The organism is Brumicola pallidula DSM 14239 = ACAM 615 (genome assembly GCF_000428905.1).
GTDB lineage: Bacteria > Pseudomonadota > Gammaproteobacteria > Enterobacterales > Alteromonadaceae > Glaciecola > Glaciecola pallidula.
In genome coordinates this window covers 1-57,671 of the sequence record NZ_KE386815.1, presented here as the reverse complement: position 1 = coordinate 57,671, position 57,671 = coordinate 1, and the positions used below count along the sequence as shown (strand labels likewise).

52 protein-coding genes are annotated in these 57,671 nt (G+C 40.7%); 29 read left to right on the top strand and 23 right to left on the bottom strand.

Features of this window, described 5'->3' with window-relative positions:
- Positions 1 to 153 precede the first annotated feature (153 nt).
- The 9 genes from G399_RS0114155 (at position 154) to G399_RS0114115 (ending at position 10,946) form a co-directional block, all read left to right on the top strand.
- A complete protein-coding gene (locus G399_RS0114155) occupies positions 154 to 1,644 on the top strand; it encodes a CoA-acylating methylmalonate-semialdehyde dehydrogenase (protein ID WP_006010189.1) in 1,491 nt (496 codons plus the stop codon).
- Positions 1,645 to 1,773: 129 nt separating this feature from the next.
- A complete protein-coding gene (locus G399_RS0114150; RefSeq protein WP_006010187.1) occupies positions 1,774 to 2,928 on the top strand; it encodes an acyl-CoA dehydrogenase family protein in 1,155 nt (384 codons plus the stop codon).
- Position 2,929: 1 nt separating this feature from the next.
- The gene (locus G399_RS0114145) at positions 2,930 to 4,096 is read left to right on the top strand and encodes an enoyl-CoA hydratase/isomerase family protein (protein ID WP_006010185.1); all 1,167 of its coding nucleotides are present in this window, start codon (positions 2,930 to 2,932) and stop codon (positions 4,094 to 4,096) included.
- 1 nt (position 4,097) lies between these two features.
- Positions 4,098 to 4,985, top strand: coding sequence for a 3-hydroxyisobutyrate dehydrogenase (mmsB, locus tag G399_RS0114140; protein WP_006010183.1), 888 nt, complete (start codon positions 4,098 to 4,100; stop codon positions 4,983 to 4,985).
- Between the two features lie 18 nt (positions 4,986 to 5,003).
- Positions 5,004 to 6,098: a putative RNA methyltransferase gene (locus tag G399_RS0114135; protein ID WP_148277375.1), complete on the top strand. Its 1,095-nt coding sequence runs from the start codon at positions 5,004 to 5,006 to the stop codon at positions 6,096 to 6,098.
- The gene (locus tag G399_RS0114130; RefSeq protein ID WP_006010179.1) at positions 6,095 to 6,670 is read left to right on the top strand and encodes a D-glycero-alpha-D-manno-heptose-1,7-bisphosphate 7-phosphatase; all 576 of its coding nucleotides are present in this window, start codon (positions 6,095 to 6,097) and stop codon (positions 6,668 to 6,670) included. The genes G399_RS0114135 and G399_RS0114130 overlap by 4 nt, the downstream gene beginning before the upstream one ends.
- Before the next feature lie 141 nt (positions 6,671 to 6,811).
- Positions 6,812 to 7,411, top strand: coding sequence for a response regulator (locus G399_RS0114125; RefSeq protein WP_006010177.1), 600 nt, complete (start codon positions 6,812 to 6,814; stop codon positions 7,409 to 7,411).
- A gap of 307 nt (positions 7,412 to 7,718) precedes the next feature.
- Positions 7,719 to 10,547, top strand: coding sequence for a PAS domain-containing protein (locus tag G399_RS21335; RefSeq protein WP_026843752.1), 2,829 nt, complete (start codon positions 7,719 to 7,721; stop codon positions 10,545 to 10,547).
- A 27-nt stretch (positions 10,548 to 10,574) separates the two neighbouring features.
- Positions 10,575 to 10,946, top strand: a complete 372-nt coding sequence (locus G399_RS0114115) for a response regulator (protein WP_026843751.1) — start codon at positions 10,575 to 10,577, stop codon at positions 10,944 to 10,946.
- Between the two features lie 105 nt (positions 10,947 to 11,051).
- On the opposite strand, the gene G399_RS0114110 is transcribed toward G399_RS0114115, so the two are convergent.
- Both G399_RS0114110 and G399_RS0114100 read right to left on the bottom strand, forming a co-directional pair.
- Positions 11,052 to 11,489: a universal stress protein gene (locus tag G399_RS0114110; protein WP_006010171.1), complete on the bottom strand. Its 438-nt coding sequence runs from the start codon at positions 11,487 to 11,489 to the stop codon at positions 11,052 to 11,054.
- A 105-nt stretch (positions 11,490 to 11,594) separates the two neighbouring features.
- On the bottom strand, positions 11,595 to 12,389 hold the full coding sequence (locus tag G399_RS0114100) for a zinc ribbon-containing protein (RefSeq protein WP_006010170.1): 795 nt from the start codon (positions 12,387 to 12,389) through the stop codon (positions 11,595 to 11,597).
- A 785-nt stretch (positions 12,390 to 13,174) separates the two neighbouring features.
- On the opposite strand from G399_RS0114100, the gene G399_RS0114095 reads away from it, so the two are divergent.
- Positions 13,175 to 15,295 carry a TonB-dependent receptor gene (locus G399_RS0114095; RefSeq protein ID WP_006010168.1) on the top strand — a complete coding sequence of 707 codons (2,121 nt, stop codon included), beginning with the start codon at positions 13,175 to 13,177 and terminating at the stop codon, positions 15,293 to 15,295.
- Positions 15,296 to 15,368: 73 nt separating this feature from the next.
- Here the strand turns inward: G399_RS0114095 and G399_RS0114090 are convergent, their stop codons facing one another.
- Both G399_RS0114090 and G399_RS0114085 read right to left on the bottom strand, forming a co-directional pair.
- Entirely contained in the window at positions 15,369 to 16,904 is a 1,536-nt protein-coding gene (locus G399_RS0114090) for a DUF3413 domain-containing protein (RefSeq protein WP_006010167.1), read from the bottom strand.
- 8 nt (positions 16,905 to 16,912) lie between these two features.
- On the bottom strand, positions 16,913 to 17,131 hold the full coding sequence (locus tag G399_RS0114085; RefSeq protein WP_006010166.1) for a YejL family protein: 219 nt from the start codon (positions 17,129 to 17,131) through the stop codon (positions 16,913 to 16,915).
- A 200-nt stretch (positions 17,132 to 17,331) separates the two neighbouring features.
- Here G399_RS0114085 and yejK point away from each other — a divergent pair, with 200 nt between their 5' ends.
- The 3 genes from yejK (at position 17,332) to G399_RS0114070 (ending at position 20,253) form a co-directional block, all read left to right on the top strand.
- The gene (yejK, locus tag G399_RS0114080; protein WP_006010164.1) at positions 17,332 to 18,363 is read left to right on the top strand and encodes a nucleoid-associated protein YejK; all 1,032 of its coding nucleotides are present in this window, start codon (positions 17,332 to 17,334) and stop codon (positions 18,361 to 18,363) included.
- 8 nt (positions 18,364 to 18,371) lie between these two features.
- Positions 18,372 to 19,262: a 6-carboxytetrahydropterin synthase gene (locus G399_RS0114075; protein ID WP_026843750.1), complete on the top strand. Its 891-nt coding sequence runs from the start codon at positions 18,372 to 18,374 to the stop codon at positions 19,260 to 19,262.
- A 175-nt stretch (positions 19,263 to 19,437) separates the two neighbouring features.
- Positions 19,438 to 20,253: a M23 family metallopeptidase gene (locus tag G399_RS0114070; protein WP_051288599.1), complete on the top strand. Its 816-nt coding sequence runs from the start codon at positions 19,438 to 19,440 to the stop codon at positions 20,251 to 20,253.
- A gap of 81 nt (positions 20,254 to 20,334) precedes the next feature.
- On the opposite strand, the gene G399_RS0114065 is transcribed toward G399_RS0114070, so the two are convergent.
- Entirely contained in the window at positions 20,335 to 22,143 is a 1,809-nt protein-coding gene (locus tag G399_RS0114065) for a M61 family metallopeptidase (protein ID WP_006010159.1), read from the bottom strand.
- Between the two features lie 109 nt (positions 22,144 to 22,252).
- Here G399_RS0114065 and G399_RS0114060 point away from each other — a divergent pair, with 109 nt between their 5' ends.
- The 3 genes from G399_RS0114060 to G399_RS0114050 all read left to right on the top strand — a co-directional run bounded on the left by G399_RS0114060 (position 22,253) and on the right by G399_RS0114050 (position 24,588).
- Positions 22,253 to 22,918 carry a flagellar brake protein gene (locus G399_RS0114060; RefSeq protein ID WP_006010157.1) on the top strand — a complete coding sequence of 222 codons (666 nt, stop codon included), beginning with the start codon at positions 22,253 to 22,255 and terminating at the stop codon, positions 22,916 to 22,918.
- Between the two features lie 77 nt (positions 22,919 to 22,995).
- Positions 22,996 to 23,457, top strand: a complete 462-nt coding sequence (locus G399_RS0114055; protein WP_006010155.1) for an Mpo1 family 2-hydroxy fatty acid dioxygenase — start codon at positions 22,996 to 22,998, stop codon at positions 23,455 to 23,457.
- Between the two features lie 285 nt (positions 23,458 to 23,742).
- Positions 23,743 to 24,588: a DUF6279 family lipoprotein gene (locus tag G399_RS0114050; RefSeq protein ID WP_006010153.1), complete on the top strand. Its 846-nt coding sequence runs from the start codon at positions 23,743 to 23,745 to the stop codon at positions 24,586 to 24,588.
- A gap of 255 nt (positions 24,589 to 24,843) precedes the next feature.
- On the opposite strand, the gene G399_RS0114045 is transcribed toward G399_RS0114050, so the two are convergent.
- Complete coding sequence (locus tag G399_RS0114045) at positions 24,844 to 26,502, bottom strand: tetratricopeptide repeat-containing response regulator (RefSeq protein WP_006010147.1); 1,659 nt, start codon at positions 26,500 to 26,502, stop codon at positions 24,844 to 24,846.
- Between the two features lie 145 nt (positions 26,503 to 26,647).
- Between G399_RS0114045 and G399_RS0114040 the strand changes: the two genes are divergently transcribed.
- From G399_RS0114040 to G399_RS0114030, 3 genes are all read left to right on the top strand, one after another.
- Positions 26,648 to 27,151 carry a hypothetical protein gene (locus tag G399_RS0114040; RefSeq protein WP_006010145.1) on the top strand — a complete coding sequence of 168 codons (504 nt, stop codon included), beginning with the start codon at positions 26,648 to 26,650 and terminating at the stop codon, positions 27,149 to 27,151.
- Between the two features lie 116 nt (positions 27,152 to 27,267).
- Positions 27,268 to 28,266, top strand: a complete 999-nt coding sequence (gene trhO, locus G399_RS0114035) for an oxygen-dependent tRNA uridine(34) hydroxylase TrhO (protein WP_006010143.1) — start codon at positions 27,268 to 27,270, stop codon at positions 28,264 to 28,266.
- Positions 28,267 to 28,349: 83 nt separating this feature from the next.
- Positions 28,350 to 28,598 (top strand): EF-hand domain-containing protein, encoded by a 249-nt coding sequence (locus G399_RS0114030; protein ID WP_006010142.1) that lies wholly within the window; start codon positions 28,350 to 28,352, stop codon positions 28,596 to 28,598.
- Positions 28,599 to 28,821: 223 nt separating this feature from the next.
- Here the strand turns inward: G399_RS0114030 and G399_RS0114020 are convergent, their stop codons facing one another.
- From G399_RS0114020 to G399_RS0114010, 3 genes are all read right to left on the bottom strand, one after another.
- A complete protein-coding gene (locus tag G399_RS0114020) occupies positions 28,822 to 30,198 on the bottom strand; it encodes a DEAD/DEAH box helicase (RefSeq protein WP_006010139.1) in 1,377 nt (458 codons plus the stop codon).
- Between the two features lie 144 nt (positions 30,199 to 30,342).
- Entirely contained in the window at positions 30,343 to 31,002 is a 660-nt protein-coding gene (locus tag G399_RS0114015) for a 3-oxoacid CoA-transferase subunit B (RefSeq protein WP_006010138.1), read from the bottom strand.
- 2 nt (positions 31,003 to 31,004) lie between these two features.
- Positions 31,005 to 31,709 carry a CoA transferase subunit A gene (locus tag G399_RS0114010; RefSeq protein ID WP_006010136.1) on the bottom strand — a complete coding sequence of 235 codons (705 nt, stop codon included), beginning with the start codon at positions 31,707 to 31,709 and terminating at the stop codon, positions 31,005 to 31,007.
- A gap of 260 nt (positions 31,710 to 31,969) precedes the next feature.
- Here G399_RS0114010 and G399_RS0114005 point away from each other — a divergent pair, with 260 nt between their 5' ends.
- Positions 31,970 to 32,851, top strand: a complete 882-nt coding sequence (locus G399_RS0114005) for a LysR family transcriptional regulator (RefSeq protein ID WP_006010133.1) — start codon at positions 31,970 to 31,972, stop codon at positions 32,849 to 32,851.
- Here the strand turns inward: G399_RS0114005 and G399_RS0114000 are convergent, their stop codons facing one another.
- Both G399_RS0114000 and G399_RS0113995 read right to left on the bottom strand, forming a co-directional pair.
- A complete protein-coding gene (locus G399_RS0114000; RefSeq protein ID WP_006010131.1) occupies positions 32,852 to 33,613 on the bottom strand; it encodes a hypothetical protein in 762 nt (253 codons plus the stop codon).
- Positions 33,614 to 33,649: 36 nt separating this feature from the next.
- A complete protein-coding gene (locus G399_RS0113995) occupies positions 33,650 to 34,372 on the bottom strand; it encodes a sensor histidine kinase (RefSeq protein WP_006010130.1) in 723 nt (240 codons plus the stop codon).
- Between the two features lie 249 nt (positions 34,373 to 34,621).
- Between G399_RS0113995 and cysB the strand changes: the two genes are divergently transcribed.
- Positions 34,622 to 35,596: an HTH-type transcriptional regulator CysB gene (gene cysB, locus G399_RS0113990; protein WP_006010129.1), complete on the top strand. Its 975-nt coding sequence runs from the start codon at positions 34,622 to 34,624 to the stop codon at positions 35,594 to 35,596.
- Positions 35,597 to 35,647: 51 nt separating this feature from the next.
- Here the strand turns inward: cysB and G399_RS0113985 are convergent, their stop codons facing one another.
- From G399_RS0113985 to pabB, 3 genes are all read right to left on the bottom strand, one after another.
- Positions 35,648 to 37,021, bottom strand: coding sequence for an L-serine ammonia-lyase (locus G399_RS0113985; protein WP_006010127.1), 1,374 nt, complete (start codon positions 37,019 to 37,021; stop codon positions 35,648 to 35,650).
- A 302-nt stretch (positions 37,022 to 37,323) separates the two neighbouring features.
- On the bottom strand, positions 37,324 to 37,914 hold the full coding sequence (locus G399_RS0113980; protein ID WP_006010125.1) for a CoA pyrophosphatase: 591 nt from the start codon (positions 37,912 to 37,914) through the stop codon (positions 37,324 to 37,326).
- On the bottom strand, positions 37,911 to 39,410 hold the full coding sequence (pabB, locus tag G399_RS0113975; RefSeq protein ID WP_006010123.1) for an aminodeoxychorismate synthase component I: 1,500 nt from the start codon (positions 39,408 to 39,410) through the stop codon (positions 37,911 to 37,913). The genes G399_RS0113980 and pabB overlap by 4 nt, the downstream gene beginning before the upstream one ends.
- Positions 39,411 to 39,521: 111 nt before the next feature.
- Here pabB and G399_RS0113970 point away from each other — a divergent pair, with 111 nt between their 5' ends.
- Complete coding sequence (locus G399_RS0113970) at positions 39,522 to 41,054, top strand: fumarate hydratase (protein ID WP_006010122.1); 1,533 nt, start codon at positions 39,522 to 39,524, stop codon at positions 41,052 to 41,054.
- Between the two features lie 260 nt (positions 41,055 to 41,314).
- Positions 41,315 to 42,946, top strand: coding sequence for a DNA recombination protein RmuC (locus G399_RS0113965; protein ID WP_006010121.1), 1,632 nt, complete (start codon positions 41,315 to 41,317; stop codon positions 42,944 to 42,946).
- A gap of 32 nt (positions 42,947 to 42,978) precedes the next feature.
- Here G399_RS0113965 and G399_RS0113960 read toward each other — a convergent pair whose 3' ends face one another.
- The 3 genes from G399_RS0113960 to G399_RS0113950 all read right to left on the bottom strand — a co-directional run bounded on the left by G399_RS0113960 (position 42,979) and on the right by G399_RS0113950 (position 45,392).
- The gene (locus tag G399_RS0113960; protein WP_006010120.1) at positions 42,979 to 44,052 is read right to left on the bottom strand and encodes a hypothetical protein; all 1,074 of its coding nucleotides are present in this window, start codon (positions 44,050 to 44,052) and stop codon (positions 42,979 to 42,981) included.
- 69 nt (positions 44,053 to 44,121) lie between these two features.
- A complete protein-coding gene (locus G399_RS0113955; RefSeq protein WP_006010119.1) occupies positions 44,122 to 44,529 on the bottom strand; it encodes an OsmC family protein in 408 nt (135 codons plus the stop codon).
- Positions 44,530 to 44,537: 8 nt separating this feature from the next.
- Positions 44,538 to 45,392, bottom strand: a complete 855-nt coding sequence (locus G399_RS0113950; protein WP_006010118.1) for a CvfB family protein — start codon at positions 45,390 to 45,392, stop codon at positions 44,538 to 44,540.
- An 88-nt stretch (positions 45,393 to 45,480) separates the two neighbouring features.
- On the opposite strand from G399_RS0113950, the gene G399_RS0113945 reads away from it, so the two are divergent.
- Genes G399_RS0113945 through G399_RS0113930 form a run of 4 tightly spaced genes read left to right on the top strand, consistent with a single transcriptional unit; the run spans position 45,481 to position 48,921 of the window.
- On the top strand, positions 45,481 to 46,212 hold the full coding sequence (locus tag G399_RS0113945) for a 5-oxoprolinase subunit PxpA (RefSeq protein ID WP_006010117.1): 732 nt from the start codon (positions 45,481 to 45,483) through the stop codon (positions 46,210 to 46,212).
- Between the two features lie 11 nt (positions 46,213 to 46,223).
- Positions 46,224 to 47,048 carry a 5-oxoprolinase subunit B family protein gene (locus tag G399_RS0113940; protein WP_006010116.1) on the top strand — a complete coding sequence of 275 codons (825 nt, stop codon included), beginning with the start codon at positions 46,224 to 46,226 and terminating at the stop codon, positions 47,046 to 47,048.
- 5 nt (positions 47,049 to 47,053) lie between these two features.
- Positions 47,054 to 48,061: a 5-oxoprolinase subunit C family protein gene (locus G399_RS0113935; protein ID WP_226988945.1), complete on the top strand. Its 1,008-nt coding sequence runs from the start codon at positions 47,054 to 47,056 to the stop codon at positions 48,059 to 48,061.
- Between the two features lie 2 nt (positions 48,062 to 48,063).
- Entirely contained in the window at positions 48,064 to 48,921 is an 858-nt protein-coding gene (locus G399_RS0113930; protein ID WP_006010114.1) for an aminotransferase class IV, read from the top strand.
- A gap of 79 nt (positions 48,922 to 49,000) precedes the next feature.
- Here G399_RS0113930 and fur read toward each other — a convergent pair whose 3' ends face one another.
- Positions 49,001 to 49,429, bottom strand: coding sequence for a ferric iron uptake transcriptional regulator (gene fur / locus G399_RS0113925; protein ID WP_006010113.1), 429 nt, complete (start codon positions 49,427 to 49,429; stop codon positions 49,001 to 49,003).
- Positions 49,430 to 49,656: 227 nt separating this feature from the next.
- Between fur and G399_RS21330 the strand changes: the two genes are divergently transcribed.
- The gene (locus G399_RS21330; RefSeq protein ID WP_051288581.1) at positions 49,657 to 50,097 is read left to right on the top strand and encodes a hypothetical protein; all 441 of its coding nucleotides are present in this window, start codon (positions 49,657 to 49,659) and stop codon (positions 50,095 to 50,097) included.
- A gap of 53 nt (positions 50,098 to 50,150) precedes the next feature.
- Positions 50,151 to 51,449, top strand: a complete 1,299-nt coding sequence (locus G399_RS20785; protein ID WP_051288579.1) for a methyl-accepting chemotaxis protein — start codon at positions 50,151 to 50,153, stop codon at positions 51,447 to 51,449.
- Between the two features lie 88 nt (positions 51,450 to 51,537).
- Here G399_RS20785 and G399_RS0113915 read toward each other — a convergent pair whose 3' ends face one another.
- The 5 genes from G399_RS0113915 to tnpA all read right to left on the bottom strand — a co-directional run.
- Positions 51,538 to 54,426, bottom strand: coding sequence for a M14 family metallopeptidase (locus tag G399_RS0113915; protein WP_006010111.1), 2,889 nt, complete (start codon positions 54,424 to 54,426; stop codon positions 51,538 to 51,540).
- Between the two features lie 519 nt (positions 54,427 to 54,945).
- The gene (locus G399_RS22075) at positions 54,946 to 55,149 is read right to left on the bottom strand and encodes a hypothetical protein (protein WP_006010109.1); all 204 of its coding nucleotides are present in this window, start codon (positions 55,147 to 55,149) and stop codon (positions 54,946 to 54,948) included.
- A 209-nt stretch (positions 55,150 to 55,358) separates the two neighbouring features.
- Entirely contained in the window at positions 55,359 to 56,120 is a 762-nt protein-coding gene (locus G399_RS0113900; protein WP_006010107.1) for a dimethylarginine dimethylaminohydrolase family protein, read from the bottom strand.
- Between the two features lie 15 nt (positions 56,121 to 56,135).
- A complete protein-coding gene (locus tag G399_RS0113895) occupies positions 56,136 to 57,344 on the bottom strand; it encodes an APC family permease (RefSeq protein ID WP_226988944.1) in 1,209 nt (402 codons plus the stop codon).
- Between the two features lie 10 nt (positions 57,345 to 57,354).
- Positions 57,355 to 57,671 (bottom strand): IS200/IS605 family transposase (gene tnpA / locus G399_RS0113890; protein WP_026843746.1); only part of this gene is annotated, 317 nt, incomplete at its 5' end.

Here is a 57,671-nt window from a genome sequence, read left to right as displayed (position 1 = left end):
TCTATCGATACTAATAAATTAGTCGTTAGACAGCAGTTTTGTAACAATAATTTCACAAAAAGAAGTTGCTCGACTATACTTGACGTTTACGTAATGGTAAGGTCGAGTTTCTGTAACGGCATACTCACTGTTTAAATCATCTTAAGGTCTACTATGAACAAGATTGCTCAATTAATTGATGGACAATTTGTCCAGTCTACAACTACTGATTTTATTGAAGTGACAAACCCGGCGAATAATCAAGCTATCGCGCATGCACCTTGCGCAACGGTTGCTGAAATGGAACAAGCGGTAAGTGCAGCAACCACCGCTTTTAAAACGTGGAAAAAGATACCCGTGCCGGAACGTGCGCGTCTAATGATGCGCTATCAGCATTTACTCAAAGAAAACCATGATGAAATAGCGACTATTCTTGCACAAGAAACGGGCAAAACCTTTGCTGATGCGAAGGGCGACGTTTGGCGAGGAATTGAAGTAGTTGAGCAAGCGGCCAATATTTGTTCCATGATGATGGGAGAGACTGTTGAGAATGTTGCTACAAATATTGACACCTATAGCATGATCCAACCGTTGGGTGTTTGTTTGGGTATCACACCCTTCAATTTTCCAGCGATGATCCCACTGTGGATGTTTCCAATGGCAATTGCATGCGGTAATACATTCATTTTGAAGCCCTCGGAACAAGATCCTAATACCCCCATGAAATTAGCTGAACTTTTTATGGAAGCTGGTGCCCCTAAAGGCTTGCTAAACGTGCTGCATGGCGGCAAAGACCAAGTTAATTATTTGCTTAAGCATGATGCCATACAAGCTGTCTCATTTGTTGGTAGTGTGCCGGTGGGTCAGCATATTTATAAAACAGCAACGGACAACATGAAACGTGCGCAATGTTTTGCTGGTGCCAAAAATCATTCCGTAATTATGCCTGATTCTAATAAAGAGTTCGTGTTGAATAACTTAGTCGGTGCAAGTGTTGGTGCGGCTGGACAGCGTTGTATGGCAATTTCAGTTGCCGTATTTGTTGGTGACACTGTCGATTGGATCCCTGAATTAGCGAAAAAGATAGCTGCCGTTAAACCAGGACTTTGGAATGACAAAGACGCAGGCTACGGACCACTGATAAGCCCGCAGGCGAAAGCTAAAGTATTGGCAATGATAGAAGAGGGCAAACAACAAGGCGCAACGTGTCTGGTTGACGGTTCTGGTTTTACCTTGGAAGGATATGAAAACGGTAATTGGATTGGTCCCACTGTATTTTCTGATGTAACCGCTGAGATGAGTATTTATCAACAAGAAATCTTTGGTCCAGTGTTATGTTGCATGGTAGTCAACACACTGGAAGAGGCTATTGCGCTGGTTAATGCTAATCCATTCGGAAACGGTACATCTATATTTACTGCTAGCGGCGCAGCTGCACGCAAATATCAAAGCGAAATAGAGGTAGGCCAGGTGGGCATTAATGTGCCTATTCCAGTGCCACTGCCATTTTTCTCATTTACCGGCTGGAAAAATTCGTTTTATGGTGATTTACATGCGTATGGTAAACAGGGCGTGCGGTTTTACACAGAAACAAAAACAATTACCGCTCGCTGGTTGGATGACGACATTCCTTCAGGCCCAAATATGACTATTGAATTAAAGTAATAGCATATCATTTAACACGCCGTTGCTTGGCCCAGTAATAGCGGTTTAAGAGGCCTTCCAGCCTAGCTGTTGACGAAGAGCGATTAAAAATAGCGTTTAAAAAGAGCGATTAAAAAGAGCGAGTAACATATGAATTTTGAATTAAATGAAGACCAAACCGCCTTCGCTGCAACAGCTAGACAATTTGCTGACCAAGAGCTTGCCCCTTTCGCTGCAAAATGGGATCGAGAGCATTACTTTCCAATTGAAGCAATTCAAAAAGCCGGCGAGCTCGGTTTTTGTGGCTTATACACACCAGAAGATGAAGGCGGTTTAGGTCTATCTAGGCTTGATTCTTCGATTATATTCGAACAGCTCTCTATGGGCTGCACTACAACGACTGCGATGCTAACCATCCATAATATGGCAACTTGGATGATTGCGACGTGGGGTACAGCACAAGTTAAAGAAATGTGGATACCAACATTGGTGACAGGTGAAACCATTGCAAGTTATTGTTTAACTGAACCAGGTTCAGGTTCTGATGCTGCGTCAATGCGCACTAGCGCTAAGAAAACAGAGTCAGGTTATGTGTTAAATGGCGCTAAAGTGTTTATTTCTGGTGCCGGAGCAACTCAAGTTCTGGTCGTCATGGCTCGAACAGGTGAAGCTGGCGCCGGTGGTGTTTCAGCATTTGTGGTCGCCGCGGATGCTAAAGGTGTCGAATACGGTAAAGCAGAAGAAAAAATGGGCTGGAATGCGCAGCCAACGAGAATGATAACGTTTGTTAATGTTGAAGTCACTGCCAGTGCATTACTTGGCAATGAAGGCGAAGGTTTCAAGTTTGCAATGCAAGGGCTTGATGGTGGTCGCGTGAACATCGCTACCTGCTCTATCGGCACGGCGCAACAAGCGTTGAATACCGCACAAGCTTACATGCAAGAAAGAACACAGTTTGGTAAACCGCTAGCTAGTTTTCAAGCGCTGCAATTCAAACTTGCTGACATGGCAACAGAATTAGTTGCTGCTCGCCAGATGGTGCGCCTAGCAGCAAGTAAACTAGATAATAATCACCCTGATAAAAGCACTTACTGCGCAATGGCAAAACGTTTTGCTACCGACGTAGGTTTCGATGTTTGCAATCAAGCATTGCAAATTCATGGCGGCTACGGCTATATCAAAGAGTATCCATTGGAGCGTCATGTGCGTGATGTAAGAGTGCATCAAATACTTGAGGGTACGAATGAAATTATGCGCGTTATTATTGGACGTCGTTTAATATCATCCAATATTGAAGTGCTTTAGCATGGCAGTCATTGAAACTAAATTACTCGCGCGTAACAAATCTAGCGAATACATAGGCGTCATCACCCTTAATAAAGAAAAATCGTTAAATGCCTTGGATCTCGAAATGGTGCAATTGATGACAGCATCCTTAGCGCAATGGCGCAATGACGATTCTGTGGTTGCGGTGTTTATTGACGGCTCAGGTCATAAAGCTTTTTGTGCTGGTGGTGATGTAGTTTCGATGTATCAATCAATGAAACTGAGCCGCACTGAGCAACAACTTGAAGGAAAGTCGAAACTTGCGCATCCGCCTCAGTTTTTAAGTGACTTTTTTACTCAGGAATACAGTCTCGACTATTGCATTCATACCTATCCAAAACCGATCATTACTTGGGGCAGTGGAATTGTGATGGGTGGTGGTTTAGGTTTATTCGCGGCGTCTAAGTTTGCCATAGCCACAAATACGTCAAGGTTCGCGATGCCCGAAATTAGTATCGGATTATTCCCTGATGTTGGTGGCAGTTATTTTCTAAATAAAATGCCAGCGGGTGTCGGCTTATTTTTAGCCTTAACTGGCGCTAGTTTCAATGGCCTTGACGCCTTCGATGTTAATCTTGCTAGTCATAAGCTTGGGTCTGAAAGCAAGCAAGCATTGCTAACTCAGTTAATACACATGAATGAGGTGTCTGCGCAAGGCATTGACGTTGCTCTATCAGCATTACAATTAGTTGATGAGCCCGAATTTAGTTCGGTTGATGCTAAACTTCAACCCAATTTCAACAGTTTTCAACAATTAGCCGATGCGCCAACGTTGTCTGCAGTCGTTATGCAATTAGCGGGCATGGTTAGCCACAAAGATGATTCTAGATGGTGGTTGAAAGCGCTAAAAACACTGCAAAGTGGCAGCCCTATCACTGCAAATATAATATTCGAACAATTGAAGCGGAGCGGAGGTTACAGCTTAGCTGACTGCTTTAGACAAGAACTAAGTATAGCCCTGAGTTGCGGGATGTACGGAGAATTCGAAGAAGGTGTGAGAGCTTTGTTGATTGACAAAGATCTTACACCTAAATGGTTATATGAAAATAGAAATGATGTACCGACAAGTTTGATCCATACACATTTCACTTATTTCGCTGATGCAACGAACCCTTTGCATCAACTTGAACAAACTTACGGAGGTTAGCATGGCTAAGATTGCATTTTTCGGATTGGGTAACATGGGTGCATCCATGGCTAAAAACTTGGTCAAAGCAAAGTTTAACGTCACTGTTTTTGATCTGGTTGGGTCGCAAGTGCAGCTTTTAGCTGAGGCCGGCGCAACACCCGGTAGCAGTGTTAAACAGGCCGTAGAGAGTGCCGATATTATTATTTCTATGCTGCCAGCAGGCAAGCATGTTGAATCCCTTTATTTTGACGAAGACGGCATTGTAAATAATATTTCAGCTAAGTCCTTATTTATTGATTGCAGTACGATTGAATCAAGCACCGCCAAAAGTATTGGCGAAAAACTGCAGGCACAGGGCCATCGATTTATTGATGCGCCTGTATCAGGCGGGGTGGCTGGAGCCGCAGCGGGCAGCTTAACTTTCATAGTGGGTGGCGATAAAGCTGATTTTGATGAGGCACAAAGTTGCTTGCAAGCGATGGGCAAGAACATATTCCATGCCGGTGGTATCGGCGCTGGGCAAGTTGCTAAAATATGCAATAATATGTTGCTCGCAATCCTAATGGCAGGAACGTCAGAGGCATTGCAATTGGGTATCGACAATGGTTTAGATCCTAAAGTCATGTCCGATATTATGTTGCAAAGCTCAGGACGGAATTGGACATTAGAGCTGTATAACCCTTGCCCTGGTGTGATGCCTAATGTGCCATCATCAAATGATTATCAAGGTGGTTTTTTGGTCGATCTAATGAACAAAGACCTGGGTTTAGCAATGGGCACAGCGGCAAATAATCGATCCGTCGTACCCTTGGGCCAATTGGCTAAGTCATTATTCCAAATGCACGGTAATGCAGGCAATGGTAACTTGGACTTCTCTAGTATCTTCAATGCCTATAAACACGGCTAACGGCGCTTCTGAGATTGCATGAGGGTGTGGTATCATGCCCTCATATTAACAAACGAAGCTTTCATCATTATGTGGCAATGCCCACTTTGTAAATTACCTCTACAAACACATCAAACCGATGCGCCTGACAGACCATTAAAAACCTGGTTATGTAAAAATAATCACAGTTTTGATAAAGCAAAGCAGGGCTATGTTAATTTACTACCAGTGCAAAATAAGCGATCTAAAATGCCTGGCGATGATGTTGAAATGGTCGCTGCTAGAACCTCCTTTTTTGCCGAAAAACCGTACGCTCCTCTAGTTAAAAGACTGTCTGAAGTAATACGTTCTATAGTTATGCATAATAACGCCAGCTCTTGCGTACCGCGTAACGTGGTTGATACATCTGGCAACACTTTCAATATATACGATTCAGGCTGCGGTGAGGGGTATTATCTTGGCGAGCTTTCTGCGCTTCTTTTAGACTCTAATTTAGGTGCGGATTTAGGCGTTAAAAAGGACACGACGACTTTTTTTACATTTGCAGGACACGATATTTCAAAAGCAGCAGTGATTGCAGCAGCCAAGAGAAATAAGCATACACAGCTCGTTGTTGCGTCCACTATAAATATCCCTGTTTTGGACAGCTCACAAGATATTATTATACAAGTTTTCGCGCCGGCATGCGCAGGCGAATATGCCCGAATTTTGCATTCCAACGGTGTTGTTATTACGGTAGATCCAGCACCAAAACACTTGTTTGAATTGAAAGAAATAGTGTACGAAAACCCCGAACTTCATGAAAAGCACAGTGCGGTTCTGACTGGATTCGAAATTATACAACAGCATCATCTTGGCTTCAGTGTTTCGTTACGTAGTGTCAAAGCACGTTTGGCATTGCTGCAAATGACACCGTTTTATTGGAAAACAAATGACACACAACGTGCGCTAATTCGGACAAAATTAATGCAAGTGACAGCGGATTTTGTGATTACAGTATGGCAACAAAGCAAAGGCGCTGAAGGAGACAAAGCCGCGCTCAGTGACTCAATGGTTGTCGCTCTGCCTGTTATTGGTGTTTTGCATGATAACGCGTTACAGGATGATTTAAGCGGTATAGAGAATGAATTATGAATAAGGCGCTATTTTTAGACCGAGATGGCGTGATAAATGTAAATCACGGCTATGTTTATCAAACCAGCGACTTTGATTTCATAGATGGTATTTTTGGCCTTGTTCAACGCGCGAATGAGCAGAGTTATAAAGTCATTGTGGTTACCAATCAGTCTGGTATTGGTCGCGGTATGTATACTGAGGCTGACTTTGAAGCGTTAAGTGCATGGATGCTTTGTGAATTTGCAAAGCGTGGCACTATCATCGATGACGTTCTTTTTTGTCCACATCACCCCCAAGCAAAACTCCAAGAATATAAAAAAGTGTGCGAATGCAGAAAGCCTAAAGCCGGTATGCTTAAAGTCGCGGCCTCTAAACACAACATCTGCCTTGCTAATAGTATGATGGTAGGAGACAAGCTATCAGATGTTGAAACTGCAATAGCGGCAGGTCTTCGTGAGGTTGTCTGGTTTAATCCTGAGTTCATAGGACCAATGCAGACAAGTACTGCTGAATTTCAGGCTAAGTCGCTATCCTGTGAACTAACCTCGCTAAGCATAAGTCACAGCCTCGGTGCAATAATAACTCCCTAGCTTTCCCCCCCCGCTACCGGTTTACACCTACCGGTTTACACCTGCCAGTTTTCACCTGCCGGCTTACACCTTAGATTTGACTCTTCTTATACTTTAGTTTAAATTCAGAAAAGTCGGAATAAAAAGAAAAGTCGGAATAGAATGTTTGAAATCACGGATAAAATAGAAAAGTACTGTACATCAAAGCAAGCGGCTAGTTTGCTGGGCGTGACAACTCGGACTATACAACTGTGGGCGGCATCAGGAATACTTCTGGCTTGGAAGACTCCTGGGGGTCATCGACGTTTTAATTTAACGGATATTGAAATGTTTAAGAGGCAACTTAATCAAGAAAATAACGATGCTGTTGAACACAGATTAGTACGCATTTTGGTGATTGAAGATGAGCCTGACTTAATCATGTTATACAAAATGACAATTAAAGGGTGGAATTTACCGGTTATTTTAGAAACCGCGACAGATGGTTTTGAAGGTTTAATACAAATAGGCGCATGGAAACCAGACATTGTTATTGCGGATATTCAAATGCCAAATATGAGTGGTGTTAACATGTTGAAATCACTATCTAAAATGAGCGCATTTAACGACATGATGGTTATGGTTGTCTCTGCATTATCGAGATCAGTTATTGATGAAAAAGGCGGCCTACCCGAAGGGATACCTTTCTTCACTAAGCCCATTCCATTTAGTGAAATTGAAAGGATCGTAAGCCAACAATGTGAAAAGTTAGTAGACGCTTAATAACTAGGCATAAAGAGCAATTAGAAATAGAAAGTAGGCTTGGAAAAAATCACAGTTCTAAAACGTTGGCTGCCAGTTATAGTAAGCAATTGGATTAAAAATTAGTCCTGATTAAAAAATGCAGTAAGTAACAACTAATCAGCGCTATTACTATATGAATTTTGCTAATAAGTGATTTCCATTCAGTGCAAACAAGACCAAAGGACCGCAAAATAAGTCCGCACGAATGTCAGCTCGTTGGAATATAAATGCAGCGTAGAATTTAAGTCACGATTTATTAAAAATATAAAAATGGAGGCGACTATTTATGCAGACGAATGCTGATGAACAAGGTAATAAAAACGATGAAAAAGACAAACGAGCGGCTGAATTAGTTATTGCCAACAACAAACTTGCTTTTCAAAACGAAGAGAAGGACAAGCGAGCAGACGAGTTAATTCTTGCTAATGAAAAGAAAGAAAAACGGGCCAATGAATTAATCCTCGCCAACACCAAACTTGCCTTTCAAAATGAAGAGAAAGATAAACGCGCAGATGAGTTAATTCTTGCCAACGAAAAGAAAGAAAAACGGGCAAATGAATTAATCCTTGCCAACACCAAACTTGCCTTTCAAAATGAAGAGAAAGATAAACGCGCAGATGAGTTAATTCTTGCCAACGAAGAGAAAGAAAAAAGGGCAAATGAATTAGTTCTTGCTAATGCAGAACTGGCCTTTCAAAACGCAGAAAAAGATAAGCGAGCAGATGAGTTAATTCTTGCCAACCAAGAGAAAGATAAGCGCGCAGACGAGTTAATTCTGGCTAATCAAGAGAAAGATAAACGCGCAGATGAGTTAATTCTTGCCAATCAAGAGAAAGATAAGCGGGCAGATGAGTTAATTCTTGCCAATGAAGAGAAAGATAAACGCGCAGACGAGTTAATTCTTGCCAACGAAGAGAAAGAAAAAAGGGCAAATGAATTAGTTCTTGCCAATGAAGAATTAGCCTTTCAAAACGCAGAGAAAGAAAAACGCGCCGATGAATTGGTCCTCGCCAATACTGAACTAGCCTTTCAAAACGCGGAAAAAGAAAAAAGGGCTAATGAATTAGTTCTTGCTAACACTGAGCTGGCCTTTCAAAACGAAGAAAAAGATAAGCGAGCAGATGAGTTAATTCTTGCCAACCAAGAGAAAGATAAACGCGCAGACGAGTTGATTCTTGCCAACCAAGAGAAAGATAAACGCGCAGACGAGTTGATTCTTGCCAACCAAGAGAAAGATAAGCGGGCAGATGAGTTAATTCTTGCCAATGAAGAGAAAGAGAAGCGTGCCAATGAACTCGTGCTTGCTAACACCGAACTTGCGTTTCAAAACGAAGAGAAAGACAAGCGGGCTTTTGAATTGGTGTTGGCCAACAAAGAAAAAGAAAAACGCGCAGATGAACTCGTTCTTGCGAATAAAGAACTTGCCTTTCAAAGTGAAGTGGAAGAAAAACGAGCAGATGAGTTAATTCTTGCCAATGAAGAAAAAAGTAAGCGGGCAGATGAGTTAATTATAGCCAACGAAGAGAAAGACAAGAGAGCCGATGAATTGGTTCTTGCGAACAAAGAGAAAGACAAGTGGGCCGATGAATTAGTTATTGCTAACAAAGAACTGGCGTTACAAATCAAGCTTGATGCTTATCGTTCAGAAAGGGTTCGTGTCGCGAAGGAATTGACTATCTTTATTGATACTGCGAACGCACCAATATTTGGCGTTGATGCTGAAGGCAACGTAAACCAATGGAATCAAAAATCAGCCGAAATAACGGGATTTCAATCCGATGAAGTATTGGGTAAAAATTTAGTAGAAGAATTTATCACTGCAGATTATCGCGAGTCAGTAAATGAAGTGTTACAAAAAGCACTAAAAGGTAATGAAACCTCTAACTTCGAGTTCCCACTTTACACAAAAGACAATAATTTAGTCATGGTGTTACTCAATGCAACTACACGACGCAATGCAAATGGCGATGTTGTTGGTGTTGTTGGAGTTGGGCAAGACATCACTGAACTTGATAGTTATCGTTCTGAAATGGAAGCAAAAGTAAAAAAACGGACCCGTGAATTAGATATTATATTAACATTAAGTCCTGATGGATTTGTATTAGCTAATGCTGACAATATTATTGTTTATATTAATCCCGCATTATTAAATATGACCGGGCTTCAAGCGCCTATGTTTATCGGTAAATCTGCAAACGTTTTTAGTGATGCAATGGTCAACTTGTATAATTCAGAACGGATGGAAGACATCAGTATTATCGGAACGGAGGATAGCGAGCGCCTCATTTATCTTTCATATCCGGTGTTACGAATTCTCAATTGTAACATTAGAACAATGTATGGATTAACGGGCGTAAAAGAAGGACAAGTGTTCTATTTTAGAGATGTAACCCATGAAACAGAAGTTGATAAGATGAAAAGTGAGTTTTTATCAACAGCGGCACATGAGTTGAGAACCCCATTGGCCAGTATATATGGATTCTCTGAATTATTAATGAATCGTGATTATGATAAAAAAATGTCACATGAAATTTTTGAAACCATCCATCGTCAGTCATTAAATTTAAAACACTTATTGGATGAACTGCTCGATTTATCTCGTATTGAAGCAAGAGCAGGAAAAGATTTTTATATGGTCAAGCAGTCACTTCAAGACCTTCTGATACAGTCATGTGCCGAAGCTGAAGGCGCATTTAATGGGCGTAAAGTAGAAGTTCAGTCATTAGGTCATTGGCCAATTTTATCCTTCGATATCGATAAAATGCGTCAGGTATTTAATAACTTGTTAAACAATGGATTTAAATATTCTCCTGGAAATAAAAACGTTATATTAAAAACAAGTCAACGAGAAAAAAACGGAAATATGCAATTTGGTGTCAGCATCATTGACAAAGGGATCGGTATGGCACCTCAACAATTGTCGCGTATTGGAGAGCGTTTTTATCGAGCTGATGAATCTGGCTCAACACCCGGCACTGGTTTAGGTCTGTCACTAGTTAAAGAGATAGTGACAATTCACGCTGGCGATATCGAGTTTGTTAGTTCTAAGGGAAACGGAATGGCAGTTACTGTTTGGTTACCGATTGTTAAAATTAATCTACTGAGTAAAGAGTAAAGAGTAAAGAGTGATGAGTAAAAAGTGATGAGTAAAAAGATAATTTTAATTGTTGACGATCAAGGGGAATTGCGCAAATTAGTGCGCATGACGCTTGAGTATGGTGATTACGAATTACATGAAGCTGAAAATGGCCAACGAGCCCTAGAATTAGCGAAGGTGATTAAACCTGATTTGGTTTTGCTGGATGTGATGATGCCTGGTGAAGTTAATGGTTATCAAGTTTGTGAAAAGTTAAAACAAGCCAATAATGAAAAAAATCCATATGTGATGCTATTAACTGCTCGAGGACAAAAATCTGATCTTGAAGAAGGACGACGTGTGGGCGCAGATAGCTATCTTGTTAAACCCTTTAGTCCATTAGAATTGATAAAAAATGTTGAAAATGCACTCGCATGAGAATATTACAAGGTCTATTCAGTGGTCGCATTATACTTTGGCTGATCTTTCAGATGCGATAACAATGGATAGATGTTATCGCCTCGAATTCTCTGATGAATAGAATCAATTATCGTGCATACGCACCGCAAGTACGTCTTGTTTGACGCCGTGTAGAACTGCATTTGCAGTTGACCCAAGAAGCATTTTAATACCACTTCTACCGTGCGTTCCTATGACAATAAGATCTGCCTTACAGTCATTTGCTAAGCATTTTATTTCATCAGAAACATCTCCGAGCTTTACGTAAACGTTTTCTTTGTTAATACCAAATTTTTGTGCAATTTCCTCTAAGCTTTCTTTGGCATTGGAAAGGTTTTCAGAATCAGTTGTGACATCGTATTCGCCGCCATATAGAAGAGGCTGAAGATAAACTATTGGCATACATACATAAACCAGGTTCACGTCTTCAGTAGATTGACAAACAGCTATTGCTCGTTGTACCACGTTTTCATACTCAGCATTGAAATCAATTGCGACAACAATTTTTTTATAAATATTCATAATTAATACACCACACTAGTTTGATAGACTTGCCCTTTGCGTTTGCATAGGCTAACACAGCTGCATTATGCCATGTTTGACGTAAATCAAACATGACTGTGTCCGCTATCCCTGGGGCGATGATACCTTATGTATTTCCTTGTAAAGCATGTTGATCATCGCCATTAATTTAAAATGATGGGTCTTTAAGTCATGATGTAATTCAGATTGTTGCGCGTGTATCTGCCTCTTTTTTTGATGCACTGTCGTTTCCTTCTCATCGGCTTCTTTGAAAACATCGCTACTTGGGTCTTGTTCCTCATTGGTCATGCTTTTTTCGTGTTCATGGTCTATTTCAGCATGCTTGCGAATAGCTTGAGCATGCCTAAACAGCGACCTTGATTGTTGTTTCAGTGCTTTTTCTATTTCTTCTAACTTAGTCAGTGCTTGATCGTGGTCTTTTTTCCAGAAGTCGACTTCGTTTAACCATAAAGCATGTTCACTATTCCATTGATTGTGTTCTTGATGCGCGGCTAGATGTGCCTCCGTTGTAACTGTTTGCGCTTTTTCTCTGAGATCCCTTGTGAACGCCATTAATTCGGCTGTATTACTACTAGCAATGCTTTGTAATTTGCCCCAAATTGAATTGTTTACATAGGCCAGATCAAATCTTATTTGCTCTTTATAGGATTCAGTTGCGCCTTCGACGGCTTCACTTAATAAGCATAAATTATCCTTTAAATCGCTACTCGCTTGCTGGATTTTTTCCTTACTTATTTCCTTGGTATCATCGAGTTTTTCTTCCGCTGCGTAAAAAGCCTGTTGCAAGGTTTTACCTTCCTTCACCATAAACTCTTCTATGCTATCAACCATTGCTTGATAGCTTGAGTGTAATTCTGTTGTGTGTTTTTTTGTTTTCATGAGCAGTTTCCTTTAAAAATTCATATGAGCTGACAAGATAATTACCTATATGCTGGTAAGGATATATTCGGTGTTGTACTTAATCAATTGTGGAAATCACTTAATTTGATTTGTGATATCAGTCGATAATGCAGTGCTTATTTAGTCGCTCAAAACTTAGGTAAGTATCAATGAAGGGCTTATCAACACGCAATTAGATGTATCAAACCATATTATGAATAGGGCAGGCTTTGGCAAACCGCATTATGATTTGTATTGCTAGGTATTAAAAAATATAGCATGTCGCGGTTTAATACAGATGGGTAATTAGTATTGAATATATTCAGTTTTATTAACAATCTTAACAATCTTAACAGTAAACAGTCGACATAATTGAAATTAAACGTTATATTATAACACCTATGCATTTACTTACTTCACACTATTTAAGAAAGCAAAAATCACTGTTGAAATATTTACTGGTGATTGTAGTGTTGTTTTCTGTTTTTTCTCAATGGCACAGTTCCGCTCATGCACTGCAGAGTGAGCAACAATGCCAGTTATGCTTGGGCTCTTTTGATTTTGAGCACTCTTTACCAATTAACGTTACGTTTTTTGATACTGAACGAAAAATCCACACTCCCATCAAACTAAGTTCTTGGTCTTTTTACTCTCTATTTAAAACTCAATTTGGCAATAGAGATCCGCCTTTAAATCTCTGAAATTCATAGCATAACCATTTGTTAATACTGGGTATCTTCAGATAGCTCAGCGAGTTTTGATTTGTAATTTAGAGACAATATATAATGAAAGTAAAATACTCGGCAATCGTCCTAGCTGTTTTTGCAGCGTTAAGCCCAAATGCAGATGCAGCAGAAAAAAAAATCCAAAAAGATGAGAGTGACATAGAGACAATATTGATCACGGCATCACCTTTTCAGCGCACAATACTAGAATCCAGTGTGCCTGTGACAATCCTCAGTGGAGAAGAATTAGATCAACATCAGGCTGCAACGTTAGGCGAGACCCTCAAAAATGTGCCTGGCGTTCATAGTTCGTATTTTGGCCCAGTGGCCAGTAGCCCTATCATTCGTGGCTTGGATGGTCCTCGTATCAAAGTCTTACAAAATGGCTTAGGGGCCTCTGATGCATCGCGCGTAGGACCTGATCATCAAGTATCTACCGAAACCTCAACAGCAAGCCAAATTGAAATACTGAGAGGACCAGCCACGCTACTATATGGTAGTGGTGCAATTGGCGGTGTGGTAAATGTTGTGGATAATCGACTACCAGTGACTAGGCAGGAAGGCCTTATTGGTGAAATCTTTGCGCAATACGACAACGTTGCTGACGCTAAAACAATTTCAACAGACTTAAACGCGGGTGTGGGGGATTTTGTAGTGCACCTAGATGCGTATAATCGCAGTACCAACGATTATAAAATTCCGGTGCCAGCAAATATAAACGAGCAAGGCGCCAGCAGTAAGTTGCCTAACTCCGCTATGGACGCAGATGGTTATAATCTGGGTGCTGGTTGGGTCCAAGATGACACGGTTATTGCGCTTGCATATGGAAGAATGAACTCTGAGTATGGCTTACCCGGAGAAGACGGCGTATTTATAAAGTTAAAACAGGACAGATACCAAGGTGTAGTTGACTGGAATAATTTAGACGGCTTTATAAACGCTGTGCATTGGCAAAATGCTTATACAGATTATGAACATTCTGAAATTGACGTTGTCGAGGTTGGCACTACGTTTAGAAATGAAAGCATAGAGTCGAGACTATGGGGCGAACATGCGCCTGTGTTTGGTTGGAAGGGTGTATTAGGTCTGCATTACAACAATAGTGATTTTGAGGCTATTGGTGAAGAGGCTTTCACACCGCCAACGAAAACAGACAGTCTTGCCGTATTTTTAATGGAAGAACGCCAAACAGGCGCATTTATATGGCAAATCGGCTCTCGAATTGAGCAAGTAACTCATACTATTAATAATGATTTTTTTGCTGAACGTGATCCGCAGCAAAGTATTGCATTTGCTGATACCGATTATGTTGCAGTGTCTGGATCTGCGGGTGTTGTTTTCAAAATTGATAACGACAACACGTTAGCGTTTAACTATGCTTACTCAGAACGTGCACCTTCTGCATCTGAATTTTTTTCGTATGGGCCGCACATAGGATCGGGCACTTATGAAATTGGCGGTGGCTTTGAGATAGCTAACAATAATGATCAATACACCGTTGTCCAAACTGCAAGCGATATGGATAAAGAGGTATCCAATAACGTTGACTTAAGCTATCGTTTTAACACGGATGATTTGAATGCAAGCTTTAGTATTTTCCACAATCAAGTTGATAACTACATTTTCGAAGATTTTACTGACTTAGTGTTTAGTGATGGAGGATTAGTTTCAGCACAGGTGTTTGCTGACCAAGTTGCTAATTTGGGCGAAGCTGCCGATGAAGCTGACGGTTTACCTGTTGTTGTATTTGCCCAACAAAACGCCAAACTATATGGTTATGAAGCTCAAATCGATTGGCACTTAAATGACCAGTGGCGTTTAGAAGCATTTACTGATTATACCCGAGCAAAGTTAGCTTCAGGTCTCAATGTGCCTAGAATTCCTCCGATGAGAATTGGTTCGTCTGCTCATTATGAATCCGGCAATTGGCATACCGAAATGGAAATTATTCGAAACAGTAAACAAGATAAAATAGCCATCAACGAGACGGATACAAGCGGTTATACGATGGTTTCGGCGTCTGCTAATTATTATCTTGCTCTGGACAATGTAGATATGACGATTTACATCAAAGGCGATAACTTAACAAATCAGGAAGCTCGAGTTCATTCATCCTACTTAAAAGACGAAGCACCTTTATCAAGTCGCTCGTTTAGTGTTGGCGTGCGTGCACGCTTTTAAGGATTTTTGACAATAAAAAGCGGATGCTAAAAAGTATCCGCTTTTTACTCATTGCCAAGTTATTGCGTGATTTTTACTGCTTTGAAAACTCAGTAATATACTTAATTGAGCGACTCAATAGATTGGTGTCAATTTCAGTCAATACTTTTTCATTTGTGATGTAGTCGCGAATTTCAAAACTACCATTCTTGCTAACCTCAGTAATTAATCCTTTATGCAAAACAATTAAGTGTCTACCTTGCGTACTTACCGCCCAAGCTCGCGTTGGTGATTGCAATGCTTGGCCAATAGAATAGTTATCTGGCGCTGCGTTACAACCTAATTCGGTCAAAATAGTGGGGGCAATATCTTCTGTTGTCGACATGTCTGTTTTGAGCGCTAGATTACTGTAGAGCTTGTGATGAGCGCTATCTTCAGGCTTTGCTACAAATAGGATCTTGGTGGTTAAGCTAAGCGCTTGTAAATCAATTGAAGCTAACTCTTCATTTGTCACGGTTGCCATAAATAAACCACTGGATTGCTCATTAAGTTTGCTACTAAATGAACTCCAATTGCTTGAATAAAATGGCTTATTCTGAGCATCATCTTGATTGCTTGTTTCATGATTGTACATACTAACGTCGAGGTTAAATGCCTTTGATAGCGCCAGTGTGACAGGCTGCGTATTCGCGACGCTAGGCAAGAAGGCCTGTGGTAAGCCGTATACAGCAGACATCAAATAATCACTTTTCAAAGTGCTACTAACAAAATGGAAGCCGTTATCCATTAAGCCTTCAGGCGCAGAGGATAAAGTGTCATTGCGTAAACTTAAAAATAATAATTTTTGGGTCGCATCGACCGAGCAATAAATTGGCTTTGGTGGATAATCAAACGAATAATTATCATCGTTAAACTGTAAATTTTGACGTTGTTTATAGTCTTGCAGGTCAAACACACCGATGCGTGACATCAATGTCTTCGCTGTTGCAGGGTAGGACAAAGGAAGCATATTGTCTTGCTGTAATACCGGCGCATATAATTTGGCGTCGGCCCATACATGAATAGCGTGGCTAACAACAAAACAGAACACAAAGGCACTGCTGGCATAAATCCCGATGTGTACCTTCATGAATCGTTTTATGCGTTTATGTATTGCGTTCGCCAGTACCAGTTGAAACATTAACCAGATGACAACAAGTAATAACAAATAGAACCATTGGAGCCAATTAAATGCACCCATATGTCCTTCTGTTTCACTTCTCAGCAGTGCCGCTGAACTAAAGCTAATGTGAAACCCTGTTTTATTGTAAAGCAGCGCATCAAAAGCGAGCAGGGCAAGACCAATAGCTGCGATAGCCGACCCAAAGACCCGTAATACTCTAGGCTGTTTAATTTTGTAACACAGCGGTAATAGTAAAACAACGAAACCAAAGAAAGTAATAAAACTGATGTGTCCAATCCAAGTCACGAACATATAAACAATACTGATAGGGGTGCTTGATATGGGTGACGACAGCAAATAAACTGAGGATATGACAAGCGCCATTAGAATGTTGGCAAGGGCAAACCAATGCCCCCAAGCAACAAGTTCGTTAATTTGTTTACGTCGTGGTGATTCATTAAAAATCATAGTAGCTGTTAATTCCCTTTGACTGCTCTTTTCAATACATCACAAAATTGTGCCACCATCGCGTCTCTTTTTTCTGGAGCAACTTGTTGCGTAAATATAGACGATAATACATTGCCAAGCACCATTAACGACAAATTACTGTTTGCATTATTTTGTTCTAAGGCGACGAAAACGTCTTGCATAGCCGCTTCAAACTCTTTATCAGAGTATTTGGATTGTTGTGGCATTAATCTGTCCTGTGATTTTTGATGAAAAACTGGTTACAATTAACCAGCTTCAGAATGCTTATTATAATGGCACTCTATTCATTCACAAACAATTGTTTGGAAGATCTAGGTTTATTGTGGCGGCGGTTAACGGTAAACTAGGGTGAATACGACACTAATCCAATATTTTAGCACATTTAATAAGGCAGCCTTTTAAGTATATGAGTGCACTCATTCACCAATTTGTTGTTCATCGTTTAAATTTGTCTGACGATGGCAAGCTTCACTTTATTCCTCGAACGAGTTGTTTTGAGCCGAGTAAAGAAATAGAAACGTTAGCACAGCAGCTACATACAACCTTTAATAGTAAGCCTGGAAAGGGCGTTGGAGGATTTGTAGAAGAAACTGAAAAAGAAACTGAAAATACTTTTTCTGCAGATTTGTCGCAGGTACTACAAAGTGAAATGGACTTTCATGCATTTAGTGTAAAGAGCGGCGAATTCTTACTACAAACCCTAGCGAAAGATGAAATGGTAGAAACAGGGTTTCTAATATTCAGTCAATATGAATATTTGGCTACGCAATATCTGCTTATTGCGCTGATAGACACCAAACAGCATGTTGCTGTGAACCAACAGATGGATTTAGATTACAGCGACCATTTAGATTTTAGTAAAATGCAATTAGCGGTACGCATTGATATTACGCAATGGCAAGTAACGCCTGAGCAATTTAGATATATCAGTTTCTTAAAAGGTCGGATGGGTCGTAAAGTATCAGATTTCTTTATGCACTATATTGGTTGCGAAGAGAAGGTCGACGTCAAGCAACAAAACAAACAGCTAATGCAAAATGTCGATGATTATTTATCTCAAGAGCAATGCGATACACATGAAAAAAATCAACATCGTGGCTCAGTAGCAAGCTATTTCAAGGAAAGAGTAGTTGAAGGTGAAGATGTTACGGTCGAGGAAATTGCACAGTTTTTACCAAAAGATGAAGATTCAGGTCAATCTTTTACGTTATTTAATGACCAACAAGAAGTGCCATTAGAGCAGCGTTTTCAACCTGATCGCGCAGCTATTAAGTCACTGGCAAAATTTAGTGGCGCAGGAGGTGGCGTGACCATCAACTTCGATCGTCCCTTATTAGGTGAACGTATCTTGTACGACCCGCATACCGACACGTTGACAATTCGCGGCATTCCACCCAATTTAAAAGACCAGTTGCTACGCGCAACGAAAGGGAAATAATTGCTGATATGAAATTATTCGTAAACGACTTGACCGTCATGGATTTCTCTTACCTGTGCCCAAAACGAGGAATGGTAGGTGAAAGCTGGATTGTCGATATTTTGCTAAATGGCGGATTGAACGAAGAGAGCATGGTGCAAGATTTCGGTAAAGTGAAAAAAGAGCTAAAGCATGTGATTGATGACTATGTTGATCATAAGTTAGTAGTGCCTGCTGAGCATGCATGCACTACAATTACTCATGATGACTCTAATGAGCGAGTTCAAGTTGACTTTTCTTATCATCACGAAGGCAGCGAGAACGCGCAAAGCCTGCATTTGTATTGCCCTCCTGAAGCATATGCATTTGTGTATGCTGATGAAGTAAATATGAGTTCAGTAAAGGAGTATTTAAAAGAGGTCATAAAAACCCATTTGCCAGAGAATGTCCACTCTGTAGAGCTTTTTTTACGTGAAGAGGCGATCCCAACAGATTTTTATCACTATACACACGGACTCAAAAAGCACGATGGAAATTGCCAACGTATTGCCCACGGGCATCGTTCAAAAGTGTTGGTTTTTGAAAATGGAAAAGAAAGTCAAAAATGGCAAAATTATTGGGCAAAAAGATGGGCTGATATTTATATCGGCACAAAAGAAGATTTAGTCTCGCCTAGTCAATTAAGTTTTCAACATGACAACATAAACGCCGACAGTTTTTATTGTTTTAAGTACGAATCATCGCAAGGTGAATTCGAAATGGCGATTGAAAAACAAGCATGTGAAATTATTCAAACGGATTCAACCGTTGAATGTTTAGCTCAGTTTATGTTTGATGAATTAAAAACAATGTCAGACATGACATTAGAAGTCAGAGCATTTGAAGGTGTTGGCAAGGGTGCAATTGTTGCCGATGAATAAAAGTTCAAAAAACCAAATTTGTCTTTCTGTAAAGTTAGGTATTGGTAGCCTGATTTTAAGCGCCCTCTTTTTCAATGCAAACGTGCTAGCTGAAAATAATGAAAAAAAGCGTGCTCGCGCACTAACGTCGGAGGCACTCATTATCGATACTAAAAAGGGCGACATAGCCGAGGTAATGGAACTGACATCAAGCTATTTGCCATCTGGCGCTGTTACCGAACTAACAACGCAACTGGTTTTAAATGGCAGCCTAACGCAAGGGGCATTGTTACGCGGAAAACTCCCAAGTGGGAGTGTTGTGTGGCTTAACAACAAGCGCATTAATATCTTATTATCAGGTGATTTTGTATTTGGTTTCGGGCGTGATGCGGCGTTAACGCAAAAGTTAGAATGGCAATTACCTGGCCAAACTAGCCGCAATCAGAAAAATCTTAAACTAGCGAAACGTGAATACAATATCCAGCGTATCGAGGGTGTTGCGTCAAAGTATGTTTCTCCGCCAAAAGAAGTGTTAGCTCGGATTCGAAACGACAATGTACAAATTGCCACCGCAAGGGCAACAAGTTCTGAGCTTACTGCATTCACAAAAGCACTAATTTTACCTGCTAAAGGGCTGGTTTCAGGTGTTTATGGCAGTCAACGCGTGTTTAATGGCGAACCTAAACGTCCACACTACGGCTTAGATATTGCTGGGCCGGTGGGAACTGCCGTCAAAGCACCTTTAGATGGGGTGGTTACTTTGGCCCATGCTGATATGTACTATTCTGGTGGTACTCTTATTATCGATCATGGTCTGGGTGTTTCATCGACGTTTATTCACCTGTCCTTGTTAGACGTTAAACTAGGTGATGTGGTAACACAAGGTCAAAAGATTGCAGAAATGGGAGCCACTGGCCGAGTAACCGGTCCACACCTTGATTGGCGTATCAATTGGTTTAAAGAGCGCTTGGATCCAGCACTTCTGGTCGACCTAACAGACGCTGAGCAATAGCCGGCAATCTCAAGCGAGTAGGTTCTTAAATGATTAGAAAAGCACGCTATTTTCAAGCCCGTTTATTAAGCTGGCACTGCATTACAAAGTAACTGTGCCCGCGATCCAAGCGTCAAAGAGGATTGGGTTTTGAATAGTGAAGTAAACCGTATCATATATAGCGCTTTGAATGGGTAGGGTACCTTTGATGATGCGGCCCTGTCGCAGCAATGTTATTTCAACTGTTGAAGTCTGTTGGTTGTCCAACAATCGTTGCAAGTTACCACTATTTACCTGCCATTGGCCCATAGCAATCATCACATCACCAATTTGAGCACCCGCTTGAACAATCGGAGAACCATCAGACATTGTTTGCAGTACGACGCCACTGCCTTGATCTTTATAGCTTGCTCCAAAAGCATGTTTGAAGGTTTCTTTACTTGCTTTTCCTCCCTTATCATCAACTGATGTCCGGCTGCGTAGATTTAATGTTAAGCCAATACTCTGAACCATTGTGTCTATGGGTAGATCCATGGTCGTGTAAATCGCTATGTTAAGAAATCCAGATATATCGATATTGAAGTGTTCTTTGCAGAGCGTTTGAATAACATCGTTGGCAGTGCCTGTATTTGTTTGACCATATTGTGACCACAGTAACTGCATTAATTGGTCAAGAGAGTAACGATTGTTGCTGAGTTGTCGCAATGTGATATCGAGTGCCAGTGCAATAATCGTTCCTTTGGTGTAATAACTAACAATGTGATTGTGTGACCCTGCATCTTGCTTATAAAACTTGCTCCAAGCCTCAAAACTTGATTGCGTCACGGTTTGTTTGTGTCGGCCCTGAGTTCGGTTCATTCGGGTCATATTCTCACCCAGTATTTCAGCGTAACGTTGGGCGTTAATCAACTTAGTTCTAGCTAAGCTCAGATCATCATAAAGACTGGTGAAACCTTCAAATATCCAAAGTTGCTCCATGTATTGTTCAGAACTTAGGTCCGGTGAAATCATAATTTCAGGTTTTATACGTTTAACATTCCATGCATGAAAAAGCTCATGACTGCACAAACTCAAAAATTGCTGGTACTGCTCTGGTATGATGTCCGACTCACAACGCATAGGTAAATGGAATCGAGGAAACATAAGCGCGGTAGAAGCACGGTGCTCTAAACCACCAAAACCGGCTTCACATAAAAGCGTGATAAACCAATAGTCTTTTTCTGGCAAACCGTTAAACAAATCTAAGTGGTGTTTGCAAATAGGTTTTAGATCATTACAAATTCGTTCAACGTCAGCTTCAGTCTTTCCTGAAAAGACTAAATGAAAACGCGTACCGGCTATTTCAAATGTATGTTTTTCAACCACCCCTAAAAGGACAGGGTGATCAATTAATTCTTGGTAATCGTCACAACTAAAATAGTGAGTTGCATGTCCTTGCGACTCAACAACAGATTGTTGCTTTAGCGACGTACACATCTGCCAGTTTCTAGCGAGTTGGTTATTTACAATTTGCACCGATATTGGGACGGTGGAGTTTTCGGTGAATTCCTTTACTTCTAAAAAGGTGCTTGTTCCATTAAAGAATGCGTATTCGTCAAATAAGTAAGCGCCGCGAACAGATAAATCAAACGCGTAAACTTGATACCTGATTTCTAAGCCTGACGCAGCATTACGCACAAGCCATGTTTGTTTATCAATTTGGCTTATTAGCTGCTTTTCATTAGTTGGCGAAAGCGCTTCTAATTGATGAATGTTTTGGCAGAAGTCTCTTATCATATAACTACCCGGCATCCATGCAGGAAGCGACAAATGAATAACATCATGTTGGGAGGCCGGAATAGAAATTTTGACATTAAAAACGTGCTCAGCTAAATTTTCAGGTACGATATGGTAAGTGAGCGTGTCTGTCATGAATAAAAGCCTTTGGTTGTTGAGGTGTGCGATACTGCGCGATGTATCTATATTATCATGCTAGTAGTTACTTGTGGCTAAACAGTTGTAGAGTAAAAAAGGAATTCATGTGAAACCGTCAATATCCTCAGCTGATATCAACGCACTTCTATGTTTGTTGCCAAACACTGACGCCGATATGCAATTAATTGCGCAGGCACAGCCTGTCCGACTTCGAACAACCTACTTTGGTACCGACGGCGAGCAGTGCTTGTTTTTTCGTTATCCAGCATCAACAGAGCTCGTCAATACTACGCATTTAATCGAACCTGACACTCAAGTCGTTATCAGGTATGTGCTGGACGAGCCTTATGGTGAAGTAGTGGCATTTAAAGTGCGCGTTTTAAAAGTGATTTATTCACCATTGCCAATGGTAATTACAAGCTTTCCGTCTGTTTTGCAGAAACTCGGATTGAGATCGCAAAAGCGCGCTGTATCAGGTGTGCCGGTCGAAGTTGTTTTAGATGAACAGGAAAATAGGCAAGCAGAAGGATTAATCGTCGATATTTCAAAAAATGGCTGCAAGTTATTAATTCCATTTAAAACAGTACTTCAGGTTATCCAAAGTGAAGAAAAAATTACACTTTGCGTGGAACTGGCGGAAAGAACCCTACTAATTGCGGCAAGAGTCAAAAACGTGCGAATTGAAAAAGAATTCCATGCTTATGGCATGCAATTTGAAGACTACGACAATCAACTTGAACGTTTACTTGAGCGTTACATGATCACGTTGTAAACTAATTGTTAACATAAGCCAAAAATATAAAAACAATAAAAACAATAAAAACAATAAAAACAATAAAGAGGTACAAAATGCGCGAAGTAGAGCGACTAATTAATAAATATGGTGAAAGTCACACCAATAAAACCAATATCATGATTCATGCTATTGCCGTTCCTGCGATTTTCTTTGTGACTATTGGGTTGCTTTGGTCCATTCCCGTCCCTGAGTTTATGCAAGCAATGAAAATTACCTTTGCTCATGTTCTCGCTATTCCGACACTGTACTACTATTTTAAGTTATCTGGTCCAATTGGTGCCGCAATGACTTTGCTTACGTTAAGTGCCTTTGGTCTTATTAAATTGCTGATTATGTTTGATGTTTCTGTTTGGAAGTTTAGTTTAGGCTTGTTTGTGGTGATGTGGATTTTACAGTTTATCGGTCATCACGTTGAAGGTAAAAAGCCGTCATTTTTTGAAGACTTACGCTACCTATTAATCGGTCCGGCTTGGTGGTGGGTGCATTGGCTGAAGAGAATGAACATAAGCTATTAATACGCGCTATCGACCCGATTTATCTACATAAGCGCTCTACATAAGCGCTTATGTAGCGCACTGTATTTTCAGCTTCTTGTTGTTTTGAAGCCCAACCTAGCATCGAGTTTATCTAAAATCTTAATCACCGCTTTGCTTAGTTTTGCGCATAGTCAAGCGACAAGAAAATGTGCTAAACAATAACCACTTGCTAAAGCTTGCTTTATTTACCAACATTTGAAACCTTTATTATTAATATTGTCGTAAGAACATTAACGTAACAAAACTGTCGGAATGGAGCAGGTGATGTTGAAAAAAATTATGGTTATAGGTTTAGTCTTGTTTCTATCGGGCTGCTCGACAAAATTCGTATATAAAAACGTGGATTGGTTGATTTATTGGTATATCGATGATTTTGTTGAGTTAACTAACCAACAAGAAAAGGTGGTGGATGTTAAATTAGCAAGCTGGCTTGCGTGGCATAAAGACAGTGAGCTACCTATTTATCTTGAGCACTTGAACGAATTGTCCGGTGATATTCGAACCCAACAAATGAGTCTTGATAAAATAGATTACCATCGTCAAAAAGCGGCAGACCACTGGATACGCTTAAAAACTAAGATTATTCCTGACTTGGTCAGCATGGCGCCGTTGCTTTCGCAAGATCAGGTAGACTCTATGTTTAAAGAAATCGATAAAATCAATAAAGAGGATGCTGAAGAAAGAGATGAGCTACTAGCAAAGACACCTGAAAAACGCCAAACCGAATCTGTTAAGCGCAATACAAGAAACTTAAAGCGCTGGTTAGGCAAACTCAACGATGAACAAGAACAATTGGTTGAGAGCATGTACGGTGAATTCCATTCAAACGGTGAGTTATGGTCGCAGTATCGGGTTCGATATCAAGCGCAATTACGCGCATTATTCAATGATGCAGACAGGGGTGATGGCTTTAAAACTAAATTAAACAAGTTACTGATGGAGCCAGAGTTGTATCGTGGTGATGTTCTTAATCAACGCAATAGTGAAAATAGTAATAAGTATAAAGCGTTTTTGTTGGCGGCTGATGCCTCATCAACTGAAGGCCAGAGAAGCCATTTACTTGATGAAATTGCCGAGTTTGTTGGTGATTTAACTGATTTAGTAAAATAATCATTGTTGCAGAAGGGTCAAGCAACCAAGCAATACGATAAGTTTAATTCACTACCGTTTTACTAAATATCATTTGCAGCGGTGTTTCTGTTGGTTTTGCTGTTCCAATTAAATGAAGTCCAGGTTTGGTCGTTGTTGTTTTGCTGTGCGAATACACTCATCGTTTGTGGTGCATTTACTAAAGCAATTGAAATTTGGGATGGGTCAAAAGTAAGTGCAGTAATATCAATAGGCCGAAATCAGAGGGTTGCCGTGTTAAACGACTGGGCTTGACATGACTTTCTCTACATCAAGTCTCATATTTTCAAATTTTTGGCAATGTATTTTTCTCAACGGCATACTGTTAATGTATCGATAATACTCCTTGCATTCCTGTTGCAGTGCCTTTTCGGGGTTATCTGTCATTTCAAGTAATTTTACAATGCTTTGCAACAAATTGAGTGTGACACCAATATTCATTGGTGCTATTTTTTTTGCCTCAGAAAAAGAGGTATATGCACTCTGATATTGCCCTTCACTAAATTTTGCTATACCTTGTTTGTTATAAGTGATGTATTCTTTTTGTTGCGTACTGACTTTCATGAAGGCATTCTGCATTGAATTTTGAATGTTACTATCCAGCTCGATGTTTTGGTCCTGAATAGCGGTACGGACTTTCATCGCATCTTCAAAATCACCCAAGTCCAACATGCTTTTTAGGCTTTCGGCCGCCAAGCTGATTGGAAACTGGCTAAACTGTTGCTCAATTTTAATTTGTGCTTGTTCTAGTGCTTTCTTTGAATCGCTTGGTTGGTTATCAAGAAATGCCAAGCGGGCTTCAACCAGCTTTTCAAAAATATCAAAGTCAAAACCTTTTTGAACGATGGACTCCTTAGCTTCTACTCTGACTTTCTTAAGGGTGTGCATTGCGTCTTGTTTGAGTCTATTACTATCTTTTTTATTGTCCGCATATTCAGCTGCATCAAGGATACTGCGAATATAGCTACACATATGGTTAACGTTGCGATGAACTGAGCGTTGCGACAATTCAAAAATAGCCTGAGAAGAATGCATTGCAGTCTCATAGTCCTTATTCACCCGTGCTATTTTACATACAGTGTAATGCCGTTCAATGGAAAGAGGAGATAAGCTCAGCGCATCTTTTATGTACTTTAGTGCTTCATTAGGCATGTCGTTTTTAAGGTAAGCTTCTGCGAGCACGTCATATGACTCAACGTCGTTTCTGGATGATTCTATAGCTTGTTTTGCTAAATCTATGGCATCAATATAGTTTTCTTTAAGCAACTGTGTGCGCGCCATTGCGCTTAACGCCCATTGAATTTGACGTTCGTTTAATTGGCGTTGCAGAACTTCTTCTGCCTTATCATATTGTTTAGTAAGCCAATACAACTGAACGAGTATTTGAATACATTGCGCGGTGTACTTCGTTCCCACATCGAGAAAATGTTTACATGTCTCAATACTTAATTCGTATTTTTTGTGTTCTATCAAGCTATATAAAGAAGACAATGTTAAGCGTCTGTTTTTCGCTCTGGTAATTCGGGAATTTAACTGGGCTTGTGAAAAAGGTTTGATCAGATAGTCATCAGGTTGTTTTTCAAGTGAACCGAGTACCATCGAGCGGGCACTGTCACCACTAATCATAATAAAGACAGCCGAAGGGCTAATGTAATTGTGTTTTCTGATTTCTTCTAAAAATTCAAAGCCATTTTTTCTGTCATTGCCTAAGTGCAGGTCACAAACAATAATGTCATATGACACTTTTTTACATGCCTTAAGCGCCAGATCTGCGCTTAACTCGGTATCAATCTTTTTCGCACCAAGACTGACTAATAACCCTTTTAGAAGCGTTAAAAAAGGACGTCGGTCTTCAACAACCAAACATCGTTGATCGGCGTAATCGAGTTTATCCATGCAGAAACGAGTTACCTTGTTATACAGTCAGAATCCTGTTTACTGACTGTGTTTGTATAATTGCTTATCGTTTCCATGAGTGAAAACTTTAGGAAATGAAGCTAAGTGACGATAACAAAATATCAGTCAATTAACTATGTGTGCAATGGATAAAGTCTCAGTACCGCATATTGAGCAGCAATTGCGGCTTAATCGGACTATGCAAGCGATAAATACAGATAAAAGCTTGTTTTATCTGTATTTATCTATGCTCGAAAGAGACTTGTCGACGGTACCGAGATTTGCTGATGCGCAGACAACGAATGAGATTGTATATGCTGATATAGAATCACATTATTATAAACACCCAGCACTTCAATTTACAAAGCAAGATTTTATGCTACAAACCTCTTTTTCAGGTGCTGTCGATCAACAATCAAGCAGCACCCTTCAATTGCTCAATGCTTTCTTCCCGCAGGGCTTATCCCAACACAATAATCATTTAAGGCTCGATGATGACGTAGTAGATGGACTTGATTATTTTGCTAAGCAACGCTTTGATAAAATGATATCAGCTGACGTTGATAATTGTTTAGAGCAAAACGCAATTCAAGTAGACGAAACGTTGTTGTTCGATCTTATTCCCAAAGCAGCTGAATTTAGCCTTTAATTTATTGCGTTGGATCAACTCTGATTAAGTTTGCATAGAGAAATTATCATTTTTCTGCTATGTTGCGCGCGTTATTTTGCCCTGGTTTTACGTTCCAATCTGCAAAAAGGAAAACTATGAACAATTACATTGTTTGCGCGTTATATAAATTCGTCACCCTTACAGACTTTGAAGAAATGCGCGAGCCTCTTTGTCAATTTATGCAACAGCGCCAAATTAAAGGAACCATCTTACTTGCTTGTGAAGGCATTAATGGCACCGTCTCTGGAGCCCGAAATGCGATTGATGAACTGCTTGCTTACCTTAACGCAGATGAACGTTTAAAGCCTATTTCATGCAAAGAATCGTTACATGAAGAACAGCCATTTTATCGCACTAAAGTGAAGTTAAAAAAAGAGATTGTAACGATGGGTGTTGAGGGTATCGACCCAAAGCGCACGGTAGGAAGTTACGTGAAACCAAAAGATTGGAATGATTTAATTTCAGACCCTGATGTGACGTTAGTCGATACCCGCAATGATTATGAAATTGAAATTGGCACTTTTAAATATGCGATCAATCCAAAAACTGACACGTTTAGAGACTTTCCAGCTTACGTGGCAAATGAACTTGACCCAGCAAAACATAAAAAAGTAGCTATGTTTTGCACCGGCGGTATACGCTGTGAAAAGTCGACTGCGTATTTGAAAGAGCAAGGTTTTGAAGAGGTTTATCATTTGGAAGGGGGTATTCTGCAATATTTAGAGGACGTACCCAAAGAAAAGTCTCTATGGGAAGGCGATTGCTTTGTCTTTGATAATCGAGTTGCAGTTAATCATGAATTGCAAAAGAGTGAGTATGATCAATGTTATGGATGTCGCCTGCCTATTACCGCTGAAGACAAATTAAATGATAAGTTTGAGCCTGGTGTAAGCTGTCCTAAATGTTTCGGTAAACACACCGATGATCAGATTGAACGTTTCCGAGAGCGCGAAAAACAGGTGCGTCTCGCTAAGCAGCGCAACGAAGAACACGTAGGAACAGAAGCAAGATTGGTGATAGAACACAAACGTAAGCAAAAAGCAGATCAACAAAGAGTTCGCAGTCTATTGAAAAATAAACAAAAGGCACAGTAACATCGCATTTCTCCTAGACACTCAAGGGGCTATAGGAGTAGACTTCTCAGTTATAAAGCGAAATGATCACAAGAGGATCTACGATGAGCCAAGACACAAAGCTAACAGACGCGCAGGTTGCGGAAATAAGAAAAGACTTCGATTTTTTCGATAGAGATTTAAACGGACAAATTGATCTGCGTGAGTTCATCGAATTGTTGACCGTGTTATCGCCAAAAACTAAAGCTGGAAACGTGCAGGAAGGCTTTTCATTAATTGATGGAAATGGTGACGGCTTTATTGATTTTGAAGAGTTTCTTGATTGGTGGAAAGATGGTTGGTGGGAGTATTAGGCTACTGACTCTTTCACGTTTTTGAAAATCAAAGCCCTTAGGATGAATCATGTTAAGGGCTTTTTTGTGCTCACTAAATAAATATAGTGCTTACCTTGAGAAATACGGTTGCCGCGGCAACGGCGGTGAGAGTCTGCAGCAGAGTCTTTGTAACCGCTTTCTTGCTAATCATTAGCAAAATCATACATAGCTCCAAACAACTGCTTCCAACAGCGCTGAGAGGCTAACCTTTAGCGTCAGTGCTATCGTTCGTATCGTTGTCAAAGTTCAAATCGTCATTATTATCAATATCATCGACCACTGCTCTAGGTTTGCGTTTAACTGGAATAAACCCAGTATCAACCGCATCCATGGTTCTCACACGTTTTTTAACGGGGTTCTTGATTTGTCTTTGTTGTACTTCTACAGATGCCTTGTTTTCGGCTTTCTTTTCAATTATCGCTCGTCTACCTTTGAATTTAGAAGGTAGTCCTTCATATTCTGAAAACGAATAGTCTTGAGTTAGTTTTGATTTAATGGCGCTAAAGCTGTGCCAGTCTTTACCGCTTATAAAAGAGATAGCGACGCCTTTGTTACCTGCTCTCCCAGTTCGGCCAATGCGATGAATATATTCATCTGCAAATTTAGGTAAGTCGTAATTAATTACTAAGGCTACGTTTAACAGGTCAAGCCCCCGTGAGGCAAGGTCAGTTGTGACTAAAACAGTATGTAGTCCACGCGAAAATGCACTAATGATCCTAGAACGTTGACCTTGCGCCAATTCACCATGTAAACTTATCGCCTCAATACCTTTATCTTGAAGTTGCTGAGCGATTCGACCGGTATCTTCGCGAGTTGCGGTAAATACAATGGCTTGTGTCCGATTCGCTAAGACTAATGATTTAAGCAGTAATTGGTCTTTGTGAGAAACCCCGTCCGATAAATAAAACTTTTGTTCAATATCAGCGTGTGGTATCGCCACATTATCAATAACAATCTGCTCAGGTGCTTTCAACATTTTTTCCGTCATCGCATGAACTGCAGCACTATCGATCGTGGCTGAAAACATCATTGTCTGTCGTTTACGATGACTGGCAGCGCGATGAATAAGATCCAACTGGTCAGAGAATCCAAGCTCAAGCATACGATCTGCTTCATCTAGTATAAGTAATTCAATGCCATCGAGAAAGAAGCTTTTACCATCAATGTGATCTGCAATGCGACCTGCAGTGCCAACAATAATATCTGGTTTTTTGCGTAACATTTTGACTTGGTCATTGTAGTTTTCGCCGCCCACAATTAACACTACTGATATTGAGGATTGCGTTGCTGTTAGCTTCTTCGCCTGCATAAACACTTGTTTAGCCAGTTCGCGGGTAGGGGCGAGAATAATCGCTCTAGGGTCTGCTTTGGTTAGCGGTCTGCTGGTTAAGAGGCGATTGACCGCAGGCACTAAGAATGCGAGTGTCTTTCCCGAACCCGTCTTTGCACCGGCAACAACGTCTTTGCCCATGAGGGCATGGGGGATACTTTTGTGTTGTACTTCTGTCAGCGTGTCAATTTGCATAACCGACAACGATTTAAGCACGCGACTGTCGATGGGGAGTTCAGAAAATAACAAGATAGAGCCTCTTTTAATGATTCTTGCACACAGGTCCCAAACATTATCCTTGAAATGTGCTCGTTATAAAAGAAAAACCCCAACATATTACGGTCGGGGCCTATTTCGAATGAGAAGCGATTAACTAAAATGAATTAATTCATTTTAGTTAATCGTCATTTCAGGAATATCACCGTCAATCACGAGTTTCCCAGCTGTCTTCTCAATAATCTCTTTGATGTCTACGCCCGGTGCACGCTCACGCAAATGAAATGCCTTATCTTTGACTTCCAATACCGCTAAGTCAGTAATGATCCGCGTAATACAATTAACACCGGTCAATGGTAATGTGCAAGCGGGTAGAAGCTTTGAATTTCCGTGTTTGTCGGCATGTGTCATCGTCACAATGATATTCTTCGCGCCGGCAACTAAATCCATAGCGCCGCCCATGCCCTTAATTAACTTACCAGGGATCATCCATGAAGCAATACTGCCGCTAACGTCGACTTCAAATGCACCCAGAACAGTGAAGTCGACATGGCCGCCTCGGATCATGGCGAAACTTTCTGCAGAATCAAAAATGGAAGCGCCTGCTGCAGCCGTAACCGTTTCTTTTCCAGCATTGATCATGTCTGCATCTACTTGATCTTCGGTTGGATAAGGGCCCATACCTAGTAGTCCGTTTTCAGACTGCAGCATAACTTCTATATGTTTAGGCACGTAATTGGCCGCTAGAGTAGGGATACCTATACCTAAATTCACGTAATTGCCGTCTTCAAACTCTTGAGCGACGCGCATTGCAATTTGGTCTCTTGATAATGCCATGATTATGCTCCTTTTGACGTAACTAAACGCTCAATACGCTTTTCGAACGAACCTTGAATAACACGATCAACGTAAATACCTGGCGTATGTATTTGACTAGGTTCTAGTTCACCGACTTCAACAATTTCTTCAACTTCCACGACGGTAATTTTACCTGCCGTTGCTGCCATTGGATTGAAGTTCATTGCTGTGTGTCTATACATGCAGTTACCGTAGCGGTCGGCTTTCCATGCTTTTATGATAGCGAAGTCACCCGTAATCGCTTCTTCTAGAATATAGTCGCGACCATTGAATTGACGACTCTCTTTGCCTTCACCTACGGGCGTTCCAAAACCAGTGGCTGTGTAAAAAGCAGGAATGCCTGCGCCGCCGGCTCTCATTTTTTCAGCGAGTGTGCCTTGTGGCGTTAACTCGACTTCGAGTTCACCGTTGAGCAATTGTTTTTCAAACAAGGCATTTTCGCCGACGTATGACGACACCATCTTTTTAATTTGTTTGTCTTCTAATAAAACACCCAGACCAAAACCATCGACACCACAGTTGTTTGAAACAACGGTGAGTCCTTTGGTTCCCATGCGCTTTACCTCAGCAATTAAGCCTTCAGGAATACCACATAAGCCGAATCCACCGGCAATAATTGTCATATTGTCTTCAAGTCCATGCATTGCATCTGCGTAGCTTGTTACTACTTTATCAAAACCAGCCATGAGTGCTCTCTTATTTTGTTCGACAGTTGTACAGTATTCACCAAGATGTTAAATTTGTAAAATCGATTTATTATCAGTATTAATAATTTAAAGTTATTAATTAATTTATGCTAAATAAAAAGTAGTTATTCATTAATACCTAATAGCATTGAGCAACGCGAGCAATGCTTTTTTGGAACATTGGCTGTGTTGATGGTAATCAAGCAAACAGGCGCAACACCCAGTGGGTAATTTAACATAACCGATTAAAGAGTATATTTATGGTGACTATTAAAAATCTTCAAGCGTTTGTTGAACTTGCAAAGTGTCAATCATTTGCAGAAGCTGCGGAAAAAAGACATATCTCTCAACCGGCATTATCAAGTGCCATAAAAAAGATGGAGCAACAGTTGGGAGGAGCGCTTTTTAGTCGTTCAACAAGAAGCGTAAAACTAACACCTGAAGGCGCTTCATTTTTACCTGTTGCTCGGCGCTTATTAGATGACTGGGAGAATGCAGTTGGCGACGTTAAACAGCTTTTTAAACTTGAAAAAGGACTTTTAACGATCGCTTCAATGCCTTCCTTTGCGGAAGGAAAGTTACCGGATCTATTGGCTTATTTTGGTTACGCGCAACCAAATATTGGCATTAGAGTGCATGATGTAGTGATGGAGCTCGTAATTGATAGTGTGCTCAGCGATCGCGCGGAATTAGGCTTTGTATTTGAACCCGAAGATAAAGAGGCACTAAATTTTTATCCTATGTTTAATGATGAGTTTGTACTGATTATGCCTCCTAATCATCCGCTTACTTCAGGTTCAGAAATAAGTATAGAGGATGTTATTGAATATCCATTTGTAAGCATGAATAGAGGGTCAACTATGCGAAAATGGGTAGATGATGAATTAGTGAATAATAAGCAAAAGATTAGCATTGCAGTGGAAGCGTCTCAATTTAGCACTATAGGCAACTTGGTTTATTCAGGGATGGGTATTGCTATAGTGCCTGCAATGGTCCAAAAGCAAATGCAGGCAAAGGGCTGCGTTAGTGAAAAGGTAACAGGCTTGAATATTGTTAAACAGGTCGGCCTAATCACGCCGAAGAGTCGGTCTCTGTCAACAGCAGCGCAAGCATTTATAGCTAGTTTGGACTTGGGTTTATGATTACCACTTTTTCTTAGGACCAAATAGCTGATCAATATCACCACTTTCCTTGGCTTTTTCAGCGACGACCTGCGCAAGGTTGCTTGCTTTCATCGCATTTTCAAGACCATCAAGCTTGCTTTCGAATTCAGTAATTCGTGCGCTTGTATATTCATCCTGCGGTTTATGTGCTTTCAGAGCACCAACCGCTTTTTCTAAATATTGCCTTGCGCTGCCCTGCATATCACCGCTCATTGCATCGCTTGCTCGTTTATTGAGAGTTTCGACGTTAACTCTCAATTGCAGCCTTTCTAAGCTCTTATCTTCTATAGAGAATATCTTTGGGGTAATATTTCCTTTGCCATGCTCAGAGCGTAAAATAACTCTTAATTTTTTCACCGCCTGAATATATTTGATAATAACCTTGTCATTTTCGGGCAGTTTGAATGTACTGTGATCAGGCGCAGGCTCTGCAATATCAATATTTTTGATGCTGTTTGTCGTATCAGTGAGACGTTGTTTTAAATCGGAATTTGGGCTTTGTTTCAGGCTTTGTTTCATTGAATTATGAATTCTGCGTGAAAGAATAGCGATAAGCTGCTGTGAAACAGGCATTTGTCCAGCCGCAGTGAGGGCATTTTCGGTTTCGTTTATAATCGCTCTTTGACGACTAAGCTCTTCACGCTTTTGGGATTCCTTGCGTTCTTTATGCTGCTGCACTGCACTCGCAGAAATACCAGCGATGATGACAATGGCGATTAAAAGTATGACAATTGTGTACATTATAAGTTTCCGTTTAGGCGTCGGTTTTTTTGTCCTTTAGGGTAATAGTACCTTAAATATACTACCGCCCGTAATGCTATTATTACTTAGCTTAATGCTTCCTTGTCGATCCTTGTTTTTATGGGTCTGTGCAATCATTCTAGCGAAGAATAAACCCAAACCTGTTCTTCCTTCACTTACACTCAATGATTTCATCGCTGCATCTGACATATCGAGCATGCTCTGTGGATAACCAGGACCGTTGTCTTCTACCGCAATGCAGAGATACTCGTTTTCCACTACCGCTGAAATCTTAATTTCACTTGCGCCATAACGGATTGCATTGACCAACACGTCGTTCATCAACAAAAATAGTAAATCCTTGTCCGTAAACCAAGATAACTCACTGTCGACCTCAACCGAGCAGGTAATATTTTTTTGCTTTGTGTAGGTTTTGTTTGACTCTATAATTTCATACACTAAATCTTCCATAAAACATTCATCAATATTGAGTGATAACGCATCTAATTCGACCCTGTAAAGCGACAGGATCTGAACTAATGTGGTGTTCATTCGATTCGCTTCATAGTGCAAATCCACAATATATTGTCTGCTTATGTTTTCTGATGGAGGCAGAGATTTTGATAAATCTTCGATAGTCTGCAACAGTAGGCTAAGTGAGTTTTTCATGTCGTGTACAGCAACAGCCATCACGGAAGCGAAATCAATCGTTAAATTATCGCTTCGTTTATCGACATTGAGTTGTTGATTGTGTGACATGGCTCACCTTTTTAAAGACCTGCTTAGTTTGTCGACCGATTTACTTGATACTATACCATTAATGCCCTACAGCCTCATTTTAAAAGAATACTAAGGTATTAAAAGACTAAAAATTGGGAGAGAATCGTTGGTCACACCAATGTTTTGCTAAATTCTTATGCAAATTTGTTTTAAATTGTCTATTATTTGATTATAAAGAGAATAAAATAAAGATACTGAATTCAGTAATATCAACCCCTAGGTTATTTAATGAAATTACAACAATTAAGATATATCGTCGAAGTCCTAAACAATAACCTAAATGTGTCAGCAACGGCTGAGGCACTTTTTACTTCGCAACCAGGTATTAGTAAACAGGTAAGAATGCTTGAAGATGAACTGGGTATTCAAATATTTGGAAGAAGTGGAAAGCATCTTACCCACGTCACAGATGCGGGCAAGGATGTGATCAATATATCGCGCGAAATACTTGCTAAAGTTGAGAGCATAAAGGCGGTTGCTCGCGAGTACACATTACCAGACCAAGGTAAGCTAAACATAGCGACTACGCACACTCAGGCTCGTTACGCGTTACCAGATGTAATAAAAGGTTTTATGGCAAAGTATGCTAAGGTATCCTTGCATATGCATCAAGGCACCCCGTCACAAATAAGCGATTTAGCGGCCAAAGGTGAAGCTGATTTTGCGATTGCAACTGAGTCGTTGCATCTATATAACGACTTAGTGATGTTACCTTGTTACCATTGGAACCGGTCTGTTATCGTAAACAAAGATCATCCACTAGCAAAGAAAACATCGATCACTATTCAAGACATCGCTAAATATCCTTTAGTCACTTATGTATTTGGGTTTACTGGCCGGTCAGAGCTTGACCACGCATTTAATGTCGCTGGTTTAGAACCCAAAATAGTGTTCACAGCGACTGATGCCGACGTTATTAAAACCTATGTCAGGTTGGGAGTGGGCATTGGTGTGATTGCCTCTATGGCTGTTAGCGATGATTTAGATTCTGACCTAGTGAAAATTGATGCAAGTCATTTGTTCGAGTACAGCACAACAAAAATTGGCTTTAGAAAAGGTTCGTTTCTGCGAAACTACATGTATGAATTTATAGAACGGTTTGCGCCGCACCTAACTAAGGATGTGGTAGAGAGAGCGATGATGCAAAAGAACAATGAAGAGGTTGAGAAGATGTTTAAAGGGCTGACATTGCCTGTAAAATAGACTAATGGGGGTTGCTGCAGCCCAACCATTTAGGTCAATATTATCGAGTTATTAGCACTCGATAATATTGACAGCCAAACCACCTCTGGAAGTTTCTTTGTACTTTGTTTTCATGTCGTTGCCAGTTTCCCACATTGTCTTAATGACTTTGTCCAACGACACTTTATGGTTACCTGTGCCTCTAACAGCAAGGCGAGAGGCATTGATTGCTTTGATAGCACCCATTGCGTTTCTTTCAATGCATGGCACTTGAACTAATCCCCCTACAGGGTCACATGTTAATCCCAAATTGTGCTCCATACCAATTTCAGCTGCGTTCTCAACAGCGGCGACAGTCCCCCCCAGTATTTCTGTTAATGCGCCAGCCGCCATTGAGCAAGCAACGCCTACTTCCCCCTGACAGCCCACTTCTGCACCCGAAATTGATGCATTTTTCTTGTATAAAATAGCGATAGCTGCGGCAGTTAATAAATAGCGACAAGCAGTGTCATCGTCAACGGGTTTAATAAATTTATCAAAGTAGCATAACACGGCTGGAATGATGCCTGCGGCACCGTTAGTAGGTGCAGTAACAACTCTGCCTCCAGCTGCATTTTCTTCATTGACTGCAAGTGCGAATAAATTTACCCAATCCATCGCTTGCATGGGGTCGTTATTGTTTTCATTTTTTAATTTTCGGTATAGACCGTACGCACGTCGGTGCACTTTTAATCCACCGGGTAAAATACCTTCAGTGTTAATACCGTTTTGTACGCATTCCTTCATAACCCCCCAGATGTAGACTAAACGTTCTCTGAGAATCTCCTCTGGCATGATCGATATTTCATTTCTTATCATCAATGTGCTAATAGAAAAGCCATTGTCATGACATATTTGCATTAGTTCAGTGGCTGTTGAAAATGGAAAAGGAGCGTCGACTTGTTGTTCAGCAAATTTTTCGGCTTTTTGCGCTTTAAACTCAGATTCTTCGACGATAAAACCGCCGCCTATTGAATAATATGTTTGTTGCATTACGCACTCAGTCCCCGCAAATGCGAAGAATGTCATACCATTAGAATGCAAAGAAAGGGTTTTTCTACGGTGGAACACAATGGCTCCATCTTTTGGGAAGATAATTTGATGTTCTTGGTTAAGCTTCAACATTTGATCAGTTTCGACTTGGGATAACATACTCTCGACTTTTTTGACCGGTACGTTCTCCGGTAAATAGCCAAGTAAGCCCAAGATAACCGCTTTACCAGTGCCGTGGCCTTTGCCTGTTTGGCCTAACGAACCATAAAGTTCCGTCTTTACGGCTGTTATGCGGTCAAAAAGCTCTGCTTGCTTTAATACATTACAAAAGGCTGCTGCGGCTCGCATAGGGCCAACTGTATGAGAACTTGATGGGCCGATACCGACCTTGAACATATCAAAAACACTGATCATACTTTATCGCTTATCTGTAAATTTCATCCATCACTAGTTTTACATAGTTTTGTTAATAAACAAATGAGATTTGCTAATCAGTTGCATTAGAAATGTTAATGCGATGTTATTGATCGAGATTTACCGGAAATAATCTTGAATGAAGGTTGAATGAAGGCTGAATGAAGGTTGAATCAAGGTTGAATCAAGGTTGAATCAAGGTTGAATCAAGGTTGAATCAAGGTTGAGAGAGCTTGAAAGAGCTTGAATTAAGATGCTCAAGTAACTAGGTAAGTTATACTATTAAAAGCCGTCCGATTTAATTAAGAGTAAAACTCGATATGTTTGCATAGTAGCGCGGTCATACCCGCTGTAGCCCCCCATATAAGATCATTCTGATACTGGATAAAATAGACTGGAAAAGTTTGTTTGCGACGCTCGACATGATGCACAAAATAATTTCTCTGGTTCATTAAGTGTGATAACGGCACCTGAAATACGCGACTGACCTCATTTCTATCAATTATTAAGTCATTATCGAGATCAACTGATTCATCTAAAATACCAATGACAGGTAAAACAGCGAACCCACTAATGGTTTTATACTCAGGAAGAGTGCCAAGTATGCGAACTTTATCCGGTTTAAGGCCAATTTCTTCCTCAGCCTCACGCAGCGCAGTGTCAACCAATGTTTCATCGAAGGTTTCATATTTACCGCCTGGAAAACTTATCTGACCTGCGTGATGGTTTAAATGAATTGCACGCTGCGTAAACAATACATGTAAGTCTTCAAATGGCGGTTGCAAACAGATAAGCACCGCTGCTGGCCTAGTTTTTACTGGAAATGGAAAGTCGTGCGATGGCCCGGCTGACCAAGGAAGGTGGAACTTGGATAAAAAGTGTTTTTCATTCATGCTGTTGGTTTATCCACTTCATATTGACTTTTTACTGTCACCGTTGCCTTTATCATACTGTCTTGTGGTAAGTCGTCTATTTGCATCGTTTCTTCAAGCACAGGCAATATTTTGGCGACTTTATCCAAGCTTTCTTGGTATTCGCTGTCAATATCTGAATCTAATACAATACCACCACCAGCCCAACAATAAAGTCGATTATTTTCTGCTAACACCGTACGAATGCAAATGTTGGTGTCCATATCGTCACGTATACCAATGTAACCTATGCTACCACAATAAATACTGCGTTTATCCGGTTCAAGCTCCTGAATGATTTGCATTGCCCTGTATTTTGGAGCACCTGTTATCGATCCTCCAGGAAAAGCGCCTTTGAGTAATTGAATGGGCGAAGACGTTGTCTTAAGTTTACCTAAAATGGTACTGACCATATGGTGTACTGCAGGATAACTTTCGAGTTTGAATAAGGCTGGGACTATAACTGAGTGCGGCTCGCAGTGTTTACTTAGATCGTTTCTAAGCAAATCAACAATCATGAGGTTCTCAGCTCGGTCTTTCTCTGAATTAAGCAATTCTTCACTTAGCTTTTTATCATCTTCACTATTTTTAGCTCGTTTACGTGTGCCTTTAATTGGCTTTGTCTCTACCATGCCTGATTTTACTTGCAAAAAACGTTCAGGAGAGACACTCAAAATACAACTATTTTCTAGGCGAATAAAAGATGAAAATGGGGCTTTATTAACGTTGCGAAGCAGTTGATAAGCTTGCCACTCAGAACCTTGATAAGGAGCTTCAAAGCGCTGAGCAAAGTTTATTTGATAGCAATCACCGGAATGCAAATAATCGTCGACTTTTTGTAACTTTTTGCGGTATTCAGACTCTGTTTGGTTAGCTGACCAACGGCTCAATTGCCGAAATTTTTCTGAGTTACCTGCATCCGTATTATTATTTTCACGCAAATTAAGGCGTTTCAGCTGCTCTGCGCGCTTCGCGTCGATATAACAACGATAGACTTTGTTGGTTTTATTATCAAAAATGAGACTTTGATCATAAATACCCACGGCTAAGTCAGGCGATGAATATTGCTCTGCATTATTGTCTTGTATGCCGTCTAACTGTACATTTAAATCGTAATTGAAGTAACCTAAGGCGCCACATAAAAAAGGAAGCGGACTGGAGTCAGTCGCACTAACCATTAATTTAAATTTGCTGTGAATTTGTTCTAATCTTTCAAACGGGCATTGATCCACCGTGTCTGATTCTGTTTCGAGTAAACTGGTCCAACCGTGGATCGCAGATTCGACCAATTTCTTACTTTTAACCACTAGCTTTGCAATAGGAGAATGCACGATAATGTCGTAACGACCATCGCTTAATTGATTATTGCAAGTGTCGAGTAACATTGCCCAAGGCAAATGCTGGTAAGCGGAAAATACTTGAACTGCGGAAATCCCTCCAAGTTCAGGACACTCCTCAATGAAAATTGGTAATGACAATGTTAACCTCGTAAATAATCAGGTTTTTTTTAGCGAAATAGACATGAGTTAAGTAGTATACTTGGCTAGTTATCAAAACCATATTAATCTTTGAAAAAAATAGAGGACATCATGACCGTCATTCGTCAACAAGACTTTATAGACAGTATTGAAGATGCATTACAATTTATCTCATATTATCACCCTTTAGATTACGTTAAGGCAGTTGAGGCTGCTTACAATCGCGAGGAAAGCAAAGCAGCAAAGGACGCTATGGCACAAATTCTAATTAACTCAAGAATGTCTGCTGAGGGCAAGCGTCCGCTTTGTCAAGATACAGGAATTGTGACTTGCTTCGTTAAACTTGGCATGGCGATAAGTTGGGATAAGACCGATATGACCGTTCAAGAAATGGTCGATGAAGGAACTCGTCGTGCTTATCTTAATCCCGACAACCCTCTAAGAGCTTCGATTGTTTCTGATCCTGCTGGCAATCGTATTAACACAAAAGACAACACACCTGCAGTCGTGCACATTGATACTGTTAAAGGCGAAAAAATAGAAGTCATGATAGCAGCCAAAGGCGGCGGTTCAGAAAACAAATCTAAAATGGTCATGCTAAACCCGAGTGACGATATAGCAGAGTGGGTGGTTAAAACATTGCCAACAATGGGAGCGGGTTGGTGTCCTCCGGGCATGTTAGGCATAGGCATTGGTGGAACAGCAGAAAAAGCCGCTGTTTTAGCCAAAGAAAGTTTAATGGATCCGGTTGATATTCAAGAATTAATGGAGCGTGGTGCGGTTACGACTGAAGAAAAACTGCGTTTAGATATATTTAAGAAAGTGAACGACTTAGGTATTGGTGCGCAGGGTTTAGGTGGCTTAACCACGGTCGTTGATGTCAAAATAAAATCAATGCCAACGCATGCAGCATCTAAACCGGTTGCTATGATCCCAAATTGTGCGGCAACACGTCATGCGCATTTTTACCTTGATGGTTCAGGTCCATCAGAGTTACAGCCACCTAATTTAGAAGACTGGCCAGAAGTGACTTGGGAAGTTAGTAAAGACACCAGACGGGTCAATCTGAATGATATTACTAAAGCTGATATTCAAGACTGGAGGGTGGGTGAAACTGTTCTACTTAGCGGTAAAATGTTGACGGGCCGAGACGCAGCGCACAAACGCATACAAATGATGTTGGATAATGGCGAGGGCTTGCCTGATGGCGTTGACTTAACAAACCGCTTTATTTATTACGTGGGTCCAGTTGATGCTGTTGGCAGCGAAGTTGTTGGTCCTGCTGGCCCAACAACGGCTACGCGCATGGATAAGTTTACTGACATGATGTTGGAGCAAACAGGCCTTATAGGCATGATAGGTAAAGCCGAACGCGGCCCAGCAACAGTTAAAAGTATTGCTAAGCACAAAGCGGTTTATCTAATGGCAGTAGGCGGTGCAGCTTACCTCGTATCTAAAGCAATTAAGAAGTCGCGGGTGGTTGCTTTCGAAGACTTAGGAATGGAAGCAATTTACGAGTTTGATGTTGTTGATATGCCAGTGACTGTTGCTGTAGATAGCACAGGTGCGAATGCACACGAAATAGGCCCTGCTATTTGGAAAGCGAATATTGCTGACTTAGATGCGGCTTTGAGAATGAAATAGCCTCTATTTATTAAATATTTATTAAATATTTATTAAAGATTTATTAAAGATTTATTATATCTTTGCTACATATTGCTACATGAGCAAATATAAACAGCGTAGCAACGAAGTAGGGTCCTTCAATTTGATGAGACCCTCTTATTATCAATTCACTTGTGTTTATCGATTTTCATTCAATCATTCAATCAATCAATTTATGCCCGAGCACTTGTGTGCTGATGTGGGCATATAAATAAAGAGCCTGAAAGGACAAGTACTCCATGTTACAACGGTTTATAAATATCGACGTCGCAATAGCATCAACAACTGCTGCGTTTGTTACCTTGCTGATCGTTTGGTTGATCGTTTATTTGATCATGCGGTCTCAATCAAGGGGTCAATTTAACTCAATCCAAGCGACGCACCAGTCAGAAAAAATACAACAGTCAGACGCGTATATTGATGAACTCAGTGAGCAAAAAAATCAATATGACAGTCAAATCCAAGGTTTTAAGCAACAGATTGCGTTAAATAGCCAATCTTTTAATCAATACGATGCTAAAATCGTCGAACTCCAAGATAGGCTGCAAAAAAATGAATTTGAATATAAGCAGCAGTTAGAGACAGGTCGCAACATAATCGCCGACAATCAACGCGAAATAGGGATTTTGAGTCAAAAGGCGGATGAATTACTGCGTGAGCAAAATGAAAACGCAGTATTTTCGAAGAAGTTGGAAGAAGTAAACGATAAATACACGAAATTACAAGCAAGTTATCACTCTCAACAAGCAGGTTTTGAGCAAGAAAGAAAGAGTTTCTCCGAAAAGTTAAGCTTGCTTGAAAATGCCGAAAAGCAGCTTTCGATACAATTTGAGAATTTAGCTAACAAAATTTTTGAGCAAAAATCAGAAAAGTTCACCAAAACCAGCGAGTCCGGAATAACCCAGCTAATAGCACCACTTAAAGATCAAATCGAATCATTTAAGCGCCAAGTGTCTGATCAATACGTCAAAGAAGGGCAAGAAAGAGCGTCTTTAAAAACCGAAATCCTCAGTTTGAAAGAACTCAACAAACAGATCACTGAAGAAGCCGCAGCCCTTACCAATGCATTAAAAGGGGACAACAAGCAACAAGGCAATTGGGGTGAACTGGTTTTAGAGCGAATACTAAGTGAATCTGGACTACGTAATGGTCATGAATACGAAACTCAGAAGTCGTTAAAAGACGACCATGGCAAACGATATCAGCCTGATGTTGTGGTTCATCTACCTAACGATAAAGACATTATCATTGACTCCAAAGTGTCACTAATAGCGCATGAGAGGTACGTTAATGCAAAAACTGATGATGACCGTAAACGTGCTATCAAAGAGCATATCAATTCGATAAGTGGTCACGTCAAAGGATTGAGTAAAAAAGACTATCAAGATTTAACCGGGGTAAGGACATTAGACTATGTACTGATGTTTATTCCAATCGAATCGGCTTTCATTTCAGCCATTGAGCATGCTCCTGAGCTTATAAAACTCGCGCTTGATAACCAAATAATGTTAGTCAGCCCAACCAATTTACTGGTTGCACTGCGGACAATTAATAATATTTGGCAATACGAATACCAAAATCAGAATGCAAATAAAATAGCGGACCAAGCGCGTAAGATGTATGACAAGTTCCATGGCTTTGTAACAGATATGGAAAAAATTGGTAGAAATGTTGACGCCACCGCAAAAGCATATGAAGCCGCTATGGGCAAATTATCTACCGGGCGAGGGAACTTAGTTAGACAAGCAGAGCAATTTAAAAAACTCGGTGTTACACCAACTAAATCGCTAGATGCTGGTTTGCTAGATGGCAGTCTAGATGATGAATATGACGATATTGATGACACTGAAGATATTCCAACAGACGCGTAGTTATCTGCAGCAACCTTAATTATAAGTTGCTGTTAAAATCGACTGTTTTCGATATTTAGGTTTTTATCACGACTGATATCGTTATATTCATCGTGAGATAAATCAAAACGATATAACAAGGTATAGAGCGCCTGTTGTTGCAATTGATTTTGGTCTTGTTTGGCAATATTAAACAAAGCCTCTTTTAACGCAGGCGACCTATCCAGAGTACCTGCCTGAATGGAATCCATGATAATCGATTGCATTGAGGTATTCGCATCGGTTGCGTTAAATGTATCAAGTGCCAATTGCTCTCTTTGTGTTGAACTACTAAAGCGAAGTAATTGACTAAAGTAATAAGGACTATCGGCGCTTTCACTGCTATCTATAGCGGCTTTGAGACGATCTGTGACTTGTTGGTTTTCAGTATGGCTCAATTCGTAGGGCATCAACATATCTAATGCGCTTAAGGCTTCATCATCTTTTCCACTAAAAATAGCGATATCTTTTAACGATGACGTAATCGAAGGGGATTTGATCCCGGTTCTTGCCACTAATTCTAAAAAGTTTGTTAAATTGGCCGGATCTGTGTTCACAAGAGTGTTTTCCATAACGCGTTGCATGGCCGGTTTACTCAACTCTTGTGGCAACCCCATTATGATAGAAACAAACATATAGCTCGCTTGAGAATCAATAGGGACTTGATCAAAATATTCCAATAGCAATGCAAGCTCACTATTAGAGGACACCAAAATCTTGCGAATGTCATCGATTTTTTTACCATATTCTTTATAGTCTGAATTTGATGTTGAATAAGTAACAAAGTCGTTGAACAAAGCGATAATATCGCCACTGTCGAGTATTATCGCAGTGTTATTTAATGCCCGGGTCTTGGCTACGTTCGTTGTATCTAACGCAGAATTTTGATGGTCAACAGGTGGATTAGTCGTTGGCGCAACGGTCAATGTGTTTAATTCGCTGTTAAGTTGCTTTGCTGTTTGAGCGTTTTCCGTCTTTGCGAAAGACAGTATTGATGTCAGTTTAGCGTTGCTGCCAGCTAAATAGCCAGCAACAAAGGTAATACATAAAATGCATGCTGTTAAAATGATTTTTGTCACTAAATTCATCGTTCTCTACCTTGCGCTGTTTATTAACACAAACCGGTTTACTAGAAAAAGACAAACAACTGAAGTAAATTACTTGTCTTGTACAGCGAAGCTGGTTGTAATGCTTACATTGCCGGTTAACATTAGCATAACGGAGCAATATTTTTCGGTGCTCAATTGCACAGCTCTTGCCAAATGCTTTTCATTTATATCTTTTCCTTGAACCACAAAGTGAGCGTGTATTTTAGTAAATTTTCGTGGTGCCGATTCAGCTCTTTCAGCTTCCAATTCACAGTAACAACCTTGCATTTTTTGGCGAGATTTGCGCATGATTTCAACCACATCAACAGAAGAGCAAGCACCTACTGAAATTAATACTGATTCCATTGGCGAGAGACCGTTACCGTTGCCATCTAGCTTAAGCTTTCGGCCATTATCCATTTCACCTTCAAAACTCAAACCATTTTCAGATGGCTCCCACACGACGGTTGCTTTCATTTAATCACCTATTTTTTTTCTACAATGGAAATGTGTGTTTTGCTCAATAATATCTTTTTATCTTTATAAAGCGTGCCAATTGCGCGCTTATAGGCGCCTTTACTAACGTGATAACGAGCAAATATTTCATCAGCAGAACTTTTATCAGTAACAGTTGAAATACCGCCATGCGCAACTAAATCCTCCATAATTTCAGTCGCTAGGTCTTTCCTCGCTTCTTTACCTTCTTTTTGCAACGATAAATCAATTTTACCATCTTCTCGTATTTGTTTTACAAATGCAGTGAGTTGGTCGCCAACAGCAAGTCTTTTAAACAAATCGCTTTTGAATAGCAAGCCTTGATATTGTTTATTGATGACGCATTTGAAGCCCAAAGAAGTCTCGTCAAAAACAATAACTGACACGGCTTCACCAACCGATAAATCATCGGTAGTTTCGTCCAAAAATCGATAGAGTTTAGTGCAACCTATCATTTTTCTATTATTCGCATCATCCAACAAGTAAACGACATAGCTTAAACCAATATCCATGGGTCTATGTTGCATTGATTTGGGCACTAACAAATCACGCTCTAATCCCCAATCAAAAAATGCACCGAAATCTGTTTCGCCGGTGCAGGTAAGCAAAGCAAAGTCATTAACTTTTATTGGAATGTCTTTTTGAGTTGCATGAAAACTGCCATCTTGTGAGTAATACACAAAGGCTTGTAGTGTTTGTCCCTCGACGAATTGACCATTTGCATCACTTAACGGAAGGAATACCGACCCATCTGAATCAGTTTGCGTACCCGAATAAGACAATGTGTAACCAAAGGGGAGTTCGTCGGTGACCATCAAATCATTCACTTGACCAATAATTGGCATTTAACACTCTCTTTTACATGATTTTTTAACGTTATGGCTTTAGTATAACAGCATTGAATTTTTCAACATCATGCTTAAGTTAGGTTCTATGAAATTAAACGCGGATTTAGGTGAGAGTTACGGGCATTGGCAGTTCGATGCTGATGCCGACATTATGCCATACATCGACATGGCTAATATTGCCTGCGGAGGCCATGCGGGCGATCCTATCGTTATGCATAAAACCATTATACTAGCTGCAAATCACGGCGTTCTAATTGGCGCACATCCTTCCTATCCAGATCTACAAGGTTTTGGTCGCCGAAGTATGCGCGTGCCACCCGAGGAACTCATACTCATTATTCAGGCTCAAGTAGCCACTTTGGATGGCCTTGCGAAATGCCAAGGTCAAGTGCTTAACCATGTGAAGCCCCATGGCGCGCTTTACAATGACATGATGGCGGATAGTTCGGTTAGGAAAGCCGTATTTTCTGCTATTGCCGGATTCTATATTGATTTACCCTTGGTAGTGCAAGCGGGCAGTCAAAACCAGGCTTTACGTATCGAAGCGCAGGAATTTGGAATTACCCTTTTGTTCGAAGCTTTTTGCGACCGCTTATACTTAGATTCTGGGCTGTTAATGCCGCGCAGTGATCCAAAAGCAGTGTTGAGTGCTGTTGAGTCTGTTGAACAAGCTCGACGTCTCATTCAATGCAATGAGGTTATTACCCCAAGTGGCGCTGTATTGTGTATTCAAGCCGATACAATTTGTGTACACGGTGACACGCCAGAAGCAATGCAGACAGCTGAGAAAATAAGAGTACTGCTGCAAGATCAATAAGGTTAAATAGTATGACAATAACAAATTATAAAGACCTTCTTGAAATTAGAACGGCTTCAGATTGTTGTGTCATAGTATACGTTGATGACACAACGATCGGTCTTGAATTAGCAAATATAGTCATTGAAATTCTGACCCGCGCTTTATTAGCCAATAGACCATCTTGGCTTTGTGAATATATTCCGTCGTATACTTCTTTGCTTATCGAGTTTTCACTATACGAAGTTGACCACCTTGCTGTGAATGCATTGTTGAAAAAATTAGCTAGCGAAGCCACTAATGAAATTAACCATTGCGTAGGTGAAAAATTAACCGCAACAACACAACTCAGTTGCGATCAAATTTCTGATACAAGCCGTAAAAATCTTGACGCACTTTCAACCGACAAACGCTTTCATCGAATTCCTGTGTGCTATCAGCTCAATTCGTTGCAGACTGATTTGGCTAAAGTGGCTAAAGACAAAAATATAAGTGAAGACATAGTGGTGAATTTACATTGTTCGAACGTGTATCGCGTGTTTGCGACAGGCTTTATGCCCGGCTTTGCCTATTTAGGAGAACTCCCTGTGGAACTGTCTCAACCAAGATTAAGTAAACCGCGTTCAAAAGTGCCCAAAGGTGCTGTTGCTATCGCCGATCGTCAAACGGCTATTTATCCAGATGAATCGCCAGGTGGTTGGCATATTATTGGCTATACGCCGCTTGAACTTTTATTTAACACTACGAATGTTAATAGTGTAGAAAGTGGTCATATTGAGGCACTGCTAAAACCGGGCGACTATGTCGAGTTTTACCCAGTAACTGAAAGCGAATATACAAATTGGGTGCATTCGTGAAAATAATGGCGACGGGCCTTAGTTCTCGGTTCACTGACTTGGGAAGAGTGGGTCATAAACATAAAGGCTTCACTCAATCAGGAGCACTTGATACGAATAGCCATATGCTTGCCAATGCTATAATGCAAGTGTCTATTACCAATCCAACCATTGAGGTACTCCTTGGCGGTTTTGAGGCTGTTGCAACGCAGGATACCGAGATTGCAGTGACGGGTGCCCAAGCAAGCGTATTGATTGACGATGTGCGTCAACCATTGAACCGTAAAATAGTTTGGAAAAAAGACGGGACGCTACGAATTATCGAGCCAGCGTTGGGCGCTAGGAATTACATCGCTTGTAATAAACGCTTCAAGACCCGCCTTTTTTTAGATTCTTGTTGTGCTGTGACGCGAGAGAAAACCGGTGGAATGAATTTTGATGGCAAAGGATTTCAGGTAGCGGATGTGCTGGAATATGAAACAGGCATACACAGCGCTGTATCGACCAATGCCTCTATAAATGTTCGACTGTCACCGATAGCACCGGATAGTAAAGGCATTGCACATAAAACGCTGACAACAATGGCTGTTCCCGCCACGACCTTGGCAAAAGTGTATGTTGTGAGAATAGTGTTGGGTTATCAACAGGCACTATTTGAGCATAAAATGAAAGCTCGCTTTTTTAATCAACGTTTTACTGTCAGCAATGAAGCTAGCAATATGGGCATAAGACTATCCGGCGGATCTATTGGAGAGATCGCAGTTAAGCTTTATTCCGAAGGTATTGCTAATGGCGCAATACAAATAACGCCTGACGGGTTACCTATCATCATGTTAGCTGAAAGACAGACTATTGGTGGTTATCCTAAAATTGGGAGTATTATTACGATTGACCTACCCAAATTAGGCCAGTGTCGCCCCGGCAGTATTATTCAATTTGAAGAGTGTGATGTATTAACTGCGCGACAAGAGTGGCTGCTTGGCCAAATAAGAATGAACAACTTTGCGCAAAATCAACTGAGTAGGAATGACTAACAATGAATAAAGTGTATTTGAATGGCGAGTTTGTAGATGCCAGTGAAGCTAAAATTTCTCCCATGGATAGAGGTTTTTTGTTTGGCGATGGCATTTATGAAGTCATCCCGACTTATTCTGGCAAACCGATTGGTTTGGGTTTGCATCTGCAGCGGATGAAAAACGGATTACACAGTGTTGGCATCAACTATGAAATTAACGCAGATATATGGGCTGGGATTATTGGTAAGCTTATTTCTCAGCAGTCTTCTGAATCGCAAGGCGTTTACGTGCATGTTAGCCGCGGTACAGATGGTAAACGTTTTCATGCATACCCTAAAAATGTAACACCGACAGTATTTGCTTATGCTTTTGATACACCGCCAAGCCAAAACGCCACAGCTGAAAAAGTGAAAGGGTTTCATGTTACTACCGGAGAAGATTTGCGGTGGCAGCGTTGTCACATTAAGTCGACGTCATTGTTAGGCAATGTGATGCATTTTCAACAAGGACAAGACGCCGGTGTTGATGAAATCATTCTATACAATGAGAACAAAGAAATTACCGAAGCGGCAGCGTGCAATGTCTTCATGGTAAAAGACAACATAATTTATACACCAGCACTGGATAACCATTTACTACCGGGCATAACACGACGTATTGCGATAGATGCTATTAGTCGGCACACCGATTATAAAGTGAATGAGTGCGTTGTTTCGTTACCTGATTTGCTAAATGCAGATGAAGTATGGATAACCAGTTCGAGTAAAGAAATTGGGCCGGTTTTATCAGTAGATGGTAAAAAAGTCGGCAATGGTAAGCAAGGACCAATATGGGTTGCGGCCCAAAATGCGTATAATAAATATAAATTTAACTGCTAAACAAAACGATGAATGCTTCCTATAAAAAAGTATTTCATCGCTTTTTTGTATTCAGATTACATCACTCAACGACAGGTTTTTATTGGTCGGCGTTTTCGCAATCTACCGTGTTGCATTCGCCGTACAGATACAAACTGTGGTTTGTCAGTTTCATGTTGTGTTGAGCTGCAATCTCGTCTTGGCGCCTTTCAATGACGTTATCTTCAAACTCAAACACTTTACCGCAACTTAAACACACTAAGTGGTCATGATGGTCTTTGTGACTAATTTCAAAAACAGATTTTCCGCCCTCAAAATGGTGCCGGTTTAAAATACCTGCATCGTCAAACTGGTTAAGAACGCGATAAACTGTTGCCAAGCCTATTTCTTCACCTTTCTCAAGCAATATTTTATACACATCTTCGGCGCTAATGTGTTGATTTTGAGGCCCTTGAAGAATTTCCAATATTTTCAAACGAGGTAATGTAACTTTCAGTCCTGCTTTTTTTAATTCTTTATTTTGGTCCATGGGAGACTTCGTTTTTGAAACTTAATGTACAGTATAGGTAAGTTGTAAAAATTTAACAGTATCAGTCGGAATATTTATCAGATAACCTGAGGCTGGTTGCAAAACAATGGCGTTGACAGGGTAGTTAACATCGAAATTTACAAAATATAAATTAAAAAGTTGCTTGTATAATGTACACATTATTAAATAAAGAGCACAGGTATGCCTGAATTGATGAAACTGAGGACGTGGAACTTGCGTTACAAAAAGACAGTTTTACTCAACTTTCCCTAAGTTTAACTGATGGCCTGAACTCACTGCAGACTTTTGTCGTTGATGATAATCAGTATCAATTGACAACTACGGTTGATTTAAGTAGTCAATATATTAGCTTTGGTGAAAAAATATTTACGGATATAAATGCCATTATTGCTATTAGAAAAGAGCTAGCAATCTCGAGTGAAAAAGCACTCAGTATAGCGGACGAAGCAAGCGCGCTAATGCTCGATTTAAGTTACTTAGAGGGCCATGAAAGAAACCTAGAACCGCTTATTGGGATGGGCAACAATGTTGATAATAAACTCACTTCCATACTTGGCTTTATTCAAGAATTGGCTCGGGCTGAGGAGCGTGGGCACATTCAGCAAACGATAGATGACATGCAATACAATACAACATCACGAACATAGATGCAGATGCAAAATATCTTAACCGACTAGCGGAAACAGTAGAAAATGACGGTGTGGTTGCCAGTTTCAATACCCAATTTGCTATTTTAAATACGGTGTTGTCTGGAGATATGGGTATCTATGCATTACAAATGAAACGGTTAGGCTTGATTGAAGCAATCAATCAATCCTACAAAGATGCGAATTTGGCGCTCAATCAAACTACTGAAATATTAAGTACGCTGACCGCAAGCGTCAATGCGGCCACTTTGCAAGGCCAAGAAGATATTTTAAATACGGTTGAAAGTAATGAGATTAAAAATATTCTAGTCTCGATTATCTGTATTACCGCAACTATTATACTGGCACTGATAGCAATACGAAGCATTGCAAAGCCATTAAAAGAAGTTAACCAGCGATTAAAAGTATTGAGTAGTGGTGATCTAAGTCACCGAATGGACGACGGAGGTTATGATGAGTTTGCCGAATTATCAAAAAACATTAATAAACTTATTGATTCATTGCAAACCTTAGTAGGTAGCATCCATGAGCAAGAACAAGTGCTGACTGAGGTTATCAATAGCAGCATTGAAATGGGCGATAGAAGTCTGCAGCAAGTGGCTATGCAGCAACATCAAATCAGTCAGAAATCAGTCAATACGCTGCAAGTAAAGGAAACGAGTTTAAATAATTTACGACAAATTGAAGCTTCCAGAGAACAAATGACACAAGCTATTGCACAAATTGACACCGTCATATCATTGGTTGATCAGAGCCGCAAGCAAGTTGATGAACAAGCACAGCAAGCCGTGCAGTCTGCAATAATAATCCATAGACTGGGTGATAACAGCAATAAAATTGGTCGTATTTTAGATGTTATTAAAACCATCTCCAAACAAACTAATTTGTTAGCACTTAACGCTGCCATAGAAGCGGCTAGAGCGGGTGAGGAAGGCGGAGGCTTTGCTGTTGTTGCTGATGAGGTCAGAACGCTAGCAACCAGAACGCACAAATCGACCGAAGAAATTGAGCAAATGATAGTCGCGTTGCAAAAAGACGCAAACCAAGCGGTTCAGGCGATAAACCTGGGAACCACGCAAGTTGAGAAGGGTGTTGTACTAACACAACAAGTGACCACTGAAGTGTCTGATATCAGAGGGATAATTGAAGCTCTAGCTGCGGTAAGCAGTCAGATCGTTGGTGATACGCAAAGTCAAGAAGTGCTATTAGATGATGTTGTTGTCAGCTTAAAGAGCATTGTCGAGCTAGCGGAAAACAGCGCACAAAGTACACAAGAATCCAATCGTGCAACCCATCAATTAGGTGAACAAATGAGTTCGTTAAAACAGGCTGTTTTGAAATTTAGATTGTAGTGAATGGTGTATTTTTAAAGCAGGAAAACAGGTGTTGTATTGGGTCTTAGCAGACTTTACTAAGACCCGATATACACATTGTGGTTAGTTATAACTCAATATTTGGACGTGTTCCCATGCCGGGACCAAACACAACTGCATTTAATAGCAATCTGTTAGTCCCTAAGGTAGCCCCTCTAAATATAGGTTCACCAGAGAACATGATGATTTGACCATTACCAACACTTTCTCTTGTTAAGTAAGCAGAGTTGGCGATGCGTTGAGCTGCCTCTGGCCACAACAATCCACTCATACGAACATGAAGCTCTTTGTCTTTGGGCAAAGTGTACCAACCGATAGCCTTTGTTTTATCTTCGTCATCGTCGTCTTTGGATTTCGTTTCTTGCTTTTTATCCGCATAAACGCCTACGGTCACAACCGCTTGCGCATTTTCAGGAACAATTAGCACGGGCTGTCGTCCATACAATAAAGGTAGGGTTTTTGAGGTGCCAAAAGTTAGCCAATGTTGTGTGTCAACATTGCCAGAAACCATCGCACCTGCAGGCATGAAAAGCTTTTGCCATGCATTGCGTTTTTCAAGGTCTTCTTTACTCAGTCTTTTAGGTGCATCATCCCAAGGGTAATCCACATCTTCTTGCACGGTCATTGCAAAATAGTCTTTCATATCGCCTAACGGTTCTTGTGCAAGCAGTCTGCGTTGCAGTGCAATATCATATTTTTCTGAATCATCTAGGATATCGTCAAGCAACTTCACTTTACTGAAATCTTTTGATGCAATAGCTTGAGTTGAGCCTTCATGCGTAATCAACGTCCCGCCTTGTTCAACCCAGCTTTTTATGGTGTCTATTGTAGTGTCCGAGATTGATCGAGAGTTAGGCATAATTATTACGTTGTAGCGACGTAAGTCGGTACGCGAAATTGTAGATGAGTCTAATTGAGAATGGCGAATTCCTAAATGCGTATCTAAGCTCCACCAAGTCACACCAACATCATTGCTGCTTATTCCTGTTTGGCTAATGATGGCAATTTGTGGTTGACTTAAAAGCGCAAAGTGTTCGCCACCCCATTCTGGCATGTCACCAGTGCCGTAACCTGTTTTTATGTTTTGAATAGATAATGAGGTTTCTGCTGCTGTTTCGTTAATCAAGGCGATTAAATTAGCCTTGCTTGGATTGTCAGTGATGGTAACCACGACGGAGCCTCGCACTAAGGTTTCTTGTCCGAGTTGGCTCGCTTTGTCGATCACACGAACCTGCACTCCACGCTCCATTAGCCTTGCAGCAAAAGCCACTGAGGCATCATCATCACCGTTAACTGCCCAAGCAATTGCATCTGCTGTTGCGCTAACTTTGGCTGCATTATTAGCCGAATAGCGGCTAATATCATCCGTTACATTGGTAGGTAAGGTCAGTGCCTCTAAGCCATACATCATTGTTAAGTTCCAAGCAGAAGTGTCATACATAATAGATTGACCTTCACGCAGCAGCTTTTGCCTTTCTTGTTGCACCGTTGCGGGTAAAAGTTGTGCATCAAACTCCATTATTGCAGATAGAAGGCGAGCTTCTGGCTGACGATTAGGAATAATTAAGCTACCTTTCGGTATCGTTGTTGTTTGCGTTTTACCTAAGTGATTGCTTGCATCTTTTGCTTGAAAGCTTTTGTCGGCCACGTACACTTCAATATCTTGCGCTTGCAGTTTTTCAACCAAGGTATTCATGCGAGTTTGGTTATTATTCGCTAACACAACGTAGGTTTTATTCGCATACTGACTGTCTTTTTTAAGGATCGATTTTCTGTCACTCCAATAATCTTGGTACATCTCCTTACTGTATTTGTGCAATGACTCTAAGTTCGCCATCGTACTAACAAACTGATGATGAACCGATTCTTTATAGGTTTGAATTGTACCCTCTGGCCGTCTCACACCGTCTTCAGCCATGCGTGATTGTTCATACAAAATATGCATAGAACCTCTGTACTCAGCATAGTTTGAGTAGCCAGGATACCAGTTTTCAAACCATTCTCCGGTGTAGTAACGCCATCCTTTTTCATCAAACGCAGCACCTTGCTCAACTGAAAATGTTTTTGCCCATTTTTGTACGCTAGATGCAATATTGAAATTAAGTGGCTGTCTCGGTGGCCCCATTAAATAGGTGTCTTGCGGTCCCATTTCATGACCATCAATCATTAACTGAGGACGCCATTTGTTGATTAGCGATACTCTGCCTTTTGTTTCTGGTTGAGTTAGGTAAAAGAAGTCGCGGTTTAAGTCAAAAAAGTAATGGTTTGTGCGACCATAAGGCCAATCCCCGCGATGCAGTAATGATTGATCGTCAACATTGGGGGCAGTTCCTCGATATTGTTCAAGTGACTTTGCAAAACGGTCGCGACCATCAGGATTCATGATGGGGTCGATAACAATTATCATATCCTCAAGCATTTGTTTTACTTTTGGATCATCTGAAGCGGCATAATGATAAATAGACGTTAATGCGGCATCAGAACCCGAGGTTTCGTTGCCGTGAATAGAATATGCCATCCATGCTATTGCGGGTAATTCTTCAATAATTTGTGACGCTTGTGTGTCGGATGTTTTTCTCGGGTCTGAAAGAGCGTCCAACTTTGCTAAAATCTCATCCATTTTTGCCAAGTTTTTAGGACTTGAAATGAAAACTGCATGCAACGGTCTACCTTCATGACTTTTCGCGTACTCAATTACATGCAAGCGATCGGTTTGGGTTTCCCAAGTCTGAATTAATTGGTTAATTTGAACCGGTGTCGCAACACGTTGACCAATAGGGAACCCAAGAATAGTGTCAGGGTGGGTCAAGGCTTCGTTGTAATTACCGCTGAACATTTGAGATTGATAGTCTAAATCGGCGTTATAGGTGGGTTTCATTAATAAACTTGCATGACTGACGCCAATCGATAATGCAAGTAATCCTGCGCAAATTGCAGCGCTAATAGGCTTTCGCATAACTTTTCCTTTTATCGTTATAATAATTATATTTCCTGTCCTTATTGTGCGACAAAAATGACATATATGACAAGCTAAGATTTAAGATTATGTTGGCTGTAGTAAACTGACAATAGTGTATCGTCCGCAACAATAATCAATCAGATACAACGCCGACAGCGGTGCTTATTGAGGCGAAAGAGATGGCGAAGGTAGCCTCAACATCGGCGTTGATTTCAAGGTTCAATGCGCTGTGAATTTCATATACTTTGGCATTATACAGGCACTTAGCGTATCAGCAGAACAAAGCACAAGTTTACAGGTTACGAGGGCTGAAAATTTTCTTTAATGTAAGGTGGACATTAGGAGCAGTGCGCTTTAGAACTTCTAAGCCTTTGAGCGTAAAAGTTGATCTACTTTTTCCTTTACCAAATGTTAGTTGTCTGTAGATCAGTAGAAAGTCTTCTAGATCAAAGGTAACGTCCACATTTTTGTCTTCTGGTTTTACACCAAAATAAGTCTCTTTGATAACTTTGTCTCTTAACAACAGACCTTTTGCCTCGAAGTAATCAATAAATGCTCACTCAATTCCTTAGCCGCGGCTATAGCGCTGGCGCCATGTGCGGTGCCAACCTCGAGAACATCCGCTTTCGCGTTTTTAGCAGCTTCAGATATCGCCGTGTAAACCGACGCTGGTAGCATTCCGTTAGCGCTAGTAACTAGCTTTTCAAAATTAAACTGCAACGTCACATTCCGGTTAAATTGGTATTCTTTGAGCCTACAAGAATTATAATATAGATTCAATATAAATGAACCGCCATTCCTACTTGGGACATCTGTGTTTCCATTGACCAAGAATAGAGAGCCTATATTTGGTCATAAAAGAGTAGTCCCAACTTGCTAGCAACGCTAATATCGGGTCTAAGCAAAACACGCGTTTGCTTGTTAGTATTCTAAAAACGCAAGGACAAGCAGCTTAAGCCTCCATCCAGTTTTTGAAATTCAGACATAGCGACTTCGCGTGTTTTATACCCTAATTGTTGGATCGCATGCAGCGCCTTAGGAAATCCTTTGGGTACCAATACAGTGCCATTTATCCATACGCTGTTGGCTGCGTAGTCTTCATCCTTATCAATCTTAATAGCATTAAACTGCGTAAAATCAGGATGCGTGTTCATTTCACCAAAAGTGAGCAGGTTATTCTTTTCTAAATAGCTTAAGCCTGTTTTTAAGTGTAATAATTCTGACATTTCGACCATTGAACCCGATAAATTATGCTTGACTAATATTCTGATCATTTGTGTTGCGCCCTCGACATTGGTGCGTGCTGATAGGCCAATGTAAAAATGATCATCTACCATCATAATATCACCGGCTTCCACATGACCGGTTAAATTGATGCGTTCAATGTTGGGGTAAAATAGTTTAATGGCATCTTCTATATGCGACACTTCTCCTCTGCGGCTTAGTGCACCAGGGTGAGTTAAAATAGCGCACTTGCGTGTTAGTAAGGCAACGTCTTCCACAAAGCATGAATCTGGATAGTCTTCTATTGCAGGCAGCTCGGTAACCTGTAACCCACATTCTTTAAGAGCCCTAATATAATCATGATGCTGTGCACAGGCTAAGTTGTAATCGGGTAAGCCCATATTCGCTTCGGTAAGTCCGCTCAGCATTGCTAGGCAGGGTTTGCGCACAATTGCTCTGGTAAACATGTTTGCTCCTAATATTTATTGATATATGACCCATGCACCAATGATGGCCAATAATGAAAACAAAGTGGCTAGTATAGCGATGGTTAGATGAAAAACACTAATATTTTGACTTTGCTTATGGTCTTTCCATTGTAGCTTTATACTTGCCAATCCTGTGCCTAAATAAACAATTAGCACAGCGAAAGTGGCAATAATCAACAAATATTCATAACTGCTGATGAGTGATTCACTGTTATTAAACAATAACAAAATTATGCCCAAAGTACTTGAAAATAACAATGCGCGTACGGGGGTTCCTTGCGAATTTTGTTGCCTAAAATACGAAGGAAACAAGCCGTCTCTTGCACCTGCTAACATAATAGTGCCAGTGATCATAATACACACATTTAAAGTGCCGCTAATCGCGAATAATGCGCCTATAGTTATAATGATGGCGCCCGAGTTGCCAACAAGTATTTGTGCCGCATCAGCAAAAGGTGAGGTAGATTGTTGTAATTCTGCCAAGGAAATAGTAGACATTAATCCTAACATGGCGACCATATACACAATTAGTGCGGTTAGTGTGCCTAATATAGAGGCTCTGGGAATAGTTTTTTTAGGCTCGATGGTGTCTTCTGATGGCAATGTCGCCGACTCGACGCCAATAAAAGCAAACATGATCAACAAGCATAATCCCGCCACCATGTGAAATAGCGAATTATTGTCAGGTTTAATCGCTGGGATCTCCTTTACTTCGCCAAACATGATCCCAGCGACACCGATAAATATCAAAGGTAGGATCTTGAGTACAGTGGTTATAAGCTGAACTGTGCTCGCTTCACGAACACCACGAATGTTGATAAACGTAAACAACATAATAATACAAATGGCAAAAGTTGCGCTGTACAGCGGATTATTGTCGAGAAAGGGCAGATAGGCCTTACTATACCCCGTAAACGCCAGCGCAAGAGCTGCTACCGAGGCGACTAATGACAACCAATATCCCCAAGCCACAATGGCCGCCCATTTGGATCCGAAAGCATCATGTACATAAAAGTAAGGGCCGCCTAAACCAGGCTTTCTGGATGATAAATAAATATAGGTTAAGGCTAGGCATATAGCGCCAAACCCGGTTACCGCCCAGCCAATGAAACTATAGCTACCATAACCGGCAAGTAAGGCTGGCATAGTTAAAATTCCTGAGCCTATCATCATGCCTGCCACTAATGCCCAAGAGCGCCATATTCCATTTGTTTTAGTGTGGCGTTTGCTGTTGCTCGATGTACTTGCGGATCACAGCAATTGGCGCACCACCACAGCTCCCCGCAAAGTAGCTAGGCGACCACAATGCGCCGCCCCATAGCTTTTTTTGAATGCTTGGATATTTTTTCTTCCGGATCATTAAACTCGATATCCCCTTGAGGCTGTTCACCAGTTTCGACACTGCCACTTTAGGCGGATAGTTCACTAATAGGTGAACATGATCGTCCTCGCCGTCGAACTCGATTAGTTCTGCCTCAAAATCAATACAGACACTGGCGAATATCGGACGCAGCCCGTCAAGGATCTCTT

Bases quoted from the DNA above. Each gene is read 5' to 3' on its own strand.
- G399_RS0114155 (WP_006010189.1), top strand. From the start codon at position 154: ATGAACAAGATTGCTCAATTAATTGATGGACAATTTGTCCAGTCTACA.
- G399_RS0114095 (WP_006010168.1), top strand. From the start codon at position 13,175: ATGAAAGTAAAATACTCGGCAATCGTCCTAGCTGTTTTTGCAGCGTTA.
- G399_RS0113915 (WP_006010111.1), bottom strand. From the start codon at position 54,426: ATGCGAAAGCCTATTAGCGCTGCAATTTGCGCAGGATTACTTGCATTA.
- G399_RS0113930 (WP_006010114.1), top strand. From the start codon at position 48,064: ATGAATAAAGTGTATTTGAATGGCGAGTTTGTAGATGCCAGTGAAGCT.
- trhO (WP_006010143.1), top strand. From the start codon at position 27,268: ATGAACAATTACATTGTTTGCGCGTTATATAAATTCGTCACCCTTACA.
- G399_RS0113900 (WP_006010107.1), bottom strand. From the start codon at position 56,120: ATGTTTACCAGAGCAATTGTGCGCAAACCCTGCCTAGCAATGCTGAGC.
- G399_RS0114000 (WP_006010131.1), bottom strand. From the start codon at position 33,613: ATGTACACAATTGTCATACTTTTAATCGCCATTGTCATCATCGCTGGT.
- G399_RS0114145 (WP_006010185.1), top strand. From the start codon at position 2,930: ATGGCAGTCATTGAAACTAAATTACTCGCGCGTAACAAATCTAGCGAA.
- G399_RS0113950 (WP_006010118.1), bottom strand. From the start codon at position 45,392: ATGCCAATTATTGGTCAAGTGAATGATTTGATGGTCACCGACGAACTC.
- G399_RS0114085 (WP_006010166.1), bottom strand. From the start codon at position 17,131: ATGCCACAACAATCCAAATACTCTGATAAAGAGTTTGAAGCGGCTATG.
- G399_RS0113960 (WP_006010120.1), bottom strand. From the start codon at position 44,052: ATGAATTTAGTGACAAAAATCATTTTAACAGCATGCATTTTATGTATT.
- G399_RS0113955 (WP_006010119.1), bottom strand. From the start codon at position 44,529: ATGAAAGCAACCGTCGTGTGGGAGCCATCTGAAAATGGTTTGAGTTTT.
- G399_RS0114065 (WP_006010159.1), bottom strand. From the start codon at position 22,143: ATGACAGACACGCTCACTTACCATATCGTACCTGAAAATTTAGCTGAG.
- G399_RS0114070 (WP_051288599.1), top strand. From the start codon at position 19,438: ATGGAACTGACATCAAGCTATTTGCCATCTGGCGCTGTTACCGAACTA.
- G399_RS0114075 (WP_026843750.1), top strand. From the start codon at position 18,372: ATGAAATTATTCGTAAACGACTTGACCGTCATGGATTTCTCTTACCTG.
- G399_RS0114130 (WP_006010179.1), top strand. From the start codon at position 6,095: ATGAATAAGGCGCTATTTTTAGACCGAGATGGCGTGATAAATGTAAAT.
- G399_RS0113970 (WP_006010122.1), top strand. From the start codon at position 39,522: ATGACCGTCATTCGTCAACAAGACTTTATAGACAGTATTGAAGATGCA.
- G399_RS0113980 (WP_006010125.1), bottom strand. From the start codon at position 37,914: ATGAATGAAAAACACTTTTTATCCAAGTTCCACCTTCCTTGGTCAGCC.
- yejK (WP_006010164.1), top strand. From the start codon at position 17,332: ATGAGTGCACTCATTCACCAATTTGTTGTTCATCGTTTAAATTTGTCT.
- G399_RS0113985 (WP_006010127.1), bottom strand. From the start codon at position 37,021: ATGATCAGTGTTTTTGATATGTTCAAGGTCGGTATCGGCCCATCAAGT.
- G399_RS0114015 (WP_006010138.1), bottom strand. From the start codon at position 31,002: ATGGCATTATCAAGAGACCAAATTGCAATGCGCGTCGCTCAAGAGTTT.
- G399_RS0114045 (WP_006010147.1), bottom strand. From the start codon at position 26,502: ATGGATAAACTCGATTACGCCGATCAACGATGTTTGGTTGTTGAAGAC.
- G399_RS0114100 (WP_006010170.1), bottom strand. From the start codon at position 12,389: ATGAAAACAAAAAAACACACAACAGAATTACACTCAAGCTATCAAGCA.
- G399_RS0114135 (WP_148277375.1), top strand. From the start codon at position 5,004: ATGAGGGTGTGGTATCATGCCCTCATATTAACAAACGAAGCTTTCATC.
- G399_RS0113995 (WP_006010130.1), bottom strand. From the start codon at position 34,372: ATGTCACACAATCAACAACTCAATGTCGATAAACGAAGCGATAATTTA.
- G399_RS0114005 (WP_006010133.1), top strand. From the start codon at position 31,970: ATGGTGACTATTAAAAATCTTCAAGCGTTTGTTGAACTTGCAAAGTGT.
- G399_RS0113940 (WP_006010116.1), top strand. From the start codon at position 46,224: ATGACAATAACAAATTATAAAGACCTTCTTGAAATTAGAACGGCTTCA.
- G399_RS0113965 (WP_006010121.1), top strand. From the start codon at position 41,315: ATGTTACAACGGTTTATAAATATCGACGTCGCAATAGCATCAACAACT.
- G399_RS0113935 (WP_226988945.1), top strand. From the start codon at position 47,054: ATGGCGACGGGCCTTAGTTCTCGGTTCACTGACTTGGGAAGAGTGGGT.
- G399_RS21335 (WP_026843752.1), top strand. From the start codon at position 7,719: ATGCAGACGAATGCTGATGAACAAGGTAATAAAAACGATGAAAAAGAC.
- G399_RS0114090 (WP_006010167.1), bottom strand. From the start codon at position 16,904: ATGATTTTTAATGAATCACCACGACGTAAACAAATTAACGAACTTGTT.
- mmsB (WP_006010183.1), top strand. From the start codon at position 4,098: ATGGCTAAGATTGCATTTTTCGGATTGGGTAACATGGGTGCATCCATG.
- cysB (WP_006010129.1), top strand. From the start codon at position 34,622: ATGAAATTACAACAATTAAGATATATCGTCGAAGTCCTAAACAATAAC.
- G399_RS0114150 (WP_006010187.1), top strand. From the start codon at position 1,774: ATGAATTTTGAATTAAATGAAGACCAAACCGCCTTCGCTGCAACAGCT.
- G399_RS0114050 (WP_006010153.1), top strand. From the start codon at position 23,743: ATGTTGAAAAAAATTATGGTTATAGGTTTAGTCTTGTTTCTATCGGGC.
- G399_RS0114055 (WP_006010155.1), top strand. From the start codon at position 22,996: ATGCGCGAAGTAGAGCGACTAATTAATAAATATGGTGAAAGTCACACC.
- G399_RS0114125 (WP_006010177.1), top strand. From the start codon at position 6,812: ATGTTTGAAATCACGGATAAAATAGAAAAGTACTGTACATCAAAGCAA.
- G399_RS0114115 (WP_026843751.1), top strand. From the start codon at position 10,575: ATGAGTAAAAAGATAATTTTAATTGTTGACGATCAAGGGGAATTGCGC.
- fur (WP_006010113.1), bottom strand. From the start codon at position 49,429: ATGGACCAAAATAAAGAATTAAAAAAAGCAGGACTGAAAGTTACATTA.
- G399_RS0114110 (WP_006010171.1), bottom strand. From the start codon at position 11,489: ATGAATATTTATAAAAAAATTGTTGTCGCAATTGATTTCAATGCTGAG.
- G399_RS0114030 (WP_006010142.1), top strand. From the start codon at position 28,350: ATGAGCCAAGACACAAAGCTAACAGACGCGCAGGTTGCGGAAATAAGA.
- G399_RS0114040 (WP_006010145.1), top strand. From the start codon at position 26,648: ATGGATAAAGTCTCAGTACCGCATATTGAGCAGCAATTGCGGCTTAAT.
- G399_RS0113945 (WP_006010117.1), top strand. From the start codon at position 45,481: ATGAAATTAAACGCGGATTTAGGTGAGAGTTACGGGCATTGGCAGTTC.
- G399_RS0114010 (WP_006010136.1), bottom strand. From the start codon at position 31,709: ATGGCTGGTTTTGATAAAGTAGTAACAAGCTACGCAGATGCAATGCAT.